We start from the raw sequence: 57671 nt of genomic DNA, 5'->3' as shown, positions 1-57671 counted from the left end.
CCCCGTTTTATTCAAAACTGCCTATACTAACCGGGTTACGGATAAAGCATAAAATACAAGAATTAATAACCCTCTCGGCAAGCAGCATGCAAAAAGCGCTTCTGATTTATAGCTTAGGCTTAATTGTACTTATGTTTTTGGGTAACTGGGGCTTAAGCCTTATTGGATCTAAAGCTTATTTGATAGATTACAAAATAATTATTGTTATAGGGCTGGTTTGGTTTTTAGAACGGCATCACGCCATGCACGCACAAATTGTTGTCACCACCAACAAAGTTCCTTTTTATAAGTCAGCCATTATATCGGGGTTAATAAATATCGGCCTCGTGATTTTACTTTTACCAAAAGTTGGTATTTGGGCATTCCCGATAGCACAGGGTGTATCAAACCTCGCCATCAATAATTGGTGGAACGTAAAGCTCTCATTAGATTCTCTAAAAACCGGATTTATGAGCTATTTCTTAAAAAGTGCCGCAATTCCTTTAGCGCTGCTGTTAACGGCGTCTTTTATTAAACTAATTTTACACTAACTAAAATGAAAAATATCTTAAAAAAAATTTTCTATCCTGTATTTTTTACTTTCGTTGATAAACACTCCTATTTTAGTTTTGACAAGAGCCCTAATCTTTTTAAATTATTTTTCTACTCTACCAGGTTTAGGTTAGCATCAAATGGTATTTATCTTACAAAAAACGAAAAATGGTTGGCCTCACTTAAAAATAAATATAAAGGCGAGCGGTGTTTTATAATAGGTAACGGGCCATCGTTAAATAAGATGGATTTGACAAAGCTCAAAAATGAATACACATTTGGGGTAAATGCAATTTATCTTAACTATGAGAAGATGCAGTTCCACCCAACCTTTTACGTAGTGGAAGATTACCTTGTAGCCGAAGATCGGGCATCTGAAATAAACAAATATAAAGGACCCAAACTAAAGTTTTTTGGCTCGTATTTGGATTATGTATTGACGAAAGATGAAAATACAATTACAACCAATGTGTTGCTTAATTACGATGAACCCTTCACTCCGTTTTTCACTACTAATTTAGTGCGTAGTTTAGGGGTTGGCGGTAGCGTAACTTTTATGTGCTTGCAATTAGCGTATTTCTTAGGATTCGAAAAAGTTTATATGATTGGTTTTGATCATAATTACGCCATCCCAAAAGAAGCGAACCTTGACACAAGTACAGTTATAATGTCCGAATCTGACGATGTAAACCACTTCTCAAAAGACTATTTCGGTAAGGGCTACCGTTGGCACGACCCAAAGGTTGACAGGATGGAAATGGGTTTTACAAAAGCCCGGGACGCATTTAAAAAAGATTCGCGCAATGTTTGGAACGCTACCGTAGGTGGACATTTAGATGTATTTGAAAGAGTTAATTACGACGACTTATTCAGTAAATAATTAACATTTATGAATGGAATTTCTGTTATAATTTGCTGTTACAATAGCACCAGTTTATTAGCGCCAACACTGGCGCATTTGGCAAAGCAAAAAACAGATGCCTCTTTAAATTGGGAGATAATTGTTGTTGATAATGCCTCCACTGATAATACATCGACCTTTGCTGCCGAAGAATGGCGCAAATATCAAAGCCCGGCAGATTTTAAAATCGTATTTGAAAGCTCTCCCGGCCTGATGAGTGCCAGGATAAAGGGCAAAAACGAATCGAAATACGATTATTTGATCTTTTGTGATGATGATAACTGGCTTTGTGAAGGCTATGTACAAAACGCTTTCAGGGTTATGGATCAAAATAAAAATATCGGTTTATGCGGCGGCGCCGGAAGCCCTGTGTATGAAATTGACAAACCGGAATGGTTATCAAACTTCATAGCCGAAACAGGCTATGCTATGGGGCCGCAAGGCAGTTCATCAGAAGGGCCGGTTGATAGCGACAGGCCGCTTATATATGGTGCAGGAACCGTGGCAAGAAAAAAACTGTTACAGGATATTTACGCCAACTTCAATCATTCTAACTTACTTTTGTCCGGCCGTAAAGGCACCGTATTGGCCGCAGGTGATGATGCCGCCATCAGTTTTTTTGCATTAATGAATAACCACCAGCTTTGGTACAGCTCGAAGTTACAGTTTAAACATTTCATACCTAAAAAAAGGCTAAATAAAGAATATGCACTAAGAATGTATGAAGGTTTTGGTGCTGCTTCTGCTCACATCAAACTATATCATTCATTTTTACCAGGCACGGGGCCTGTAAAAAAGCTATTTTACGCCCACTGGATAGGGCAATTAATTTTACAAACTATACTTGTGGTTAAAGATTACTTTCTTTTTAAGGAAAAAAGCGCGAAGCCTTTTATAATAAAAATGCAAACAGCTGCTTTAAAGGAGATTGTAAAAAATCACAAAGAATTAAATGATAAAAGAGCTTTTTTAAGCAAATATTACTTGTAATTATCCGGTTAATAAAAACGATCAAAAATGATTTTCAGAATTATTGGCTTTACGCTTATATACCTCCAAATTGAACGTGTTACTGATAATCAGGTTGTACGTTTTTTAACTATTGCCTTTATATTGGGCATTGCTGTGAACGACTACCGAAAAACAAAGCATTTATTTCCTTACAGTGCGGTAGATAAAACTTTAGTTGTTTTTGTTTTAATAACGGTAGTTTCACTTTTAAGAACGGCGTCACCTGTATCAACAACAATTAACGTTATTTACAGTGTAGCAGTTTACTTAACCTATTCGTTTTTCATATTAACAAGCTATGTTTATTTAGTATCCAGCAGGTCACTCGACTGGAAGAAGGTAGTTGCGTATACGATGTTTTACCCCCTGGCAATATTTGTATCATTAAACTTATTGCTTTGGAGCCTCGGAATCAAAATATCCTCATTTGTTGTTATAGAAAATACAACTGAAGCTGTAATGCTATCGAAATTCGGTATACATATACAACGGGTGATCTTCCCGTTATCGGGCGGTGGGTTAAATACCTATGGTGACATCGTTGGGGCTTTGTTATTAGTTGTATTGGTAATGACCATCCAAAAACTAAAATTAATAAACATTTTAGTTATTTTTATTGCGTTGGCATCTATCCTTTTAGTTGATGACAGATCCTTTTTATTCAATGCCATTGTAGGATCATTCATCATGTATTATATAAGCAAAACAAGGCTGTTCAAATACTCTAAAATTATGCCTGTTTATTTAATTGCTGCACCATTTCTCCTGTTATATTTGCTACCTATAATATATACTTCCGTATCATCGTCGTTGTTGCGTACCGATGAAAAAGAAAGCCTTGCAAGGGTACTGGTGTGGACTAAATCTACTGAAGTTCTCTCCGATTTCCGGTGGATGGATGTAATTGGATATGGCGAATATGGCCACTACAGCTCGGGAGCTTCTAAGTTGTGGGCTTATTTTTTCAAAGATTGGGCACGTCCAAATTATATAAGCCCACACAACACGTTTTTCTCTACCGTTTACGACATAGGTTATATTGGCGTCATTGTTACTTTTATGCTGATCAGAAAATCAATTATTTATGCAATAAGGCTGTGGAAGATGGGGGGAGAGATGTTTTTACCGCTGCTTATTGTTGGCTTTTGGTGTTACTATTTATTAAGCAGCGCTACCGAAACCTTAAACGGCTTCTATTCGCCCGGTATGATCTATTTATTTCAAAGCGTGCTCATTATTTCTGGGTTTAGTAAATATGAACGGACATTTACAATTCAAACCGAAACAGTTTACCAATAATTTATTACTGTTATGAATTCAAATCCATTAGTATCTATAATAACCATTGTATACAATGGCGAGCGTTTTTTAAACAAGTGCATTGATAGCATCAGGGATCAGTCCTATAAAAACATAGAGTATATTGTAATTGATGGAGGTTCCAAAGACGGCACCCTTGATATCGTGAAAACCTACTGCAACCTTGTGAAGGTGCTGGTTTCTGAAAAGGATGAAGGCATCAGTGACGCTTTCAATAAAGGTATAGCCAAAGCCACAGGTGAAATTATAGGGATATTAAATTCCGACGACTTTTTTTACCCGGATACTATTGAAACAGTGGTAGATTTCTACAACAAGAATGAGCAAAAAAAAGGGATCTATTTCGGCGATATCAGGTACTTTGATGACGACATGAGCTATATACGGATTTCCGACCTTTCCAAAATGTGGAAATATATGTCGCTTAATCATCCGTCGGTTTTTGTTACCGGCAACGTTTATAAAGAAATAGGCACATTTTCCAAGGAATATAAATACACCATGGATGTTGAGTTTTTACACCGGGCTTTAAGCAAACAAGTTCCGTTTTATTACATCAACAAAAGTCTGGCTAATTTTAGATTGGAAGGAACGAGTGATTTGCATTACAAGGACATGTACAAGGAGTTTTACAAATCAGTACAAACATATAACGACCAGGGCCTTAGTACCCGGTTTTGGTACCGATGGTCGGTATTTAAAAAAGACGTGTCACAAACCAGCATAGGCCAGTTCTTTTATAAAAGGAAACATCTGTTAGCTCCCCTATTGTCAGGAAAGATAGCAAAAGGATAAACTCAAGCTATGAAAAGAAATTTCAATATCTTTCAGGACTGGAGTACTAACAAAGGGTATTTTAAAGGTCAGCTGGTTCTGTTGCTATTTAGATCTGCAACTTTGGTAAAATCAAATATTATATTAACCGTCCTGTTTTGTTGGTATTTGTTATTCTACAGATTTTTTGTTGAGTGGGTTTTAGGCGTAGAACTTTCATGGAATTTAACCGCTGGGAAAGGATTGCAATTATTCCACGGCCAGGCATTAATAGTAAATGGTAATACTATAATAGGAGAAAATTGCATTTTAAGGCACTCTACAACAATAGGTAATAAGGGGGAAACAGAATTTAGCCGATTAGACAGCCCCATAATTGGAAACAACGTAAATATAGGTGCCAACGTGTGTATTCTTGGCCATATAACAATTGGTGATAATGTTAAAATAGGCGCCGGCTCAATAATAACAAAAGACATTCCCTCTAATTGTATCGTGGTTGGTAACCCGGCACGCATTATAAAGAATAACTAAATCTAAAATTCGCAATCCCATTTTATGCCTAAAAAGTTAAAAATCCTGGTGGTTGGCCAAACCCCTCCTCCATACGGCGGCCAGGCAATAATGATTGATCACATCGTTAGAGGCGAATATGAAAAAATAGAAATCTTTCACGTCAGGATGTGTTTTTCGAAAGAAATGAACGAAAAAGGATCGTTTAACTTTTACAAATTCACCCATCTGTTCGAAATAATTTTAAAAACCTGGTACCTAAAGTTTAAACACAACATAAAAGTATTGTACTATCCTCCAAGTAATGCACCTAAAACAAGTGTATACCGAGACATTATTATATTATTACCTACCAGGTTTTTATTCAAAAAAACAATATTCCACTTTCATGCTGCCGGCCTGTCAGAAGAGTATTTTTCATTTAACAAATGGGGCAAATACCTAATTAACTTGGTATATAACAAGCCGGAGCTTTCTGTAGCTAATTCGCGTTTCAATCCCGATGACGGGTTATTTTTTCAATCAAAAATAAATTCATTTTTGGCTTATGGCATTCCCAACACTTACCCTAAAGATACCAAAAAAGTATTTTTTGACGGAAACGGAGTTTTAAACATATTATTTGTTGGATTATTAAATTCAACAAAGGGCGAAGGATTTTTATTAGAGGCAGTTGGCTTATTGGTTAACAAAAACTATAAGATAAAACTTAGGATTGCCGGCGTGTTTGAAACTGACGATTACAAGGAAAAGTTCTTCGCACGGGTGCATGAACTTAAAATGGAAGATCATTTTGAGCATTTGGGGGTGATCACAGGCGACTCTAAAAATCAGGCGTTCTTAAAAGCCGACATTTTTTGCTTTCCCAGTTTCTTTGTATCAGAATCATTGGGAGTTGTGATACTGGAGGCTATGCAATATAAATTACCGGTGATAGCAACACGGTGGCGCGGTATACAATCCATCGTGGCCGACAACGAGTCTGGCTATCTGGTTGATATAAAAAACGAACATCAAATAGCTGACAAAATTGAATATTTAATTAATCATCCGGAGATAATTAAACAATTTGGAATAAGAGGTAATGATCTGTTTTATGAAAAATATTCTTTACCCGTTTATTTGAAGAGTATCGAACATGAATTTTATAAGCTAAATAGTTAACGACTTCCCCTCTTAATTGATATTAACCACACAAGCACCGCTTAAATAAACCTCCGGTACAGAAAAATTGATTTGCCCGTTGGTTATGATTGCTGTAGTTTGATAGGTAGCCTTCGGGGCGTCCATTACATCTTCCCCGGTATTGGGGATAGATAGCACAGAGATATTTACGCTGCTTTTCCCGGCAAACGAAGCCAGGGAGTTGATGCTGTTTAAGCTTAAATTAACATTTGTTACTGATACATTTTTCCTCTTATCACCATAATAGCCCAGTAAAACCTGGATCTTATCTGTTTGATAATTTGCAAAGCATACCACATGGCTGTTATTCGAGCGGTACTTCAACCGGTTAGTTAAACTTAAATTATAATATTTATACGCCCACCAGGCTGCCCGGGGCTGCATCGTTTCCGCATCTATAAGCCCATCTAACGAATTGTTAAAACAGTTGCTTTTGCCGTTAGATTCGGTCCAGCAGGCCTTACAGGCACCATCAGCACCACCTTTTTCTAAATAAACAAAGTATGCGAGTATGCTGCCGGGCGAAAACTGGTCGCTCTGCGGGATTATCTCATTTATCTGCACCGATTTAATATGCAGCGCCGCATACTTAGGGTTATTTACAAACATCGATTTTGCGAGCAAAATATCGTCTGCTACTTTTGGTATATCATCTTCGCTTTTAAATTCGTGCCAGCTAAGTACATCCAGCGTCATTTTATTTGCGAGGCAATAATCTAAAAACTTTCCTAAGAAGGCTACATCAAATTTAGAGATCGACGGGCCGGATACCATAGCCGTGCTACCACCGGCCATGCTCCTTATCTGGTCGTAACCATTTTTGTAAGTACTAAAAAACTCTTCGTCACTCCCGCTCCAAAATTGCTTGCCGTTGGGCTCGTTCCATATATCATATATCGGTTTAATCCTCTCTGCTTTATACTGAAACATAACACTGCGTACGGTATCTTTCCATTGGCGCATCAAAAGTACCGGCGTTTTCTTAAAATCATTATCGGGGCCTGCATACTTAAAAACATCGCTCACCAAAAAAATAGGCTTTGCACCAAAAGCTTTCATCCGCGCCATCATCTTTTTGTTTCTCGAACTTATCCTCCAGTATTTTGGCTGCAGCGGCTGTATAAGGTCTGATGTGGGTTTCTGCGCATTTACCGAAAGCAGGAAGCCAATCATCGATTTTTGGGGCGATATGCGTGGTTTACTACAGTCTACAGAAATTGTGATGTTTTGTGGCTGAGCCGCTTTGGGGTAAATACAATAAAACAGGTTGCTAAAAAGTATTAACGGTAAACCAAGGCTAATAATGACAAATCTCTTCCGCGCTTTCATACAATGCTTTGTTAGTACTTGGGCTTAAACGCCTTATAAACTATTTTCAGTATAAAATTGCTCTAATATTTTAATGTTGGTTTTAATATCAAATAAATCGCTAACTCTCTCTCTGCCCTTTTTTACCATATCTGCAGTTTTTACGCTGTCATCAATAACAGCTAATATCTTGTCGGCCATTGATTGGTCGTCGTCAACCTCAATCAGGTATCCGGTAACGCCATCCTGTATAATTTCATTTAGCCCGTCAACATTGGTGGCTACAACCGGCACCTGCAGCATTTGGGCTTCGGCTACAACATAGCCAAACGACTCGAACATAGATGTCATTACAAAAACATCCGTTTCGCGGATAGTTTGGAGCAATTCCTCCCGGGATTTCCATGATAATATGTTAATCTTCTCCTCAAGATGATTCTCTGCTATATACTGTTCAAGGGCATCTTTCCACTTATCATCAAACCCTGCCCCTACGATCTGAAAGCGGATATCGTTACGCAGATCGGTAACCAGTTTGCAAACACGCAGAAACATCATAGGATTCTTCTGGTCAACCAACCGCCCTACCATGGTTATCATTTTAAAGTTTTTAGGAGCAACTACAGGTTCGTCGCGCTGAGGCAGTATTTCAATACTGTTTGGGTATACTACAACTTTACGATCAGGAAACCCCACATCCACTTTAGACCTGCGCGCCTCCGATTGCGATGCGGCGAGCAAAAAATCGGTAAAAGGTATTGCTAATTTTTCTATCCATAATAACACTTTCCGTTTTAAACCTTTTTGCCCTAAGTATGCATAGGCATTTGGCGTATAAAAAACCTTTGGTTTAAAAAATATACTGGCCAGCCTGGTTGTCATACCTGCCTTAGAACTATGCGCATGTATAATATCAGGTTTAAGCCTGCGCACTAATTTTATCGTTTCAATAATACTTTTCAAATCGCTTAAAGGCGCAATTTCTATAGTTATCTCGAGGTTAATGTAGGGTACGTTGTACTTATTAACCATTTTAATTATCGATTCTCTTTGTGCCGGGCATGCAAGCATCACTTCAAAACGGTTCCGATCTATGTTAGTTATGATTTGTTCTATATAAGTTTCTATTCCTCCCTGTACCTGGGAAATGTGTAACACTTTAATTTTGTCCGGGTTCGTCATGCTGTAATAATCGTTTTACCCTGTAATTTTAAAAAAAATAATCAATATCATTCCTATTTTTGTTTAATTAGCAACGCGAAAACCACCTTATTATAAATTATTAAAAATGAACGCCAGTTTACTCTTAAATTTTAACGCCGTTTTAGGTGAGGGAGCCATCTGGGACTATGATAATCAAAAGCTTTATTGGGTAGATATTAAGGGTAGATTGTTTAACGTGTACGACCCGCTAACGCAAAAAAACTCGGTTTACAATGTCCATAAAAGAATTGGAACGGTAGTACCCTGTGCTAATAACAAAGTTTTGGTGGCATTGCAGGATGGGATAGCCACTCTTGATTTACTTACCGGCGAAATTGAGTATAAGTTAAAAACCCAGATCCACCAGGAACATAAACGATTTAACGATGGCAAGTGCGACCCGCAGGGAAGGTTTTGGGTAGGTACGTTAACAGTTGGAAATGCCACCAGTGATAACAAACTGTACAGCCTAACCAGCGATTTTACACTTGCTGAACACTTAGACGGCTTAACTATATCCAATGGGATGGCCTGGTCTGCCGATAGTAGTTTAATGTATCACATAGATACGCCAACCGGCGAGGTGTCACAGTACGATTTTGATAAGAACACCGGGAGTATTGCCAATAAGCGGGTCATCATTAAAATACCGTCAACCGAAGGGTATCCCGACGGAATGACGATTGATAGTGAAGGTATGCTTTGGATAGCCCTTTGGGATGGTTTTGGTGTGGGCAGGTACGATCCGCAAACTGGTAAGCAATTACAAAAGGTTAACGTACCGGCACCTAAGGTAACCTCTTGCGCATTTGGCGGTAAAAACCTAAATCAGCTTTATATTACTACCGCGAGTTGTGAAATGAGCGAAGATGAACTAAACGAGTATCCGTTGAGCGGATCGCTATTTGTTGCGGAAACCACAGTTGCTGGTTGCCGAAGCCACAGATTTAATTTTTAGCCCCCCAGCAAGAATTATAGATATAAATTTAAGCCAGCGGTAACGCGATAAATGGCCAATATTGAAGGTGAATTATTACATTCTTGTAATAAAGTGATGTTCTTTTTAACCTGTTAAATATTTATTATGTTAATATTTAATAATTAAAATTTCGAATTTCACTACCAACAGGCTTAAATTTTAGTATATTTGAATTATTTGATTAATTACACTACCAAAATTTATATGAATAAAAAAATTGCTTTAGTAACTGGTATCACTGGACAGGATGGAGCTTATTTAGCCGACTTGTTATTATCTAAAGGCTATGAAGTTCACGGCATAAAACGTCGTAGCTCACTATTTAATACCGATCGTATCGATCATATATACCATGATCCACATGATGAAGATCAACGCTTTGTACTTCACTACGGTGATTTGTCCGACTCAACCAACCTGATACGTATTATACAGCAGGTACAACCAGACGAAATTTATAATCTTGGGGCAATGTCTCACGTTAAGGTAAGTTTTGATACGCCAGAATATACTGCTAACGCAGATGGTATAGGTACACTCAGGATACTTGAGGCAGTTAGGTTACTAAATCTTACTAAAAAAACTAAAATATACCAGGCATCTACATCTGAATTATATGGTTTGGTGCAAGCCGTTCCACAATCAGAAACTACGCCGTTTTATCCACGGTCGCCGTATGCGGTGGCAAAGCTTTACGCTTATTGGATAACCGTAAATTACCGCGAGGCATACAATATGTTTGCCTGCAACGGAATATTATTTAACCACGAAAGCCCTTTAAGGGGCGAAACCTTTGTTACCCGTAAAATTACCAGGGCAGTAGCTAAAATTGCTATGAAATTGCAAGGGAAATTATTTTTAGGAAACTTAGATGCCCAACGCGATTGGGGCCACGCTAAGGACTATGTGGAAGCAATGTACCTTATTTTACAGCAGGAAGTTGCAGAAGACTTTGTTATAGCAACTGGTGTAACTACAACGGTACGCGAATTTGTTCGCCTGGCGTTTGCTGAAGTTGGCATCGAAGTTGAATTTAAGGGTACTGGCGAAAATGAAAAAGGATTTGTTGTGAAGTGCAACAACCCGGATTTCCAGTTAGAAGCCGGAACCGAAGTTGTATCTGTTGATTCTAAATACTTCAGGCCAACAGAAGTTGAATTACTAATTGGCGACCCTACCAAATCCAACGAAAAATTAGGCTGGAAACCAAAATATGATCTACAAGCTTTGGTTAAGGAAATGGTTGCTGCTGATCTTGAATTATTCCAGCGTGAGAAATTACTGAAAGACTCTGGCTACAAGATCAAAAATCAATTCGAATAATAGCACGAATGGAAAAAACCGATAAAGTTTATGTTGCCGGCCATCGTGGCATGGTTGGATCTGCAATTGTAGCCTTTCTTAAAAAACAAGGATTTAATAATATTGTAACGCGCGTTTCGACAGATCTGGATCTACGTAACCAACAACAAGTATCCGGTTTTTTTGAATTAGAAAAACCCGACTATGTGTTTTTGGCAGCGGCCAAGGTGGGTGGCATCATGGCAAATAACATTTATCGCGCCGATTTTTTGTATGATAATTTACAAATACAAAATAATGTTATTCATTCGTCTTTTGTAAATAAGGTTAAAAAGTTGATGTTTTTGGGGTCGAGTTGTATTTATCCCAAACTTGCACCGCAGCCATTAAAAGAAGAATATTTGTTAACCGGCCTGCTGGAACCAACAAACGAACCTTACGCCATCGCCAAGATAGCAGGCATAAAAATGTGTGACGCTTACGTTGCGCAGTACGGATGCAATTTTGTATCTGTTATGCCTACTAACTTATATGGATATAACGATAATTATCATCCGGAAAACTCTCATGTACTGCCGGCCTTAATAAGGCGGTTTCACGAAGCCAAGCAACAACAGGCGGGTTCTGTAACCATCTGGGGTACGGGCACACCAAAGCGCGAGTTTTTGTTTGCCGAAGATTTGGCAGAGGCCTGTTTTTATTTAATGCAAACGCACAATCAAAACGGTTTAATTAACATTGGTACCGGCGAAGATATATCAATAAAAGATCTGGCGGTGCTCATTAAAAAAATTGTTGGTTACGAGGGCGAGATCTTATTTGATCATACTAAGCCAGATGGTACACCCCGAAAACTAATGGACGTAAGCAAGTTACGCGATCTGGGATGGCAATATAAAACAGATTTAGAAAAAGGTATAACTTTAGCTTATGCCGACTTTTTAAAAATTGCAGTTTAAACGCACACTATAGGTTACGCACATACAATATTGCTAACGGGTAATAATCAGATAACTATTTGATTATTATTCCTTATTATCAAAAATTAGCAAAAAGTATTCCTAATATGATTAACTTTAGTCTGCCCTATTAACATTAGTATAATTTATTTTCTTAACAATAGAATAGGCTATTTGCACGGTATATGGAATTAAGATATAAATATCGGTTCAATTTCTTTCGTTTTGTTAACGAGGTGCTGCTTCTAACCGTTTGCTTTATTCTGGCGTTTTATATCCTCACCAGGGTATATCACCGCAACTTTATCCTTCTTAACGTTTGGATGCTTCCTTTGCTTGTAATAGGATGGTATTTTTCTTCGCGCTCTACAAAAACGTCAGACGATCTTAACTCAAAATCGTTAACTGCCAACCTGTATAAAACCGCGAACAGCATCTTTATACAAGCTTGTTTGGTTATACTTTTCTTTTTCACCTCCCACCAAACCTATAACAGTAAGAGCTTTTTATTTTTTTACGTATTGTTCCTTAGCATACTCATCCCATTAGAAAAGCTTTTTTATAAGCGCCTGATGGTTTTCCTGCAAAAAAAGGGGATGAACAAAAAACGCATATTGGTTATAGGCGGCGGTAAAACAGGCATGGAGTTTTCTAACATCATTGATGGCAACATGCACCTGGGGTATGAAATTATTGGCTTTTTGGATGACGAGCAAAAGCCTTACCTTAATGGTAAGTACTTAGGCACCGTTGATAAAATTGACGAAATGATGGAAAGCCACTCGGTAGAATTTGACGAGGTGGTAGTAGCATTGCCCAACAGGGCTCACAATAAAATTAAGCATATTGCCAGCGTAGTTGGCCGCAACACGGTAAAGTTGCGTATTATACCGGCCTATCATGAACTGATAAACTCGCAGTACAACGTAAGCATCTTTAATGGCTTCCCGATGATAACCCTGAGGCACGAGCCCTTGGATGAGATCCACCTGCGGTCGATAAAGCGGGTTTTCGATATCGTGTTCAGCTCCCTTGTATTGGTTTTGGTATGTTCGTGGCTCTTCCCGCTTATCGCATTAGCTATTAAACTAAGTTCACCGGGCCCTGTATTCTTTATTCAGGAACGCTGGGGCAAAAAGAACGAAAAAATAAAATGCTTTAAATTCCGCTCGATGAAGATGATGTCTAAAGACGTTGACGAAAATAGCGGTAAATACCAGCAAGCGAAAAAGAACGACCCGAGGATAACCAGGGTTGGTGCTTTCTTAAGAAAATCAAATCTTGATGAGTTCCCCCAATTCGTCAACGTGCTGATAGGCAATATGTCGGTAGTGGGCCCCCGCCCTCACCCTACGCCGTTAAATCTCGAATCGAAAGAGGTTATAGATAATTACCTGGTAAGGCACCTGGTTAAACCGGGTATAACCGGCTGGGCACAGGTAAATGGTTTCAGAGGCGAAACCAGCGACCCGTCTCTGATGATGGCCCGTGTTAACTATGACATCTGGTATATCGAAAACTGGAGCCTGCTGCTCGACGTTAAGATCATTTTCCTTACTTTTTGGAAAACCCTGGTTGGCGATAAGCATGCTTTTTAAAAGCATGTTTAATGATGCCCGCAAATAATTACCTGCCACTCCCCCTGTATATAAAGGCGTTAAAGCGTAATAATTTGTATTAGCCTGTGCTTAAGCATCGGGCATTTTATAGTAATAATTAAGCTGCGTATAACATTAAAATTAACGCAGAACTTATAAAGTATAGTTTCTTAAAAATGTATAATTTAGGGCTCAAAATAATAAGCAAATGAGCAGCTGCTTATGCATAAGTTAAACTACAACGAGAACGAATAAAGTAATGAGGGCATTATACCTATTAAAATGGGATATTGCCGTCAAATTAAATTCCCTCTTGTATTAAACGCATACAAGCTTCAGCAAATTTGCTTGCCCATGCAGGGCATAAACGTTTGATGAAGGGTTGTTAATTTAAATTACCTGTTATCAGTTAAATATTGTAATAAATGGTTCATCGTTACGCTACATTCTTTAAAACTATCAATCTGGTTACCGATTACATAGTTTTAAACATGGGTATGGTGATAGCATATTATATTGTAGCCACCGAAAAAGATATCTTATGGCCGCCCAGCCAGCATTATCTTCCCATTGTATTGGTTTTTAACCTTACCTGGCTGTTATCGGCAAATTTAACACGCCTGTATGATGAGGTTTTAAATAAAGACTCGGTAAACACCTTCAGAAACGTTATAAAAACCTATCTTATTTTTGTAACCCTTATTGCTATCATAGTAGCTGTTGTAGGTATAAAAGCTTATTACATAACGCACACTTACCTCATTTACGCATCCGCGTTAATTGGCCTGTTATTATGGCTATGGAAGATCATATTTTTAGCTATCCGCAAAAGCGACAGGGCATCTTTGTTCGACTCGCGAAAGGTGATCATAGTTGGAAGCGGCCGCATCAGCAACGATTTGCAGCGTTTTTTTGCCGGAAACCCCGATAGGGGCTATAAGCTTATTGGCTTTTTTGATGATAACCCGGTACAAACCGGGCAAACAGGTAAGTACCTCGGCTCTACCGATGAATGCATTAGTTATGTGCTCAACAACAAGATAGATGAAATATTTTGTACCCTCCCGGTTGCAGAAACCCAAAAAATAGAAAAACTATTATCGGGCGCCGAAAAGAACCTGATCCGTTTTAAAATAATACCCGAATATTACGATTACGGTATTAAACCCGTTTTAATACAAAGTTTTGGGCATATCCCGGTAATATCGGTACGGGCAGAACCTTTAGAGAACATGCTGAACCGATCTTTAAAGCGCTTGTTCGATATCTGCTTTTCGTTGGTCGTTATCATCTTCTTCTTCAGCTGGCTGTTCCCCATACTGGCCATCTTGATAAAGTTAGAATCTAAAGGCCCTGTATTATTTAAGCAGCTGCGTTCTGGCCGCGATAATAACCCCTTTTGGTGTTATAAATTCAGGAGCATGCGCATCAATAATCATAGCGATAGCAAACAAGCGGTAAGGAACGATTCGCGCATAACCCGCTTGGGTGCTATTTTGCGCCGTACCAGTATAGACGAGTTACCGCAGTTTTTTAACGTATTGATAGGCAACATGTCTACCGTTGGCCCTCGCCCGCACATGCTGAGCCATACCATACAGTATTCGCAATTGATAGACAGGTTTATGGTTAGGCATTTCTTAAAGCCCGGCATCACAGGCTGGGCACAGGTAAAAGGCTTACGTGGCGAAACCGTAACTACCGAAGCGATGCTTAAAAGAGTTGAGGCTGATGTATGGTACCTGGAGAACTGGTCGTTCCTGTTTGATATGAAGATCATCTTCCTCACCGTCTGGAACAGCCTGAAAGGTGACGAGAACGCGTTTTAACTCCGTCCCCTCGTTTATAACTTATCCCAACCGGAGGTATTGTACCGGCCGTGCCATTTATTAATTATGGCGGCGGCAATCAGTCCCGGGCTTTTATAGGGCTTAGCACTGATAATAGCTAATGCCGCTGTTAACTGTTCCGCCATTTTACCGTAGCTCATACACTCTATAATAGCCAGCGAGCTTACGCTCATCCTCGTCTTGGCCCCATCATCTAATTGAATGTATTTTAATATGGCTTCTGCAATATTGCTGGTATCAAATGCATCAAAGCCAAAACCGTTTTCGCCATCCTTTAACAGGTCGGCAGCGGCATTTACAGTGCGGCTAAGCAACACGGGTAAACCAGCGGCCATCGCTTCGTTAACCACCAGCCCCCAGGTTTCAGAAAAACTGGGCAAAATAAAGGCCTCTGCCTGCGCAAAATACGCGGGCAGGCTATTATTATCCACCGCGTCTGCAAAGTCCACAGCGCCTAATTTAAGCGCCTCCTTTTGATGCTTTAGTTTTGCAACCTCGGGTCCGTCACCTACAATCAGCAGGCGGTAACCGGTATCCTGCCGTTCTACAATTTGCCAGGCGGCCAATAAGCCGTCAATATTTTTTATGGGGACCAGCCGGGCTACACAAATAATAGTTTTACCAGCCGGCGGCAGGCTTTGGCCACGCTTAAACAATTCGTTATTTATACACGCGAACCCGTAAAAATAATGGAGGCCCTGCCGTTTAAAATTAGCATAAGCGCTATCGTAACTTTTTGTAGGGAACCAAAAAGCATCGGCCTGGCTGGTGATGAGGTTTTTAACCCACTGCACTACAAAATTGCGTTTAACCTGCGCTGGGCGGGCATCATCAAACATTACAAATTTGCGCCCGTGCTTTTTTGCCCAGGCAATACCCAACGCCCCGGCGTAAAACACAATAGAAGGGCCTATAATAACATCAGCGTCTATTTTATCGAGCGCAAAAAAAATACTTTTTTTGATCTCTTCCTGAGGCAGTTCATCCGCGCTTTTATCGGGGAACAAACAGCTCCACCAATCGTTGCCGGCATTTACGGTATCAAATGTATATGGCGATCCTTTGCCAAACAGCTCCACCGCAAAAAGGCTCACACCCTGTGTTGCCATACTTGTATGTAGGTACAAAAGCCTGCCTTTCCAGTATGCCCTAAAGTCGTTATTTAATATTACTACTTTCAATCGGCTGTTTTTTTAAACTTATCCCAAATAATAGGGAACAGGGTTTTCATCCACAATTTAACAAAAGCGCCAAAATAATCGGCCGGGAAGTGTTTTTTAATATAAAACAGGTATTCTTTATAAGCCAACCCCTTTACGCTGTAGAGATAGTTTATACGTTTTTTAAGCGGTTGTTTGCCCGAGAGCCAGTTGTCGCCATGGTCGTGCTCGCAGTAGCCATAAAATCCCGGTGCAAGCAATACCTGCATGCCGGCCTTAAAGGCGGTTAGCGTGTAATCGTAATCGGCCAGGTAGTGGGTGTATGCATCACAAAATACCCCTATCTTATCTACAACCGCTGCATCAACCAAAAAAACATTGGCATTACCCAGGTGGCATGGAACAGGTGTTGCCTCTGGCGGATCGAGAGGGTAATAGGCGGCATGTTTTAAGTTATACAAGGCTCGCCCCCCGTAAGACATTTTATTGCTTAGCAGGCTCAAAGTGGAGCCTACCAGCACCACGCCACTCGCAGCTAATTGGGTATAAGTGCCAATAAATCGCTTAAGCGATCCATCCATCAATACCACGTCATCATTATAAAGCAAAAAAAAATTATAGTGCTTTTGTGCCATTGCGTAGTGCCAAACCGCACGCATACCGCCGGCCCAAAATAAGTTACCGCTTCCCTTAACAATCTTCACCGCCGGGAAAGCGGCCGCTACAGCTTCGGCAGTACCATCAGTAGAGCCATCGTCCAGCAGATATATATCCGGGTTAAGGCTTGCAAAACCATCCTGCCTGGATAAGCTATCCAGAAAGTTCACGGTTTTTTCCCTGCGGTTATAACAGGCAATAAGTACCGCGCAGTTGCCGTTGCTAAGCACTTTTTGCATACGCATGGGGGTCTTCTTCCTCCTCCTCGTCTTCTTCGTTGTTTTTATACCTGCTAAAGCCCTTCTGCTTAAACCTTATAAATAAAAACATCATAATGATAGGCAAAAACAATATAGGCTCGCCAAAGCTTAGCACCAGCAAAATAGCAACGCAATAAACTATGTTTTCCCAGTTGCGCAGGTATGGCTTGCAAAACCTGATGTATTTAAACAGCAGGTATACCAAACCAACCACGCCGAATTTTGCAATAAAATCAAACACGCCGTTAGATATATTCACCGTGTACGTTTTATTAAGCACCTCGTTGTACTTATTGCTAACGCCTAAAATAAGTTTATTGCCAAACGTATCAAGTATATGCCACATGCTGGAGAAACGGTTTAATGGAATCTCCATGCGGTTGTGATGATAATACTTCTCCAGCACCTTTAAATGCTTAAGATCGCGCATATCTTCCTGGTAGGTATCAACTATCTTGTCTGCCAAAAAGGGGATAAAAATGAACGCTAAAATAATTGATGGCACCAGTATCAATACGTATATATTGATTTTTGGCACCCTAAACCTGTACGATAAAAATATGAGTACCAATAAGCCCAGGTAGTTGGTTGTAGAAAATGTGGTGATATTGGCAATGATGAGTAATATGGTTATTTTATCGTATTTAAAGCTGTTTAAAAAGAAGTGGAACATTAACGTTAACACCAGGAAGCAGCCGAATGCACCGGGTTCCCACACAAAGCCCGAGTTACTAAAATCGTGAAAGCCTTGCGTATAGGTAAACACCAACGCGTTTGTATACCCCGGGATGGTATTGCCCGTTGGGAAGTTTAGGGTGGTGAAAAACTTAAACATGGTAGCCGGCGAAAGCAATTGCAGCGCAAAAAACACCAGCGATACAATGGTTAGGTGTACCATTACCTTTACAAAATAAGCCAACAGCTTATCGCGCAGTATGGTGCATACTATAAAGGTTAACAAGATATATTTAAACAGGAACATGTAATCGCTGTATAAATAATCCACCTCCAGATCGTTAACCAACAAGAAGCGTAAGCTTACAAACAGCAGGTATACGCCCGAAAATATGGCGATGATGTTTACATCCCTGCGGGTAATTAGCTTTTTGGTAATAGCGTACCCCAGCAATGATACGATAGCTGCACCCCAGGCCACCATGGTAGACGAAAGTATATTAGCGTTTGCCGATAACAGCAAAAACACCAGCATTATAATATAGTTTACATCTATTTTTCTTTTGCGCTTCATTCAGTTAAGGTATTTGTTGTTTGATATAAAAAGGCTTGCAGCAATTGGGGGAGGGACCTGTTGATCAGCCCTGCTGATCTGCCGATGCTATAAATTGAGTTATATTTTTAAAAAAGTGGCTGTTAGCCCTTATTTTTTCGGGGGTCCAGTCCCACCATTTAATGCGTAACAGCCCGGCAATTTCGTCGGTGCCGAACCTGTATCTTATAAATTTTGCCGGTATGCCGGCAACAATTGCGTAGGGTTGTACATCTTTGGTAACAATTGCGCCTGCGGCAACAATTGCGCCATCGCCAATTTTAATGCCATCCATAATAATAACGTTGTTACCTATCCACACATCGTTGCCTATAGTTACAATGCGTTTGTGTTCCTCATCAGCGTATAAAAATTCGTTAAATATAGTTTCGCTTACGTAGGTAAACCCGGCCTGCTCTTGTGTTGAAAAAAAAGCGGGATGCGTTGATACAAAATCTTTTGAAGGATGGCGGCCCAACCCGGTTTGTACATTACTGCCAATAGAGCAAAACCGGCCTATGCTGGTGTTTTTTATTACAGATGCGCTTGATATGTAAGTGCCATAGCCTATGTGTGTAGAGCCAATGATGGCATCGGACCCTACAACGTTATGCCCTTCAAAAAAATTGTGGATGTTAAATTCTACGCCGCCGCCAATTTTAACACTGTTGTTGTAGTTGATCAACCGGTAGTAATTACGCTTAAGCCACTTCCTCATTTTATAAGGGTAAACATAAATAAAAAAGATTTTGTCGCCAATAGTGGTGATAAATATAAATAACAAACACAAAATTTGTAACTTTTTTAATAATAGGCGACTTTCTTTATTGTTTTTAATGCATTTGTTTATTACACCGCTTCTTTTAAATACCGAGAAACAGTATTTTTAGGAAATTTTATAACTTACCCTTTCCGATGAAACCTTCGAAAAACAACAAAAGATTTACCCTTTTTGATAAGATTGTTTTAGGCCTGAATATTTTTGTAGTAGTAGCGCTTTTATTGTCCTATTTGTCACCGGTAACCGATCCACGCGATTACGATTTCATAGCACTATTAGGTTTTGGGTATTTATACTTAGCGTTTGGCAGCCTGCTATTTATATTTTATTGGGCTTTCAGAAAACCTATCTTCATTCTAATCTCCTTACTGTCATTTTTATTAGGGTATAGTAGCATGATGCATTATTTCGGCTTCCGCAGTAACACTGTACAGCCGCAGACTGCGGCACCAGGCACTTTAAGGGTGATGCAATATAATGTACACAAATTTGAAGGCTTAGAAAGATACCTGGACATGCCGATCCAGAATGAAGTTGGTGATATTATAACGAATCACGAACCGGACATTATAACCATGGTAGAATTCGCCAAAGTCCGCAAAAATACCGACACGCTTTTAACCCTTTTAAAAACCAAGTATAACATGAATTACTACTTTCATTCTTTTTTGGGAGGGAAGCTGGATTCGATGGGAAACGCCATTTTTTCTAAATATCCTATCGTAAAAAGCGGTGTGGTAGATACCACCGCATTCCAAAATACAAAAGTAATTTTTGCCGATGTGCTTTATAACAAAAAAACCATCAGAATATACAGCCTGCATTTGGCGGCTGTGACCATGAATGACAAACAAAAGAAAAGATTTCTAAAGGGGAGTTTAAGCTTCGAAAAACTGTTTTTTATAAAAGACAGGGTTTCTTCTGCAAACGTGTTCAGAAGCTTCCAGGTAGACAAGCTAAAGCGCCATATGCATGACTGCCCCTACCCGTATATCGTCACTGGCGATTTTAACGACACACCTAATTCATTTTCGGTAAATGAGCTGGGCGATGGACTAAAAAATGCCTTCTTAGAAAAAGCGAGCGGCTTTCAAACCACATATTACAGCCTCTTCCCGTTGCAAATTGACTATATAATGGTAAGCCCGCAATTCGATGTTCTTAATTACAAAACCATTGATAAAAAGATGTCGGATCATAAGCCTCTTATATGTGATCTAAAACTCAACTAACAAGAGAGAGATAACGATACGCTAAAGAAGTACCAGGGGGGAGATTGGATCAATCTAAGAAATCTTCTACAAACTTATTCATTACCTTATCTACATTGAGGTATTGTACCGCGTATTTGCGGGCATTGTCCCTTTTGTGTTTCAGTTCCTCGTCAAGTTTTATCTGTAGTATTTGGTTGGTCAGTAAGTCCTGGTTGTCTTTATCCTGCGGCTCTACAACATAACCAAAATCATAATCCTGCACCATATCGTGCAAAGATGTACCCTTTGATGCGGTGATAATACTGGCACCGCCTACGGCCAGTATAGTGGTAAGTTTCGATGGCATCACCAAGTCGCCGGCATCGGCTATCTGCAATACAAGGTGTATATCGGCCATGTTTAAAAACTCGTTAAACACTTCTTTTTCCTGCACCTGCAAAAACGAAATATTATTGAGGCCCTTGCGCTTGGCCTGCTCGTGCAGTTGATCTTTATAAGGGCCTGATGAGCAAATGATGAATTTGATATGCTGATGATTGAGCAGTTGTTCTGCCGTAACCAGTATCCGTTCTAAACGTTGCTTTACACCAACCGCGCCGGAGTATAGGTAAACAATATCATCGGGTTTGTAGCCCCATTTTGTTTTTAGCTTTTCGCGGTTAGGCAGCGGGAAGTAGTAATCGGTATCCACCCAGTTAGGGAAAAACGAGATCTCCCTATCAACCTTGGCCTTAATTTTTTTGATCATGCCGTTGGATATGCTGCTTACAAAGTCTGCGTCTTTTAGAATTTTATGTTCTACCTTAAACAGACCGGCTAATACTGTTTTCTTTGAGAAAAGTTTAAGGTCGCGAGCGGCCTCTATCTGCATATCCTGTATATGGTACAGCAACTTGCCCCCGTTAAATTTTTTCAGCATCAAGCCCAAATAGGCTAAATGGAATGGCGGTGCAATAGTTATAATAAGATCGAACTTCTGTTTAAAAAAGATGAGCTTAAAAACCATAAAGAACTTGGTAACCCAATACGAAAAATCCTGCAGGGCGCGCTGCTTGCCGGTAGGGTCGCTCGGGATGTAAGATGGGCAACGGTATATGGTTAAAGTAGCATCGCTTTTGGCGTTATAAACTACTTCCTTTTTATACCAGCGATTAGTGTAGGGCTCCTGCACTTTCCAAAACGGGTAATACGGAAACGTTGTAATTACGGTGCAATCGTACCCACGGTTAACCAGCCAGCCAAGCATTTCGCCGTTATATTTTCCAATACCAATTGGTTCAGGAGAGAAATTATGACTTATTAACAGTATTTTTTTCTTGTCCATTTATAAACTGAGCCTAAGGCCTGTAACACATTCTTTGGTAAAAAATCACCGAATAGATGCTTTAAAGATAAAAGAATTTATGAAGCAAAATTGTTAAACATTTATAAACGCCGGCACTTATTAAACACAAAAGTTTTAACACCTTATAATTACACACTTACGCCAACAGATTGGTATAAATATATTATTTTTTTGCCACCTGCATTTTAGGCAGTATCTCTTTTGTTTTAATCACTATAAAATATTCGTATATCGATTGCATTGTAGCATAAGTAATACCCGCCGAGCCATCTAAAAACGCCCGCCGCACAACTACCATATACAGCCATTTTATAAGTGGCCTGCCGGGCAATTTGTAAAAGAGCCCTTTTTGGTGGTATCTGCGCTGCGTAAAATCGGCGCTAAACAACGCCTTTTTTACGGAAAATTTTTCGCCCGCGTTCATTTGCTGCAGGCGCATTGCCGCTTCCATATCCGCGTAGCCTAAATGCCTGGCAAACCAAAACTTTATCCCCTTGCTAAAAGGGTAATGGTCCAGGTAGCCTTCCAGCCTTGCTACGGTACCATCAGGTATCGATAGCGGGTTAACCAACCGTTCGTACCGCATTTTTTCGGGCCGAAACAACCGCAGGTAAAACGGCGAAACCTGCGCGTGTTTTAACCAGGTCCCGTTCCAGGCAAAATCGCGTCTGCGTATCTCATAAGCTGCGTTTGCATTATTTACATCAAACAGTTGCAGGGATTGATGCAAGTTCTCTGATACGCGTTCATCTGCATCTATATACAATACCCAGGGGTATTTAAAAGCTATATTTTTAAGGCCCCAGTTCTGGTGGGAGGCCCAGTTATCAAACTTACGTTGCGTAATTGTGGCCCCGGCAACTTTAGCTATCTCAACCGTTCTATCATCACTATACGAATCGTAAACATGGATATCATCACACCAGGCTACCGATGCAAGGCAGGCGGGCAGGTCTTGTTCTTCGTTTTTAGTGAGTATTAGTACCGATACCATCAATTAAACCCCTATTTCTGCTAATCAACTATTACCCTTGCCTTAAGCGGCTTACAGGGATGCCCGGAACAAACCATCCACTCGGGCATATCATTTACAACTACCGCGCGGGCCCCAATTACACAGCCATCTGCAATGGTTACACCGGGGTGTACAAATGCTTCGGCTGCTATCCAAACGTTATCGCCCACGTAAATTGGGCGTGCCACTAATGGTGACCCGGCCCTGGTATAATCGTGCGTACCGGTACAAAGGTTTACTCCCTGCGAAATTACCGCTCTGCGGCCTATGGTAATTTTCGCCTGCGAGTACAAGGTGGCACCGCTGGCTATTCCACATTCATCGTGCAATTCCAAATTCCAGGGGGCCCATATCTTAACGCCCGGGTAAACATGCACACCGCGGCCTACTTTTGCCCCGAAACACCGTAACACAAAGGATCGCCACCCGTGTAAGGGCTTTGGTGAGAGCCTGAAGAATATAATGGCTACAAACTGCCATAACACCCTGGCCGCACGATTGGTAACAGAAAAAGATGGCCCTGTGTGTGTGTCCTGATTAACCATGTAACTAATAAGTAAAACAACGTAGCGTTAACCCATTTTTAAGCAGCACATCCGCGATGCCTACTTTTAAAAAAACTGCCATCTACTAAATTTTACAGATACCAATAATTGTTTTCACTCTTTATTAGTATTTTAAGCAATAATACTAAACTTATACAATTTTTAACAATATTATTTATTTATAGCAACGGAAAGCTTCAATTTTTAAATTTTTAACACCAGCTATGCATTTATATAAATATTTAACACCATCACGGCAACCTCTTATCCCTGGCCTTAAAAGCCAAAAAACGGTGATAACTTAAATTATTATGAAACCCGGGCAGCATGTAAACAGACCATAAAAATATGCCTTTTTTAATTAATAAGGGCCGGTTTTATAGGCATTAATCTTCTGTAAAAATGGCTTTTATAAAATGCTTGGCAACCAACTCTATATTAAAATGATCCTTAAAAACCTGCGCGGCATTTTTACCCATAGCTTGTTTTTCTGCCTTGGATAAATTAACCCAGGTATTTAAAAGCTCCTGCGTACCATCAATTGAATCTGAAGCGATGATACCCCCGCCGCCACTTTGGATCTCCTTCCAGATGTTTACCTGGTGCGATACCAGTACCGGTTTTCCGCAGGCCAGGGCCTCTACTACCGCTATACCAAAATTCTCCTGGTGGCTTGGCAATACAAATGCATCGCAATTATACAATGCCCCCCACTTTACATCGCCGGTTAGCATCCCTGTGAAAATTATATTGTTCTTCAGATCGGGATAATGTGCTATCAGCCGTTCCAGCATTTTGCCGTAAGAACTATCTAATCCAGGCCCGGCAACAACCAATTTATAATGTTCGCCAGTTTCGGGTATGTTTTTGTTTACAATCTCCGCGTATGCTTTTATGAGCAGATCAACCCCCTTTTTTTTATGGATCCGGCTAAAAAAAAGAAGGAAGGGTTTGCCTTTCATTTCGGGGCATTTTTTATAAAACGCCTCATCCATGGCAGTTGTATGCTGCGGCGGGGCAATTATGCCGTAGCCTACATTCACCTCTTTTTTGGGGTGATATGGCGAGAACGCTTGCCGGGCCAGCTCCAGTTCCAGTTCGCAGGTAAAAAACAGGCCGTCGGCATCGTTAACCACCCGGCGTTCTACCAGTTTCCAGTAAAACCAATTGCGTATTGCCTTAAGCCGGCGGTCGCGCGCGCGTTGAAAATAAGGGTCGAGCATGCCGTGCGGCATTACGTACAGTTTAGGCACATTTGCCGGCACGTTCGTTTTTTTTGCATTGCGTTCCAATTCGCGCTTTACGCTCCAGCCCGCGTAGCTCGAGTACAGCCATAATCCATTTATCACAACAACATCAAACCGGCCCATATTGGCAAGCAGCCAGGGCCTCAGCTTATGCGAATATTGCCACTGCCCTTGCGCAGGCCCCAACGCGTGAATTGTAAAGTTATCCATACCCAAAAACGCACTGTTGGGGTCGTCGAGGCATACCACTTCCCTGCTGACGCCGTTGTGCATCAGTTCGGGGTTGGTGTTTCTAATGCCCTGGCAGGGCCCACCGCTGGCGGGGTCCATACTTGCAATAATGTGAAGCAGCTTCATTTATTGGATATTACTATTGTTTGATTTTACACGCCCCAGGATGTCCATAACCGCCGCGATAACTTCATCGGTAGTGACAGATAAGATGCATTTTTTTTGTTGAACCACACAAACATCGAGGCCGCAGCCTGCGCAATCTGTTTTGTGGTAAATTATTTTATTAAAGTTACCTCTTGGGTACCATTGCCTTGGGAAATGCCTTGCCGAAAAAATCGCCGCGCATGGTGTACCGACGGCAGCCGCCAGGTGCATTGGCCCGCTATCGTGGCCTATAAAAACTTTTGCAAGTTTTAAAACAATGCCCGATACCCGTGGAGACGTTTGTCCGCATAAATTTAGCCCTGCCCCGCCCCAGGCTTCCATACACTTTGTGCCCTCGTCAAACTCATCCGGGCCGCCTATCATTACCAGCTGCCAACCAGGCAATAACGGCGATAACTGCTTTAATAAATTCAGCCAGTTATGTTCTTCCCAATCATTCACATGGCTTTTGGTGCCGGTACTTGCAGCTATAAAAGGCAGGCCTGCAGCAAGCGGAGCAAGCTTTTCGCCGGCCGTTTTAATTTCTTCGCTACTGAACTTAAGATCCCAATAGGTATCATCATCGAGCGCTATATCGCCCAATACCCGTACACGGCGGGCAAGCCTTTTTGCCTCCCACTCCAGGTCGCCGGTGTGGTTATCTACCGATAGTTCAAAATCGGGCAGCACCGAAGGAAAGCCTATGGTGTTTTTCACACCGGCAGCCTTAAAAAACAACCAGTCCCTAAATACCGTTAGTTTTGTTTTAGCAAGCGTTTTTAATATCCGTACGCCCGCGAGGTATACAACGGTATCAATCTTTAATTCTCTTATTTGTTTTACCAGGCCAAGCAACACGGCCGGGCTCCGTGTACCAACGGGATAAGCAAGCACTCTATCGAAAAAGTACCCCTGCCCAAGTATACTTGCAAGCGGGGCGGCTTTATTTGCCACCGGGCTGTTGGTAAGCAGCGTAATATCTGCATCGGGGTAAGCCTGCCGTATTTTATGGAACGCCGGCAATGCCATAACCGTGTCTCCGAGGCTCCCGAGCCGGTATATCAATATTCTTTTAGGGGATACGGCCATGCGTAATAATTAAACCCCTGCCGTGGGTGAGGCCTGTTGTTGCTGTTCCTTCTGTTCTTGATATTGCTGTTCCTGATATTGCTGATATTGTCGTTCCTGCCCGGGCAACCTCATGGCAGCGATAGTTAAACCGCCCATAATTATCCCGAAACCTAAGGCTGTAGGCTGTGCCCATTGACCCTGTGCAACCGCCTGGAAGCTAACACTCACCATTAACCAGGGTAACATATTGTTTATTTTTAGGCGTTTATAGGACTGGACCAGCATTTTTAAACTTAGATGCACCCTTATCAAAATTGCACCGATGCCAAAAATAGCGCCCATCTCTCCAATCAATCTCCCCCACTCCCCTTCCGCTATCAAAAACACATCAGAGCGGCCAATAAGCAGCCTTGCACCTGCGTTGGTGCCCATACCAATTCCAAAGCCAAAAAAAGGCAGCTCCGAGTTTACAAAAGGCTCCAATATACTTGCGCCAATACGGTTTAAGATGGTGTCATTAATACTACCCTCGCTTTCGCTTGCCGTATCAAAACGGGAGGTAAGTACCTCAATAGCGTTCTTAAAAAACGGTAAATTACTTAGCAAGGAAACTATTATAACCAACCCTATAACTGCTCCCAGCATCCTGCCCAACAGCTTTGGCGTGCGGGAAATTGATGCAAGCGCAAAAACTCCGGTTAACACCGTCTGGATGAGCAAACCACGGCTGATGGAAATTGGGATAGCGGCAATGAGTGCGATGGTAGCGCCTATCAATAAGATGCGGTTCACCTGCTCTATATTGAGCCAAAAGTAAACTACAAACACACCTACCAGCGAAAAAAACTGGGTATTACCTGTTGTAAACGAGAAAGTACCGGGCGGCCTGAAATAGCCTAAGGCACCGCTAAATCCCCCACCCAGCGAATCGGCACCTATCCCTTTATTTACAAACGCCGATTGCGGGCTGTAAAATTGCAAGGCTATAAGCAAAAACATGGGTATGGCCATCCAAAGCACTATTATGCCGAGCCGTACAACATCATCCTTATCAAATACCTTACCTATTAAAAATATGAGCGGAAAGTGAAAAAGCAGGATCCGCGCACCATAAGCGGCCACGGGCAAACTGTGATGGCCCACCAATATAGCCGTAAACAACGCGCAACTGCCGATGAATACCATGGCAAAAAAGTGGTTATTGGAAGGCAGGTAGCCATTACGCCAAGCGGTTATCAGTAACCATATAGCTACCGGGTCGCGTACGATCAATAAGGGCGTTGCAAGCGAAGGGAAAACCCATTTACGTAGCCCACCTTCTATAATAAGTAGTATGAAGTACACCCAAATACCCTTTTTTAGCGAAGCCACCACACTCGCGTGGTTTATACGGCTTTGAACATTTAGCGCGGTATTTCTTGCTACTACAGCAGCATTCCTATCCAGAGTTGTACTCATTAATGCAGATGATAATAAACTTTAAACATAATTAATTATTATGAATTATAGCGTTCACTAATTCGCGCCCATAAACTTCCCAGGGCCGTTTTTGGGCGGTTGCCATTGCAGCACGCCCGGCAGTTTCAACCATCGCCGGCTTTACCAATATTTTTTCTATAGCCTCCTGCAACTTTTCGGTGGAGCCTGCCTGTATCAGCCAGCCATCCGCGCCATTGGTAATAATATCGGGGCCGGCGGTTCTGTCTGTAGTGATCACCGGTGTCCCCTGCGCCATAGCTTCGGTTATCACCAATCCAAACCCTTCAAACAACGAGGGGAACAGCAATACATCGTGCTGATGCATTAGTTTTAAAACCCCTTCGTGTGGCAGGCTGGGAATCCAACGATGCTTTGTTAACGCTTCGTTCAGCACCGCGCAGTTATCAACCAGTTTACTACCAACAACGGTAAGCTCTACTTTGTTCCCGAATGTTTTTACAGCTGCAAACATATCTGCAATACCTTTACGTTGCGATAAACCGCCCACAAAAAGCAATTTTAAGGGTCGTGCGCCAGTTATCTTTTCGTAATGCCTTTCCGTAACTACCGGAGGGAAAGCGTAAGGGACCACACTTACGGGCGGTAACTCCCCTTCGAAATATTGCAGCGTTTTGGCAGTAAAGCTACTCGCTACAAAAATGCTATCGGCCAGTCGTATTTCCTCGTCCTTACGGGCCAGCTTAGCTTCCGAATCGCGCAGGCCGGTTAAGGTAGGCGCCCAATCGGGCCAGCGTTCGCGCTCTGCACCAAGCATTACCCTGGCGGCCCTCCAATAGCCTATCGGCAGATCGTATATGCACTTTATCCCCTGTTGTTTTGCCTCCCTGAACGATTGCAGCGCGCCATCTTCATAAGCGTATACAGCAGCGGGTTTATTTTCTTTTGCCAGCTTTAAAATACGCTTAGCCACTTCACTATCCAAACCGCGGTATACAGCATCTACGCTGGCCCAGCCGGTTTCGTGTTTTACGGCACTTTTAAATCCCACCCGTGGCAGTATCATCCGCCCCAACTCTCTCAAAGGAAATGAATTGATCTCCTCTTGCGGAATAGGGTAGGTACGCCTTAACCACTCCTGCTTTAAACTGCCCGGTAGTAACGTTAGCCATGCCGAAGCCGGGTCTGCCGCCACCGTAGTATCAAACTCCGCCAACATGCCTTGCTTTGATAGCGCCTTAATAAGCGCCCTTACAAATTCATTCCCCGTTGGGTGCGACAGAACTATCTTCATAAATATCTAAACCAAGCGGGATAAAATTTCTTTACAAACAATCATACAAATTAACATAATTGTAAGAATATACAATTATAATCATTGAAATTGTAATTATCAGCCAAAACAAAGCTTATTATTTGTTTAACCTTACGATGCAGATACTTTAAATGTTCTCTGTGCGTTTGGAGGCCCCAAGCGCTCGTTTAAAAAACCGGGTCCACACCGGGCGCTGCATTTCCAGCAACACACCCAGTAACGATGCCACAATTAGTACTGAGATAAGCGCCTGCCACAGTTGCACCATATCATACGCTTTATAGCCAAACAAAGCACGCCATAAAACCAACAACGGAAAATGAAGCACATACAGCGGGAAGGTGAGGTCTGCCGCTTTGCGGAACACATTTGCAAATTTATGCTCGGTACTCAGGTGATCGCCGGTTGGCACTATCCACAAGGCAGCCGCAACAAACAGGCCCACTACCCAGTCGGTAACAAACTGGTTGGCATAATACAGCGGCTTGTAGCCTATACGATATGGAATGAACGGGATATAAGTTACCGCGAGCCAGGCTGCAAAAAGCCCCAGCAGCACAAATAACCAGGCTGCAGCCGCTTTTACTGTTGGCCTTGGGAGGATATAGGCCAAGTAACCTGCCAGCCAAACCGGCATCATTACCACAATTTTGGGACCCGCTATAAGCACGGCGGCAATGGGCAATAAGAACGATATCCAGCCACCCTTCCGGAAAAACCAAAGGCCAAATATGGCGTAGTACCAAAATTCAAAACTAAGCGACCACAACGAGCCATTCAAAGGCGGCGCAGCCGAAAAAAGCCAAAGCTCATTCACAAACAAGCCGGATGCGATGTAACGTACCCAATCGTGCCCCCTGGAGTGGGCTGCAAGCAGTTGCGGATCCACCTGTTTAACCACCAAGGCGATGAGAGCAGTGATGGCAAGCGCCGGTATAACAATAGAACACAGCCTGCTTAAACGTGCCTGGGCGTACAAAACAGCCCCACGGTTGCGGCTGATGGTGGTATGCGCTATTACATAACCCGATAGCACGAAGAAGATAATTACGGCCGCGTGAGATGGTTCGCCGGGCTCGTACTGCGGGTGGGCAAGCGTAGGGAACCAGCGATCGAAAGCGTGTATGTATAAAACCGTTAAGGCAGCGCCTATACGCAGGGCGTCCAAAAAAATACTCGAATTACCAATTATAACGCGTGGTTTTATATTCAACATAGTATATTGCCCGAAAGATATTAAATATGCCCGGAATAACGATGTGGCAAACTAAGCCTTGCCGCTAATTTATTTTGTGTTTAACGCCTTGTTCATCACCTGTAGGTTTTTTTCACCGAAGTAAAGCCTGCGCGCATCCTGCCATTGCTGGTGATCGGGGTTTAGCGCGCTGATCATTTCCAGCGCTTTAAAACCTTGCTGTTTATCGCGCACACTCCACATACCGCCTAATTTTGTGGTATCTAAAAATTCTGCCAGCGTGCTATCTGCCGGCCCATGCCCAAAAATGGGGCGTGCAGCCTGCAGGTAACTGCTTAGCTTGGTTGGCAGGCTGGTTTTAGAAAAGGTATGCAAAGCCTTGCCGAGCGGATACATACAATAAACAAAATCGCACTTCGCCAGTTCGGGCACTACCTTATCTTCTGACAGGGTATCGTAAAACTTTATATTATGCCGCAGTGGCTGCGGCACATCGCTCAGCTTTAAATGGCAGCCCCACATTTGCAGGGTTACTTTTTTATTTTCCTGCTGATAAAATTCCTTTAGCAGACTGATAAAATTGAACAGATCCTTTTTATCGTAAATGGAGCCAATATGGCCTACCAGCACCTCGTTTTTATTATCCGGTTTATCGCCCGATAGTATGGCGCTCTCCGGTAAATAGCGGTGGCATACCTCGCCCCGGCGGGCGCTCAGCTTGCGGTAATGATCGCGCATCCCGGCACTGATGAGATCAAACGATGGAATGGTTTTTAGCGCCGTAACCGTTAATTTTTGCGCCGCCCCTGCCATAAACCTGTACCGAACAGATCGCGCGCAGAGTGCGCCGGCCCAATCGTCATGCACGGTCATGTGTACAGGGCGTTCGGTTTGGTGGGTTGATAGCTCGACAGCTATGCGCAACCCCTCGTTGTGCGATACGATCCAGTACCCATCGCAATCTATAGCCAAAAGCTTTTTGATGATGTTATCGATAAACGCGATTTTGCCGCCGTTCAACATCTGCCGGGTCTGCAAGAGATCTTTTAACATTGGCCCGCCCATAAGCGCCTGGCCCAGGTAGCCTTCTTCGTAACCTTCAACGGGGCCGTTTCCAATATAGGTCCATAGGATGTCTATATCGGGCAGGTTGGCTACCAGGCTCCTCAATATTGCGCCGCCGCCGCCCACTTTTGGCGAGTGCGCAGTAAAAAGGCATATTTTTCTTTTTATCATCCAGTTTCTATTCCGCTTTTAAATTAGTAAGGGCCTGCGCAAATTCAACAGAAACCTCGTCAACGCTGTTGCCGTAGGGAATAAATTTGCTGTTGGCGATGCATTGTTCCAGGTTGCCGATGGTGTATTCGGTAACGCCTTCGGGTACTGCCGGTTTGGCTACGCCGGTGGGTGTCCATGCTTTAGACACCGATATTACGGGCAAGCCGTGCTCGCGCATGGCAGCATAAGAACCGCTTTTTTCTATCACGGCCAGTGCCGTTGCCGAGAGCCCGATCGTTGCGCTTGATAGTACTTCAGAAATTCGCTGCGCCGATAATTCGCCCAAACGTTCCACCGTTAATCCTGCGGCGGCCCATGCATCGGCCCATCGTTGTTGCTCGGTATTGCCCCTGCCTATGATAATTAAACTTACAGGCCGCTTAAATTTTTCGGCATATTGGCCGGCCTCTCTGGCAAACTCATTTATCGGTGCTTTATCGTGTATCGCTCCAAAAACCACAAAGGATATTTCTGCCGCCTGGCGTTTACGATTTGTGCTGCCAAGTACCGGAATGTTGCCATATAAAGGCAGATACCCCGCTTTAAAACTCATTTTTGCTAAAAGGGTTTGGTACAAACGCGTTTGTGTATGAATAATAGCCGGTTTCAAATTTTTAATGAGCGATTTGATAAGGATGCGTTGGGCGTTTCCCCACAAATGCAGTTTTTTTGATTCCTCGTTGGCCATGCCCACCCAAAGCTCGTGAAACATAATATGCCAGTTACGGCCTTTGCTAAGGGTAAGCAGCAGGTTGCTTAAACCCAGTTTTAAACCCTTGGGATGGTAGCCAAAAGGCACAAACTGCAGGCTAAGCCATTGCGGATCAATCTTATCCACCCATTCTTTTGCTATTGCGACGCGTTGTTTGAGTTCGATACCAGCCGACAGGCGAAGCACCGGTACATCCACGCCATCTGCTTGCTGGATGCTCTCAAGCGTATTTTCCGCGTACCGGTCATTTAGTGATAATATTGCGCAGCTATGCCCGGCCCTTATTAAAGTGGCACTTAAGCGGCGTGTATAATCGCCCACACCATCGTGCCCCGGCTCTAACGAACTGCATATAAAAACGATATTTATATTATCGGGCATGTCTCTTTTAAAATATATTAATTTTGAGGTGGTTAAATAACATTTCTTAACAAAACCAAAAACAATCTGTAATTTTAACTGTTTGTTATTTTGTAATACAATTATTACTTATTCGTTAATAAAAATATCGAGTTTGTAAATATATTTGTACCAATTAAGCCCCTCTTAATTTTTGCTGTTGTTTAAGTTCTTAACCGATGCTTTAACATACCAATTGTACTGTATAGTATTTATATCATGCAAAAACCTTTTTTATACTGCGACTGCTGCAACCAACCTTTTCATTACAAAAAACCACTGCCTCTGTTATTGAAGCCCTTGTCGCTGTTTATCCCGCTGCAACGTTTTTTTTGTGCCAAATGCCTAACGTCACGTTACAAGATCATCAGCAGTGAAGAAGTTAGCAAATACCAGGTATAGCTATTGTTCTGCTTGTTGCCAAAACAGCTGTTGGATCTGCTCCAATCCAAACTGCTTTTTTGCCAACGCTTTAGCATTGGCCGAAATGTTGTGCATATCTGCCAGCAAATTAAGAATTTCTGCTGAAAGCTTTTCGGCACCTAAATTACCGCAGCAAACAGCCGCCTTTGTTTTCTCAAGCAGGTGGCAAGCCGCGCTGTCCTGAGGGCCATGATATAGTATTGCCCCCGCCCCGCCGAGATATCCAACCATTTTTGTAGAAAGGCTGTAGAGGTAAAAATCGGGCCGGGTAAACTTTATAGGAAGATAAAGGATGGCACTGCTATCCAGTTCCCTTTTTAGTTCGGCATCGTCGAGCGTCATGGGGCGATAATCGGTGTCAAAGGCCCTGTTCTCTAAAAAGGGCATGTATTGCGTGGCTCTTAGTATCAGTTTAAACTGATGGCCCTGCTTGTTCAACAAGTCCAGCGCATCGGCCAGTACTTTAAATAAGGGGATATACTCCAGGTGTAAAAGCCCGGCAAAATATACAGCCACCGGCTCACCTGGTGTAAGTAACGGCTCGCTTACTTCCGCGGCGGTTACACCATCGGTTATTAGCTCATAGGCGGCTTTCCCAAACAGCCTGCCGTATTCGTTCCCCAATTCTTCGGAGATCACCAGCCTGCGGTTGGCGCGTTTCCATAAAGCGGCGCTATTTTCGTGCAGCCCGTATGTGGTAGAAAAATGATCGTGGAAGGATACCCAAAGCGGCTTCTCCCGGCAAAATTCATCCGTACATAAAGCTGCTGAAAAAGGGCCGTGATCTATCACATGCAGTACATCGTAATCAATTTTACGTGCTGCTACCTGTACTTTTTTTATGGTTGATGGCTTATATAGCCCGTGCCTTAGCCAGGTACGAAAGTTGCGGAGTTTCCAGCGCGCCCATTTGCGCACAATTGGTGCCGCGTACACAATGGTTTCGGCAATGGTGCCTTGCCTTGGATGCAGCGGGTTTTCTTCTACCACCAGGGATATTACATCCGCCTCCCGGCCTTTAAACAAACGGCGGAGGATGCGGTTACCTCCCCCGTTTGAGTACAATGAAAATGGCTGATAGGTTAAAAGCTTCAAAGAGTTTTTAGTTATGTGTGCCTTGCGCCGCTACAATTTGCCCGATGGTTTCTTCCAATGATATGGTGATATCCCAGTTTGGATAGTGCGCACGCATTTTATCGAGGTTGGAGATGTAGCACATGTGATCGCCAATGCGGTTCTCATCTACGTAGGTATAAACCTGTTTTTTACCTGTGAACGTCTCGGCAATTCTAAATGCTTCCCAAATAGAACAGGAGTTTGCACGACCGCCACCGATGTTATAAACCTCGGCAATGCGCGGCGCGCTGATGAAGGCATCAATAAAGCTTGCTACATCATACGAGTGGATATTATCTCTCACCTGTTTGCCTTTGTAGCCAAATACTTTGTATTCGCGGCCTTCTACGTTACATTTAACCAGGTAGCTTAAAAAGCCATGCAGCTCAACACCAGAGTGATTTGGCCCCGTTAAGCAGCCCCCACGCAGGCAGCAGGTTGGGATGCCAAAATAACGGCCATACTCCTGTACCATAATATCTGCCGCTACTTTTGAGGCGCCAAACAGCGAGTGCTTGCTTTGGTCGATAGAAAATTCCTCGGTAATGCCATCGGTATAAAACGGATCGGCGTAATCCCAGCGGGTTTCTTTTTCTACCAGGTCGATAGTGTTTGGCCTATCGCCATACACTTTGTTGGTGCTCATGTGCGCAAACGGCGATTCGGGGCATACCTGCCTAACGGCTTCCAACAGGTTAAGGGTACCTACGGCGTTGGTATCAAAATCATCAAATGGGATGGCTGCTGCGCGATCGTGCGATGGCTGCGCGGCGGTATGCACAATGGCATCGGGCTTAATTTCTTTCAGGAGGTTAAGCACGCCGGCGCGGTCGCGGATATCCACTTCGTGGTGGATGAATTTTGCGCCCAGGTCCGTTTGGATGCGGTTTTGGTTCCAGCGGGTATCGCCTTGGGCGCCAAAAAAAATAGCACGCTGATTGTTATCTACGCCGTGTATTTCCCAGCCTAAACCGGCAAAATGGTAGCAAACTTCTGACCCTATTAAGCCGGATGACCCGGTTACCAATAATTTTTTAGCTGAACTTGCCATAATACGTTAAGCAAAGGTTATGTATGTTGTAATTAATCTGTTTGTCGCGTAAGCATTAGCCGTTTACCACGGCCTGCCACACCCTGCGCATTGGCCCGGCACCAACCTCATCTGTTACTAATTTTTGTGCATTTTTTAACAGCCGGGCAACATGCTGCGTATCACGCAGCCGTTTAAAGCCTTCCCTGATATCGTTTTCGTTATCTGATGCTACCGTGATAGCGGCTTTATGTTCATTAAGATAATGGATCATTGCCGAGTATGGGGGGCCTACTGCCAACACCGGTACACCAGATGTTAAATATTCGCTCATTTTAGTGGCGATATTAAACTGCGACATATTACGAATCTCTTGCTGAAAACTAATGGGTAACAGCACCGCATCGTAATTTTGCATCTCCGCAAGCACATTTTGGGGCGCTACGCTACCTTTAAAATGCACGCCATCCAAATGTATATCATCAGGCAACTGCCCCACGCCCGAATATATATATACTTGTGTATCGGTACCATTAAGGGCTATAGCCACAGCTTTTAAGGCATCCCGCTGCCAGGCAGCTACGGCACCAAAGTACCCTATTTTTAAGGGGCCGCTGATTTTTTTTGATAAGGCACCCTGCTCAATTGTTCCAGAGGAACCAAATAACACCGTAGATGCTATACCGAAACGTTCTTTATAGAAAGCCTGCATGGCCGGGCTTATCACAAAAACATGTTCGGCTTCGCGCAAGTGTTTTCCAAAAACGGCTTCTGTACCGGCTGGGTAGTGCCAGGCATCATTTTCATAACTTACGAGGTGATCATCCATCACCCAGGTAATGTACTTTACCGGTTTTATCTTTTTAAGCGCCTCCAGTGTAAAAATGGCATTGGCTCCCTGTGGGCATACCAGCCCTGTAAGTTCTTGCTTATCTTTAAATATGGCAGCCATTTTTTTGGCGGCACTTTTAGCATGCAGTTTGATCATCCCGAGCCTTCTGCTCATTCCCGATGCCCGCGAACGACCGATGATCTTACGCATCCAATCGCTTTCCCATATCGACAGCAGATCGTGACTGCGCCCGGAAAGGCCGTCTTTTACATGAAGATCCATCGCGAAACGATTTACATGTACAAAATGATCGATGTTGTTTAAATCGGCACCTAAGATGCGCTGCAGGGTTAAGCCACCACCGTGCTTATCAGATACCGACATCTCAGAAAGGTAAAAATCAAACTTCATTGGTTCGCCCTTTCTTTGTAATGCTTGTTGTATCGATGTATTTACTCCAAAAGCCCAAATGCTTGGCCCAGGCGTGGCAGCCCAGCGGCAACCGGCCTTCGGTAAGCCTTAACGAGTCTTCTAAATTATATTCAAAACTAAAACGCAACGCGTTCAGCGGATCGGCGATGGTAAATGACGGCACCAGTTGCGGAATCACTTCAGACCATATCACATCTTCATTTAAATGAAAATCGGCAAAAGCGAAAGCGAAACGGCCCGTTATAAAAACTTCGTACTTATCGTTCGTCCATTTATTCAGCTTGTTTCTTACCCTGGAGGAGTAGGAAAGCAACGCCTTATAAAGCACCCAATGCGGGCGGTATTTTTTTAATGAAGCCAGGGCCTTTATACACGATTGAATATTGCGAACAGAAAACCCGGAATTACCGCCCTGCATAAACGCGGCACCGGGCGCGGCTGCCCAATAGCCCTCAAAAAAAGGCGCGCCAATATAATCGAACGCAAATGCGCCGGCCTTATCAAAATTATTATGGAAAATATAAGCGTCGAGCTCATAGGTAAGCATGTATTCATACTTAGCAAACAGCTGATAGAAGCTTATACTTACCTTCATTTTATTATATTTTTCTATAGACGAAAGCCAGTCCCGATCAACCGGATGCATCAACAAACCCGCATGTGCCGTGGTATATGCGCTTGTATCCATCCCTTCGGGGTAAATTAAAAGACAATCGTACTCGCTTAAATGTGTTTTACAGGCCAGCAAAGATATCGCCTCATCTGCCGAAATCACCGGTTGATGCACCGGTATAATTACACACATTTTTGTTGAGGCCATTTGTTTAACTGCTAAAATATAGCTCCACCATTTTGGAGAGCCTGTTGCGTATTTTTTCTTTAAGCGGCCTTGCAGCCAGCATCTTTATTTGATATACATTGTGTTGTTGCTGATAATAAGCCGGGCTTTTCCTCACCGCGTCTGCGCCGGCCGCTTTCAGGTCGGCGTAATATTCGTCAACAACCCCTGCAATATCGGGGCGGCTAAACCTGTTATACCGCGTATTATAATTGCAAAGCACCAATGGTGCGGTATACCTGTAACTGCTAAAATGGAAAAAAGTAAGCGGGTATTTATCATTCACCATCCACCCGTCGCCGTTTTTGGTTAATGTGCGTTCGTGCCAGTTCCAGTTGGCAACATTGTACCCGTAGTGCTTTAATATGAGGTAATTATTAAACATCACCGGGATATAGTTTGCCCATATCTGGTCGTAAAACATACCCTTATCCCAATTGGTGTACCCGTATGCCAGCAGCCGTTCGCCCCACCAGTTTAAAAACTTCTCCAATTCTTCACCCCTGGCTAATCCTAAAAAACCGAGGTTAAATATACCCGTACGCAGCGTGTAAAAATCGCTTGGTATTTTGCCATCATCAACCGGGTTCATCAGGTGCGGGGTGAGTACAAAGGTGTACTTTTCCAGGGCTTCCCAACAATCGGAAAAAGGGGCATATACTTTTATATCCGGATCGATGTAAACAACCTTGTCGTACTTAGTAAAAAAGTATTTAAACACAAATGGTTTAACGGTTGTACAAAGTTCGGCAATGCTAAATTTATGGCTTAGCGCTTCAATATCCAGGTCAACAATCTCGTCAATAAAAAGAATGCTGTCGTTGTAAAAATCGTTGTAATTTATTGCCGGGTCCTTTTTATCTACCAAAACAATAAACAAGGGTATCTCCGGGTGATGCTTTGTAAAACTCTCCTTCAACACCTTTGCCGAAGCGAGGTAATTATTAGCACAAATGGTATACGCTACCTTCATTTACAAACAGGTTCTTTTAAATTTCACGCTTCTACTTTCTTAATTACCTTAGCCGGCGCACCTGCTACTACGGCATTTGCAGGTACATCTTTTGTAACCACGGCGTTGGCCCCTACTACGGCATTTTTCCCGATACGCACGTTTGGCATAATACACGCCCCTTCGCCTATCCAAACGTTATCCTCTATTACGATGGGCCCTTTTGAAACCAACGGCCGTTTTATAGGCGGCAAAGCAAAGGATGCCGCGCTGATATCACCATGCGCGTGGTCGCTTATATAAATGCGGCTGCCCATTAATACATGGTCGCCAATGGTTATTTTGTTGATGCAACCTATATGCACATCGGTACCCATGCTTACCCATTCGCCAATGGTAAGTTCGGGCGTAAAGGTTTGCTCTCCGTATTTATCCCATGCCTCGAGGCGTAAATTATACAGCGCCGAGAATTTTTTTCCGATGGAAATATACTGCGGGTTTTTGATGATAGCCTGCTTTGGTACCGTACATTCCTCGCCGCGGAATTTAAGCTTTCCGTACAGCGCTGCCTCTTTGGCATCGGCTGCACGGCCCATGTACGAGCCCGACTGCAATACTTTGTAAAATATTTTACCGATAAAGTTATTGAGCGCTGACATGCTTTAAATATTGATTTTTAAACAACGCCGGGAATATTTTAAGCCAAAACGATCTGTAGTTCCAAAAAACCGGCACCATTATTTTAAACGGGTTCTCTTTCTCGAAATTTGCCCTGGGGTTATTAATAAACATGGGGAAGAAAGTGCTTAAAAGATGATGGTTCATTATCCTTTTCACACGCTTATCAATAACCCCTTTTGTTATGAGGCGGTCCATCACATCGTTAAAGTTGGCACCAAATACCTTAAGCAATTTATATCCGCCGGTATTATCGGCCCGGCAAGCCAGTATCCTATCATTAATTATCCCGTTTTGCAGGCCTTTGAATGCGGCGGGCAGCGTCCAGCTGAGCTGTACCAGGTTGCTTTCGAAAAACTCCGGTATGTAAGCGGTATCGGTAAAAAGCGATTTATTGATAATGTTGCCGGTGATAAAGGTTGTCCAGTAGCTTACGCGCTCTATGTACTTCAGCGGATCGGTAAAGCGGTCTAAACTAATTGCAGTGGGCGGGCTGTTTACGGCTTTGTATTCGCCGCTATACCACTGCGTGTTCATGTAAAGGCTGCCCCAGTCCTCTTTATCAAGCAGATTGATGATAAACTTAAGGTAACCTGGCAGCAGGAAATCGTCATCAGAAAAAACCCATACGTACTTGCCGGATGCTTTGGTAAAACAGGCCGCGATATTACCATCTGCCCCAATGTTCTCTGCGTTTTTGAAATAGGCTATCTTGTGCCCCCCTGCAATGTATTTTTCAACTACAGCAGTGGTGTTATCCGCCGAGCAGTTATCATAAACTATAAACTCTATACGTGGTGCAATTTCATCACTCAGTTGCGCTAACAAGGCATCAAGGCACTGGCCTAAAAGCTGTGCCCTGTTATAGGTAGGTATCGCAATTGTAAGTAATGGTTTTACCATAGTAAGCTCGTTTGCGTGTTATTAAATTAAGCAACAAAACAGGTGCAATTACAACTTAATCGCCTCGGTATTCCATGCTAATTTGGGGCGTACCACCCCCCACCAGTCGCCGGTGTATTCTTTGCGCATGTCGCCCGTTTCTATCACCGTAAACGCTAATACGCTTTCGGCAAAGGCCATGTTGGCCATATCCTCGGGCACCAAAAAGGCATTGATCTTGTAATTCTTATCGTTTAAGTAATTCCCCGGAATTACACAGGTAGATTTGTACCTACCCTTTTGTAACGGCTTTTTATAAAAAGGATCGACAGTAGAAGAGGCCGACGGCGCACTGAACGTAGCAAAAATACAGGTATCTAAGTTATCAAGCAAGTGAATACTTGGCTGTATGGTGGTACCATCTTCGTACACATCGTATTCTATTTCAACAATAATATCTTCGTTTATGGCAAAGTCTGCCGTAATACCTTTAGCCCGCGATAACAACCTTAGCGCGTAAAAGCCGGCTTTGGTTGATTTTTGCTTGATGATAAGATCTTCGAAGTTTACCTGCCCATCGTTATTTTCGCCGGTGCGGATGTACTTATCAATTACGGTGTGCGTGTAATCCATCGTTTGCAGCTGCCCGTGTTTCAGCAATATCGATTTTGAACACAGGTTGCTGATGGCCGCCATGTTATGGCTCACAAACAGTACCGTACGCCCCTCGCCCTTACTTACCTCGCCCATTTTACCAAGGCATTTCTTTTGAAACTCGGCGTCGCCAACGGCAAGTACCTCATCTACAATCAGTATCTCGCTCTCGAGGTGAGCCGCTACCGCGAAGGCAAGCCTTACATACATACCGCTGCTGTAGCGTTTCACCGGTGTATCAATATATCGTTCTACCCCTGCAAAATCTACAATGGCATCAAAGTGCTTTTTTATTTCGTGCTTGCGCATGCCCAGGATGGCACCGTTTAAAAATATATTCTCGCGCCCGGTAAGCTCGGGGTGAAAGCCTGTGCCTACTTCCAGCAAACTGGCCACCCGGCCCATAATTTTTACAGATCCGGCTGTTGGTACCGTTACACGGCTGAGTACTTTAAGCAGCGTACTTTTACCGGCACCGTTACGGCCGATAACGCCTACGGCATCGCCTTTATTTATTTCGAAGTTGATATCTTTCAGGCTCCACACGATATCGCTGGTGCCTGCTGTAGATCTGTCGTTTACTTCGCCTACTTTTAAAAAGGGATCTTCTTTACCCCTGAGCAGCGCCCATTTGCGCTCGATATCGCGGCTGAGGGTGCCGGTGCCAAAATCGCCCAGCTGATACGCTTTAGATAAATTCTCTACTTTTATAGCAATATCACCCATAGCCTAAATTAAACTGTATCAACAAAATCCTTTTCAACCTTATTAAATATGATCAGCCCGATCATGAACAGCACCAGGCTGGCCACAACGCTGTAAACGAACGAATCCATGTAAAACTTACCACCGCCCGTAAAACCATACCTAAAAGTTTCTATGAGTCCGGTCATGGGGTTTGCCTTAATAATGAAGCGGTATTTTTCCGAAGCCTCCGATAACGGGTAGATAACTGGTGTCGCATACATTAATAATTGCATCCCAAAAGTTACAACGAACGCCAAATCGCGGTATTTGGTTGTAAGGGCGGTAATAATTAATCCCAGGCCCAAGCCCAATATGGCCATTAAGATCATCAATATTGGGAATAGTAACACCAATAAATTGGGTTCCACTTTATCACCGGGCTTTAAACTTTCCGGGAAATAATGGTACTGAATAAGGTAATAAATAAAAACGATCAAAAATAGCCCAAACTGCACGCCAAACTTAACCAGATTAGAGAATACGATACTCAGCGGCATAATTAACCTGGGGAAGTAAACCTTGCCAAATATGTTGGCGTTATCTTTAAATACCGTGGATGTTTTGGTAAGGCAATCTGCAAAATAGTTCCAGGCAATGGTGCCTGCCATATAAAACAGTGGCTGCGGCACATGGCTTGTGCCTATTTTGGCAAGCCCGCCAAATACAAAGGTAAAAACAATGGTGGTGAATATAGGCTGGATAAAAAACCACAGCGGGCCCAAAACGGTTTGCTTGTAAAAAGATACAAAATCGCGCCGTACAAGTAACCAAAGCAAATCGCGATAGTTCCAAACATCTTTTAAGTGAAGATTAAAAACGGAATCGTGAGGCTTAATTTCTAAATCCCATTCCTCGTGTGGCGTATTCAACTCCATTATAATTTGTTATTATTTTCTCCCGTAATCATTTAGCCCTACAGCAACGCGGTTTAGTGTTGGGATTTTTTGCTCTTACGTTTTGCCGGCTTTTTAAAGATGGTGTTAAACAAGCCCATTAGGCCTTTTTTATTTTTATCTTCTTCCTGGGTGTAACCATAGCCGTAACCGTAGCCGTAGCCATAACCGTAGCCATAACCGTAACCGTAACCCGCGCCGTAACCTTGGCCGTAGCGGCCCAGTATACCACGTAGTTTTAAACCATTAAAAATGATGTTTACGTTACTTAACTCGTTATTAACATAAATATGATCTATCAGATTTAAGTAGTACTTAGGTGTGTATTTATGCCTTACCATGTACAAACAGGCATCAACGTACTTATTCAATATCTTGGCATCGGTAACCAAACCAATTGGCGGCGAATCTATAAGGATATAATCAAACTCCTCTTTAAGTCTCGCCATCAGCACATCAAGCCTGCCGTTCAGCATTAGCTCGGTAGGGTTTGGAGGAATAGTACCGGCAGGTAAGATCACCAGCCCGGGAATGTCGCGGTCGGCCATTGACAGACTTATCTCCTCGTAAGTAGCAAGGCCTGCCATGTAGTTACTTATACCAGGCTCCTGGCTAATTTCCATCATCTTGCTGATCTTCGGTTTACGAAGATCGAACTCGAGGATGGCCACCTTTTTGCCTGTTAGGGCCAAACTTACCGCGAGGTTAATAGCCGTAAAACTCTTACCCTCACCAGAGATGGATGATGTTACCAGGATAGTTTTTTTATCGCCCTGGATGCCAATAAAGTTTAGCGATGTACGCAGCGCCCTGAATTGCTCTGCAATTACCGTTCGGCTGCCGTCTTTAATAACCAGGGTCTCGCCGCTATCATCATGTAATATTTCGGCCAGTACGGTTGCATCGGTCTTCCTCTCAATTTCCGTACGGAAAAGCACTTCCTGGTTGTATTGCTCTCTTACTAAAACAAATACAATACCTATAATAACACCAACAGATAAACCTACCAGGTAAATATTAAGCGGTATTGGCTTTACAGGGGTACCCTTGGCTTCGGCGTAATTAACAATACGGCTATCGGCAACGGCTGCCGCGCGCGATAGCGCAACTTCCTCACGCTTGGTAAGCAGTAAGGTGTAAATATTGTTTTTAATGGCCTGCTGGCGACTTATTTCTAAAAACTTACGCTCCTTTTGCGGCACTCCCCTTAACTGGGATGAGTTGATACCACCCTCGGCCTTTAACCGGTTTTGTGTGGTAACCAAGTTTTGCCGCAGGGCGTTTAAATTTTCTAATAAACCTGGTTTTATTTGGTTTATACGCTCTTGTACTGCGGCTACTGGCGGCGAGTTCTCACCGGCGGTTTGTCTTAAGTTTGATAACTCAAGCTCGGCAGAATACAGTTTATCAAGCAACTGAAGCAAAATAGGATCAGAGATACCCATGGTGGAAGGTACCGTACCAGAGTTACTGCCTTTACGCACGATGTATTTCTCTATCTGGCTAAGTACATCCAACTGAATTTGGATCTGCGCCAGTTGGGTAACATTCTGGCGGGCGTTGTCTATAAAGTTTCTTCCTTCGGTAGAGAGGTCTACAATGCCCTGGCTAGTACGGTAATCCTGCATCTCGGTCTCCACGCCCGAGAGCTCTTTGGTTACCAACACCAACCTATCGTTGATAAAGTTGAGGGTATTTAATGCGGTTTGCGTTTTTTCTGTAACGCCGGCGTCGTTGTAAACTTTAACCAGTTGATTCAAAATATCCTCGGCCCGTACCGGCACCTGGTCTACCAGTTTAAGAGCAATTAATGACGACTGCCTTGCAGCCGATGCAACAGTAAGCGCGCTTTGTGTAAACTTAGCGGCAGTTGAGATAGTACGTATTTGTAAATAATATTCGCCTTTAAAACTTTGGTTGGATACTGCTGTACCTGTTTTTACAGGGTTAATTATAAAATCTCCGTATGGCGTATGCAAGGGAGCCCCCAACGCATATTTTTTGCCCGATATAGTGATGTAGTTATGAGTTGGCACATACTCGAAAGAGATAGGCAAATTGGGAGAATTTTTAAGGTCTTCGGGGTTGAGCACTATAAATTTAACGGGGTTTGGATAGATGAGGATATCCCTTAAGGTGCCCTTGTTATAAACCTGCGCGTATAAGCCCAGGTCTTTAACAACCTGCTCCATCAAAACGCGGGATTTTAAAACCTCTATCTCGTTCTCTACCGTTTTAGAACCATTAGTAAGACCCAGCGCTTCCAATACATTGGCACCATCGGCCCCTCTCGAATCTTTCAGCAATATAGTGGAGCCTGCTTCGTAAATGGGGGTTTGGTAATGGATATAGAAATAACTTACCGACAGCGACATTACAATTGTAAATACAAATATGGGCCAGAAAGGCAAATACCTGAATGCAATTGCACTTACTGCGTTTTTTGAGGTAGTACCCTCAAATGGATTGGTAACATTGGTAGACTGAGCAGTATTTTTCATTAACAGGAAGAAATGTTAGTTTTTAATAAACTGTAAGTATATCACTATCAAAAGCGACGCAGCACTAAAGAAATATGGGATCAGTTGGGTAGTACGGTCGGCAGAGGCAGCTTTCGCGCTGTTTGGCTCCACGTAAACTATGTCCTGATTTTGAAGGTTGTAAATATCTTTATCAAACAACTGGCTTTGGTTAAGGCTAAAGCGTTTGGTAATGCGCTTGCCATCAACCTCCCTTATCAGCAGCACGTTGTCGCGCTTTCCGTAGGCCGTAAGATCGCCGGCAGAAGCCAGTGCTTCGGGTAAGGTAATACGTTCGTTTGGTACCGGTATAACGCCCGGTCTGGACACCTCGCCTAATATGGTTACCTTAAAGTTCACTATACGCACGTTAACTATAGGCACTTTTGCAAGTTGCTTGCTCAGCAATGTTTCGGTAATAGAGCTTGCCAGCTGAATTTTTGTTAAGCCTTCTGCTTTTACCGAACCAATTAGCGGCAGTTTTATAGAGCCTGTCTCATCAACCAGGTAACCGCTCACACCACCCTGGCCAGTATTAATGGCCGTGGATGAATTTAATATGGCGGTGGTGATAGCATCGGGCGTAGAAATATTGATCTGCAGGATATCACTTACGTTTATTTTGGTTTGCAGCCTTTGCTCGTCTATAGTGGCGGTGCTGTCTTTTTGCAGGTTAGTAAAGTAAGCAAGCTTCTTGGCATTCACGCATGAATTTAAAGAAGATATTGCCAAAAAGGTCAGCAAAATGGCAAGAAAGGTGGAGTAGTTTTTTTTCATAAATATCACAGCAGCGGAGCTATTATATCAGGTAAAATAATTGCAACCTTTGCAAACTTAAAAATTATTGTGCAATATTATTTTACTTTTTTAATATAATCGACTCATTTTCTAAAAATAATAAAAAAAAAATTAAATATATCCTAAAAACTATTAAATCAACAAATTACTCATCGGCCACCAAAACAGGTGTCTTTTTGTTGCTAATTTACTTTATTTTTTAATTAATTTTCTCACCCGGTCCCTAACTTTATTCTTATACAATTTTGCCCGGCGAACCAGGTTATGAGATTTTGCAGACAGGTAATAAGACAGCCCTTCCGCGGCGCTTTGCGCGCTGGTGTGCAGCGGTATAAGCGTTTTGGTTAAATACCCCTGGAAGTGCAGCGTGTAAAACTTTGAATAAATCGGCGCGCCCTGTACCCCCGCAACTTTGCCGTAAAGGCCGTCTTTCCGCTTTGTCATCTTTTTTATCCGGGTATCGGGAGTACATTCAAAATAATAGGTGCAGCCATTGAAAGGCACGTTGGCATTAAAATCAAAACTGATACCCTCCGTCTCCAACGAAAGCAGGTTTAGCGTATTGGGTTTTATCTCGGTACGGAAAACATCCAGTAGGATCATGTCTGATACGTTTTTGTTATCGAGGAATTTGCCAGCAAGCGTGTCTTTCAGCATTTTGTCAAAAGCCGGCCTGTTGGCGTACTTTGCCAATACAAATTCGCAAAAATCATTAATAAGTTTAGCGCTCCAAAACGAGGTATGGCCCGATGTTACGCTGTTTTCGCCCAGCTCAAAAAACATCATGGTACCATCGTACTTCCCCTTTATAAATTTTTGGAAAACGGGGATAAGGTTCTGCAATATCAGCACATCGCAATCGGCATGTACAAAATAACTGATACCCAGCTCTTTTACAATATCGTTAATGATGAACCACCTGTCGAAACAGGCCTTTTCAAAAAAATAGGGGTTAATAGAATGATGCTGGTAAACCTTATCAAATTCTTTTACGCCATTGATATACCCCGAAACATCGATACAATTGTATTTGCTGTAGTCGTCAAAATTGGTATCGGTAAGCACATACACATTGTTGAGCCCATGAGAAAGCGCAGCCTGTTTAAGTACATGCCCAAAAAACAAACTGGTATTTGCGCCCAATTGCAAAAAGAAAACGGGTAGTTCCGACTGCGTTAAATGAGTAGCGTACCCCGTATCTTTTTTTTCCATTCGGTATAGATTGTGAAACAAAAATAATATTTTGAGGCATTAAAGCAATAGCCCTTTAATGTTACCGGGCGGCAAAAACAATTTAGTAACATAAATTAAAGGCGCGGTTATCGCAAACAACACAAAGAATTTTTAGGTTTGAAAGCACTATGGTTATTGCTGTTATGCTATACCCTATTAATAAACAACACGGATGTATTGGTATGAAGATGAGGTAAAACGCCTTGAAAAAGACAGCATACAACTGGCGCAAAGCGCCGAAACCATCTTCTATGGTAGTTCGTCAATACGCTTATGGACAACACTTTACAATGACCTTAAAGACCTAAAACCCGTTAACCTGGGGTTCGGAGGGTCTACCCTGGCGGCCTGCGTATGGTTTTTTGATAGGGTGATGGTAAATTACAAGCCAAAAAGGCTGGTGGTTTATGCCGGCGATAACGACCTGGGCGATGGCAGGCACCCGGAGGAAGTATTTATTTTTTTTCAGCAGCTGGTTACAAAAGCAAGCCAGCGCTTTGGAGATATCCCCTGTTATTTCATTTCGCTTAAGCCGAGCGTCGCCCGCTGGGGCATGGCCGAACAGTTTAAATACACCAATAATCTCATCGAAAATCAAATTATTAAAGATGGCGATAACTGGCAGTTTATAGATGTTTTTAAGAAAATGCTGGATGCTGGGGGCTACCCCCAAAAAGTATTTTTCACTGGTGATGCCCTGCATTTGAGCGAAGCCGGTTACCAACTTTGGAGCGAAGTGGTGAAGAACAAAATTATTATTAACACTTAACCGCGTGTTTATTTTAAAGTAACATCCGTTTAAGATATTTCGGCCCGCAATACATGGTGGAATGAACAGGGAATATCATAAATGGCACAGCCCCAGGTTGCAGCGCGACATGGAGCTTCTAATTTTCGGGTATGGCGGTCGCGCGGTGCTGTTTTTCCCCACCCGGATGGCCCGCTTTTACGATTACGAGAATTGGGGTATTGTAGAGGCCCTGCGGCACAAAATAAACAACGGTGAGCTACAGCTTTTTTGCGTAGACAGCGTAGATGCGGAAAGCTTTTACAATAACTGGGCGCACCCCGCGGTACGTATTGCACGGCATTTGCAGTACGAGGAATACATTCTGAACGAGGTAGTGCCCTTAATGAGGCAAAAAAACAACGCAGGCTATTTTGAAGTTGCCGGCTGTAGCATGGGTGCCTACCATGCGTTGAACCTTGCCTTAAAACATTCGAATATTTTTAAAAAGGTAGTAAGCATGAGCGGCAGGTACGACCTCACCCAGCAAATTGACAATTTTAACGACCTCTTCGACGGTTACCATAACGATGATGTATACTTTAACATGCCGCGGCAATACATAGCCAACATAAACGAATACAGCAGTTTAGATGAGATGCGCAAGCTGAACATTATTTTGGTCGTAGGCCAAACCGACCCATTTCTGCATAACAACCAGGAAGTTAGCCGCCTGCTGTGGGACAAGGGCGTAAACAACGAATTTTACATTTGGGATAACTATGCCCATCGCCCGCGATATTGGCGGCAGATGGTGCAATTGTACCTTTAGGATTTTAAATATCGAATGCGCAATGTCGAATAATGAAGTGTAATTCGGAATTATCAACTATTGTGCTATCTGGCCTTTCACTGCATAATTACCTTCTTAAAATACCATCCCTTCGGATCCACCACCGGCTGGGTTTTGCTTACAATTTTAAAAGGCGTGCTTTTATTGGCAGATATAATGGTATGGATGATTCCCTGATCGGTTAAAATATCCAGTGGCAAATCCATGGGGCTATTTTTTATGCTAAGAATGTAGATCTCGGGCCGGGTTCGTTTGAGTTCAAAATCCATGGTGTTGGTAGTGCGTAAATAGAAATTAAACAGTGGGCTCAGGTCGCAGCCACTTTCTTTGTTAAAGAAGTCCTGCACATCCTGCGTCACAAAAAACTGATTATACGGATATTTCACATCGGTAACAAATTTTTTCAGCGCGGGGAAAAACACACTGTCGCCCAGTACATGCCGTAGGGTATGCATAAAAAAAGACCCCTTGTTGTAAATATCGCCGTTGTAAACTTCGGCCATACCCATCTCCTCGGCTTTTACAACCGGCTGCTGGTTGCGGATGCCCGCGCGCTGGGAAATGATCACCGAATCGTAAGCAGCTTCGCCCAACGTCTCTTTAAAGAACAAGGCCTCGGCATAGGTATTGATGCCCTCCTGGATCCACATGTGCGCCCAATCTTTATTGGTAACCTTATTGGCCCACCATTCGTGCCCAAACTCGTGGAACAGGTTGGCCGAGTAATCCAGCCCACCCGGGTATTTATCATACCTAAATTTATCGCCATAGGTTACCATGGTTTGGTGTTCCATACCGGGGTTTGGTACCTCGGCAATACCAATCTTTTCTTTAAACCAGGCGTACTCGCCAAAATATTTTTCCAGTATGCGGGTATCGCGTGCGCGGATATCAAGTACATGTTCCGCGTGCGCGGTATCCTCTTCTAAAACATAAAACTGGATAGGCACAGTATGTCCTCCTACGGTGGTATAAGGGCGGCTGTACACTTTGTATTTGGCAATATTAAAAACCACGCAATAGTTGCTAATGGTGTAGTTGGTTTTCCAGTGCCAGGTTGCGCGGTTGTTGGCGCCGTTTTCAACGCCCTGCAACAGGCCCGGACCTGCTACCGAAAGCCCCTTGGGGATGGTGACGAAAAGGTCTACGCCTTCGTTTGGCTCGTCGCTGGGATGGTCTTTACACGGGAAGTACACCTTTGCACCTTCCAACTGGCAATTGATCACCACCCAGGGGTTACCGGCTTTATCTGTTGTCCAGGTGAAACCACCCTTCCATGGTGGCCTTACGGCAACAGGCGGTTCGCCACCATAATTAATGCGGATAGTGTGCTTCCCTTCCTTGTAACCTTTATTGCTGATTATAAAAATAGAATCGCCTTTTTGTTGAAAACCGGCGTCTTTTTTATCAACCATTATTTTGCTTACTCGAAGAAGATGCACGAGGTCGAACAGTAAGGTATCGGTGGTTTTGCTAAGCAGCAGGTTTATCTCGGCATAGCCGTCGATACTTTTTTTGGGGATATCCACATTCAGCGCCAAGGTGTAATGGCGGATATCCATGATGGCCTGCAGTGGTCGCAATTTACCGCCGGCGCTCATGTAACTAATGTCGCGGTTTTGGGCAAAAGTGCCAGTTGATACTAATAACACAAACAATAACAAAAATGGCCGGCTGGTTTTCATATACATTTACCTTAAGCCAACAAAATAGGCATTTATGGCGGGATTATAAATCAGAAAAAACAGGCAAGCTTTTCGCGTTTTCTTTATACATTGATGAAAATTCAATTCTATTATGGCCAATAGTTCACGCCGCTCGTTCATCAAACAAACTACGCTCATGGGGGCCGCCGCTACCGTTATTCCGGGGATGCTTAAAGCTGATGCCCTTACCGCCGAAAAGATAGGAACAGACGCGGTGATCCTGTTCCAGGGCGATTCCATCACCGATGGCAATCGCACCCGCGATAACGACTGGAACCACGTAATGGGCCATGGCTACGCCTGCCTGCTGGCCAGCAGGCTATGGTACGATCACCCTGAAAAGAAATTCCATTTTTACAACCGTGGCATCAGCGGCAACAAAGTAACCGACCTTGCCGCCCGCTGGCAAACCGATACGCTGGCGCTTAAGCCCAATGTGCTCAGCATCTTAATTGGCGTGAACGATGTGCTGGCCTTTATAAATGGTGATAAAAACTACAGCGCCGAAAACTACGAAACCGGGTATCGCGCCCTGTTGAAGCAAACCAAAGATGCCCTGCCCAATATCAAGCTCATCATTTGCGAACCTTTTATGTTACCTGGTGCCCGCGTGAATGCCAATTTTTCTCAATGGACCGAAGAAGTTGCCAAAAGGCAGACCATCGCCAAAAAATTGGCTCGGGAATTCGACGCCGTTTTTGTGCCCCTGCAGCAGCCCTTTAACGATGCGTTGGCCGAAGCGCCCGTAGAATACTGGATCTGGGATGGTATCCACCCCATGCCCGCCGGGCACGAACTGATGGCCCGGCAATGGTTGAAGGTGGTGAATAAGAAGATAGGGTTGACGTAGAGAATCAAGAGTAAAAGGCAGGAATCAGGAAAAAGAGAGCAAATTGGTGGTGACACAATATTGACACCACACCGCAATTTTCAAACACCTGATTATGAGTTTTTTATAAATGTTCACGGTGTTCACCTGTGCGCGCGTGAACACTTTTTGTTGTTTTTTGGTGATATTCAGGCAGCCAAAAAACAACAAAGGGACCGTATCAAAATTAAGATCATACAGCCCCTCTCGATTTAAAATATCTATGAGTACTTACAAACTTCTCACCCAAATATTGCGGTAGCTGATCGGTTTGCTCGGGTCGCCGTGCGATTGGAGTTTAATAGGCGCGGCACCGTGCTTGCGGTACTTTGGCGCGCCGATGTAAGGGGTATCACCTTTCAGTTCGTAATTATTTTGCACCAATACGCCGTTATGGATGGCTGTTACACGGGCAGGCGTTTTCACGGTGCCATCCTCGTTAAAGCGGGGGGCCGCCCATACCACATCATAGGTGTTCCATTCCCCGGGTTTGCGGCAGGCGTTCATCAATGGTGGCGATTGTTTATACATACTACCCGCCTGGCCATTGGTGTAAGTTTTGTTGTTGTAATTATCCAATACCTGCAGTTCGTAACCGCCGGCACCCCAAGGCAGGGCGGCTAAAAAGATACCGCTGTTACCGCGTGCCTGTCCGCTGCCCTCAATATCGGCAGGGATACGATACTCAATATGCAGCTGAAAATCGGTGAACTTCCGCTTGGTTTGAATATCGCCCGCTTTTTTATCTACGGTGATAGCGCCCCCGCTGACCAGCCACTTTTTGGTAGCGGTAGAATCGTTTACCAATACCCATTCGTCCAGGTTTTTACCGCCGAACAAAACGATGGCATCCGAAGGTGCATCACTTGAAGATTTGCCAGGACTAACCACCGCCGGTACGGGGGTATAAAACTCAGTATCCTCGGGCTTGGCGGTTTGGGCGGTAGCCCTTAAGGTTGCGCTCACAAGCAATGTTGTTGCTATAAAAAAGTATTTCATGTTCAATGTTGTTAGTATCTTTTCTCGTTTTGCTTATTTCAACGTCCTTATCCAGGTTGCAATTTTACGGGCATCCTGCTCGGCAACCTGCGGCATCGGCGGCATTGGCGTAGAATAATCCGGCCAATGCTCGGGCTTAGGATTTTTGATGAGTGCCATAATTTGCGCTACGCTATAGTTACGTTTGGCCACATCCTTAAAAGCCGGCCCTACCTGCTTGGTGTTAGGGTTATGGCAAGCCGAACAGGTGTTTTTAGCCAATAAAGGTTTTACATCCTCATAGGTCAGCGCTTTTGCAGGGGCAACCGCAGTGGTTTTAGCCGCCCCTTTTACCGCAACAGGTTTAACAGCTACAGCCGCTTTAACCGAATTTTTGGTGCTTACTTCGGTCATGCTTAGCTTCTTCCCTTCGGGGATATTGTTGAGGGTGTAGTAGGCGGTTGGGTGAACCAGGTTAAAATAGTTCTCCTTATCGCGCATGCCATCAAGCGTAATGGTATGGATGTAATACCGGCGCAGGTTACTTACCACAATACGAGCCTTTAGCCCGTCTTCAGATACTTTAACACCAGTGATGGGGCATTTCGCCGTGTTCACCGGCGGGCTACCGTAAACGCCATGGTATTTGTAAATGTAGCTTTCTACCGAGTACGAGGCGATATCCTCTGCTACTTTCCTATCAACAGGCTTTGTAAACTCAATCTCGAAACCATCCGGCTGGGCACGTATGGCACGCATTTCAAACGGGATATGATTGTTCCAGATCAAACGCTGCAAGCCCATAGTGGCCTCCCCTGCCGAACCCCAGCCACGGTTAGTTTCACCCGCTGCCAGTGAGCCATCTGGCAACCAGGCCAAACGCACAATGCCCGATTGAAAACCACTGCGGAACGCCCATGCGGCACCCTGATATTCTCCGTTTATTTTCTCCAGGAAAACACGGTCTACCATGCTCTGTCCCTGGTCGCACACCAGCAACTGCCCCGAGAACGGACCAAATGCACCTTCGGGTATTTTTACAATTTCGGAATTGGAAATACCCAGGATGCCATGCGGCAGCCATACAGCGGGTAGCTGTAACTCGGGAATTTCTTTCTTAGCTTCAAACTCGGTTTTAAATTTCTCGTTAACGATGTTTTGAGGTTTAAACGGCTGGCCGTATTTGTCAAATTCTATCCGCGGATTATTGGTAGCAAAGAATTTTTCTTGCGTAAGCGTTAATGGAGAGTTTGGCAGACCTGTCCATACCAAGCTGGCCGGGTGCCCCATAAAGCCACCTTTTTTTACCGGCATAATACTGCCCGATCCAACCCAGTCGCCCTGGTTGTCGCTATACCAAAGTTCACCATCAATCATACTGATACCGCATGGCGAACGGAAACCCGCTGCCCATGGCGTAACGGTGCCATCTTCTTTAATATTTAAAGCCCAGCCGCGGTAAGGCACAAAGCTTTTAGGATGCCACCAATCCGGCGGGAAACCGAGGTTTAGGGTTACAAAGAAAGAACCGTCCGGCGCAATCTTTGGCCCAAAGCTGTATTCGTGGTAGTTGCCCGATAATGGCCAGGCGTAAATGGTTTCAAATACATCGGCCTTACCATCCATGTTGGTATCCACCAGTTTGGTTAGCTCGCCGCGTTGTACTACGTACAAGGCACCGTCTTTATAAGCCGCCCCCAAAACCTCATGTAATCCCGATGCAAACTTGCGGAAGAAGGGATGCTGACTGGTTGGATTCTCTACAATAAAAATATCGCCGCGGCGGGTGGTTACCGCAAGGCTGCCATTTGGCAGGGTGCATAAACCGCCAACCTCCAGTATGGTACCCTCGGGTGCAGGCACTTTCATGATCTTAAAAAAGTCGTCCTCTTTTGGCGATTCGGCCTGTGCTAATGCACGCTGAGTCGTCGCCATTATGGCAGTAATTACACTTACAAAAAGTATTAACCTGCTTATCGTTTGCTTTACTAAATTCTTCATGTCCTGTTCTTAAAAAATGATAGAATAGGTTAATTTTTGTTTGACGGGGATGATAAGTTCCTGCATCCCGCCCGAAGTGCGTACAATTGGTTTCCCCTCGCCGCCTCCATCTAAACGGATATAGTACTGATCGTCGATAGTATAGAACCCGTTTTTAAGCAGTTCTATTTTTGCACCCTGTGCCAGGCGCATGGTTAACCCGGCTACCGGGGTGGCAATGGTTACCACGCGATGAAGCCCCTCGCCGCCTGCTATTACAGTACTTACATCGCTAACGGCAGCACCGTAAAGCATATATTTAAATGTTGGGCGGCCATCGGCATCCAGTGTGTAGCCTTTGGGTTTGTAAGCTGTACCGTTGGTGTCTGCCGGCCAGGCTGCTTCGGCAGTGGCTAATTTAGCTATGCCGGGTGCTGGTTTGCCAAAATATTGGACAGAACCGGCAGGTTTAGATGAACCGTCGCCGCGCTCGTGCCACATAGGGGTAGCATCCAGGAAACCACCGCGCCAGATCTGCACGATCATGCCTTTATCGGCATCATAAGTGTAGTGTAGTTGTTCGGTACTGCCTACGTCTATCCCGTGTGTTACACGGATGCCTCCCGGCAGATCGCTAAAACTGCGGAGGATGGCGTTTTCCGTAGCGTTGATCAGAATAGGGTCCACCGCATCGTTAGAGCTTACATTCGCATCGCTCAACAAGTATTCCCTTACACCCGGACCAGATACCGTTAGCCCTAAAGCCGCTTTCGCCCAGTCTACATTCTTAATGTAGGACATTTCGAAAGGAAGATCGCCTGCGGGTAATTGTACTGTACCTGTGCCTCTGAAGCCGCCTGCTGTAACCGCGGGTGCGCCGTTAATACGAAGGGCACCTTTACCACCGGGTACGCTTAACTTAAAGGCATACTCGCCTGCTTCGGTAATATGAATAGTGCCGGTGTATTTCAGCAAAAACTCGTTGGCCAGCTTTACCTCGTTGGAGGTTAGCATAGGCGTTGCGCCCTGAGCCTCTGGTTTTAAGGTTTTATAATCGGGCTCTTCGGCAAAGTTGCCTTTGTAAACCGTGTATTTAAGATCGGATACCGTTGGATGGGGTTTGTTAAAGTTGGTGTAGCTGATGTTTTTAAACGCTACCGCGCCGTGGTCGCCCTGTAAGCGGAGCGGACCGAGCGCGCTTTCTTTGGTATCGTAAGCACCACGGGTTGGGCCGGATAATTCTACATTTTCCTGGATCAGCACGCCGTTAAGCCAAATATAAAGCACTTTGGCATTTGCTATTTTCACACCCTTGTCATCAAACTTTGGTGCCTGGAACGAAATGCGTATATGCTGCCATAAACCCGGCGCCCGGCTGGCGTTCTGCCTTGGCGAATGGCCCTCATAGCCTTTCATGCCATCGGGTTTGCTCTCGTCCCAGCGTTCGTAAATGCCGCCGTTATCGCTCGATTTGGGATTTACCGTACCCCAGCTATCCAGCAGTTGAATTTCGTACCGGCCCTGCAGGTAGATACCCGAATTTGCTCCCTTGGCCATGGTGTAATCCATCTCCAGGTCTATATCGCCGTGCTGCAGGTTGAAGTAAAGATCGTGTCCCGGGTTTTTCTCGTCCACGGTGTTTACCAATATGCCGGTTCCATTGGTTAAGGCAAATGTGTTGGGCTTTTCTAAATCGGCATGCAAACTGCCATCTATTTCCCAATTTTTTGGCGGAGCAGCAAATACCGACAGATCGGTTAGTGCTACTTGGCTGTTGAGCGCCTGCGCATTGGCAAGCCGCGCATCAAATGACGAGGCGAGCAGCAACACCATGCCAACGGCGGTGTGAATTTTCTTATCCATTTTAGTTAGTTAAGCAATACCCGTTAATGAGGGCTGCTGTAGTTTTGATTTTGGTTTGTACAAATATAATAACAATCGATTGCCCTGCTTAATTCACAGTACTTTTATGCCCCATATTATCATAAATAATTACACTTTGCATGTTTGGGCTTCGGGTGAGAAACCTTGCCGATTGCGAAAGAAAGGACGAACCGTAGTAAAACTCTTGTTTTTCGGTCTTCCCGTTTTTATAAGTGATGATTGCATAAGCATCATTGGATGCTACGGGGACGTTGCGTGTGCTACTTTTCAATTTAAAAAGCTTCAAATAATCCTTGTTCTGGCTCGCGGCGAGCAGTAGCTGCCCCTTGTTATCGCGCAGTTTCACCAGTGCCTTACCGTTACCAGGGATGTAAATGCCGCTCTGCAAAATGCTTTGCGCTTTAAACCCTCCCTTGCCATCGCCTTTCAGCATCAGGCCGTTTAAAGCGTCGTAACGGCCAATGGCCGCTTCCGAGCCATAATCGTTACCGTTCATCACTACATCCAGGTTACCGTCGCCATCAAAATCGCCGGTTTCCATACCGTTTATAACTGATACCTGTGCTTCAACAGGCATTGGTATCATGGTAAATTTGCCATTGCCATCGTTGCGCAAGTAACTCGTTTTAAACATATTGGCCTTTAAGCGTAAAGCCCCTTTCCGCTGTTCGGGCGTAAACAGCTCGTCCATAGTAGCAGCCGCGTACGATTTGTAATTGGTATATTTTTTCTTCATGCTGATCATTTGCTTCAGCATGTCATCGCGGCCCTCTACCGGAAATTCCTTTTTAACGCCATCCTTATCCTTAAAAAATATTGATGGAACGGCACTGTAAATTTTGCTGTTATCAAAATCGTTTGCGGTGATATAGATCGGGTATTGGTTGGTTGGCTGCATCAGGCTGTTTTGGCCAACGTTACCCACAATATAATCGGTACGCCCGGTGTGCCTGAAATCACCCGCCGCGATGGAATTCCACCAGCCTAACTTATCGGCAATGCCGGTGTTAGCGGTTATGTTTTCAAACTTACCGTGATTGTTCTTGAGGAATGTGACTGGCATCCACTCGCCGGCCACCATCAGATCGGGCCAGCCGTCGTTATCAAAATCGGTAAAGGTGGCATCGCAAACCAAACCTATATCCTTTAGGGCCGGGGCAACCTCCGTGGTTACATCCGTAAACTTGGCCTTGCCGTTTTGGCTATCGTTCCGCAAAATAATACTTGATACCGGCTTGGGGTATTCCCATGGTTTTACCCTGCCCGATACGAACAGATCCAGTTTACCATCTTTATTATAATCAAAGCCACGTACGCATAACTTACTTGTAAAGTTTGAAGGGATAGCATCCGCTGCTAAGGTAAAATTGCCTTTGCCATCGTTAAGGTACAGCCTGTCCTGGTATTTTGGGTCGTTCGGGGCAATTTCGTAACCGCCGCTGGCCATATAAAGATCAAGTTTACCATCGCCATTGGCATCAAAAAGTAACAGGCCCGTATCTTTAAAAAGTATAGGTGTAAAAGTTTTTACGGGCAGCAAATCGCGCCGGCTGAATTTACCGTTAGCTTGTTGCATAAAAACCTGCGCCTGGTTGTAAGAGTCGCCCCCGATAACCATATCGTCCAGGCCATCGTTATTAATATCGCCAACTGCTAAAGCCGGGCCATATTCTGAGAGCTTATGCGGCAATAGTTTTTGAATATTAAAGTCGATGAAGTTAGCATCGCTGTGTAAAAAGTGAACGCCTACCGAATCTGTAATTTCCTTGAATAAGGCATTTACGGCAAGCAATGGCTGTACCGCCGGTTTGGCTTCTACAGCGCTGGCAATGCTTACTTGTAAATTTTGGTCAGCTTTTACGTTAAGTAGTTTTTGCTTTTTGCCATTTGGCCAGGTTATGATCACCGAATCCACCTTATCCACTTTTCCCAATCCAA

48 protein-coding genes and 1 pseudogene (2 of these 49 only partly in view) are annotated in these 57671 nt (G+C 43.6%); 16 read left to right on the top strand and 33 right to left on the bottom strand.

The features are described from left to right. The 7 genes in view from EPL05_RS21265 to EPL05_RS21235 are tightly spaced (at most 27 nt apart) and all read left to right on the top strand, a layout consistent with a single transcriptional unit that may run on beyond the window. Window positions 1-530, top strand: the end of a protein-coding gene (locus EPL05_RS21265) for an MATE family efflux transporter (protein WP_128536005.1). Its footprint begins 901 nt before the window's first position; the window shows 530 of its 1431 coding nt (coding positions 902-1431); the start codon falls outside the window, past its left edge; the stop codon is at window positions 528-530. A 5-nt stretch (window positions 531-535) separates the two neighbouring features. After that, window positions 536-1411, top strand: coding sequence for a 6-hydroxymethylpterin diphosphokinase MptE-like protein (locus EPL05_RS21260; RefSeq protein WP_128536004.1), 876 nt, complete (start codon window positions 536-538; stop codon window positions 1409-1411). A gap of 9 nt (window positions 1412-1420) precedes the next feature. Then, the gene (locus tag EPL05_RS21255) at window positions 1421-2422 is read left to right on the top strand and encodes a glycosyltransferase (RefSeq protein ID WP_128536003.1); all 1002 of its coding nucleotides are present in this window, start codon (window positions 1421-1423) and stop codon (window positions 2420-2422) included. A gap of 27 nt (window positions 2423-2449) precedes the next feature. Then, a complete protein-coding gene (locus EPL05_RS21250; RefSeq protein ID WP_128536002.1) occupies window positions 2450-3742 on the top strand; it encodes an O-antigen ligase family protein in 1293 nt (430 codons plus the stop codon). Between the two features lie 12 nt (window positions 3743-3754). Beyond that, complete coding sequence (locus EPL05_RS21245; protein WP_128536001.1) at window positions 3755-4558, top strand: glycosyltransferase family 2 protein; 804 nt, start codon at window positions 3755-3757, stop codon at window positions 4556-4558. A 9-nt stretch (window positions 4559-4567) separates the two neighbouring features. After that, entirely contained in the window at window positions 4568-5071 is a 504-nt protein-coding gene (locus EPL05_RS21240; RefSeq protein ID WP_128536000.1) for a serine acetyltransferase, read from the top strand. Window positions 5072-5095: 24 nt separating this feature from the next. Then, the gene (locus tag EPL05_RS21235) at window positions 5096-6214 is read left to right on the top strand and encodes a glycosyltransferase family 4 protein (RefSeq protein ID WP_128535999.1); all 1119 of its coding nucleotides are present in this window, start codon (window positions 5096-5098) and stop codon (window positions 6212-6214) included. 12 nt (window positions 6215-6226) lie between these two features. Here EPL05_RS21235 and EPL05_RS21230 read toward each other — a convergent pair whose 3' ends face one another. Together EPL05_RS21230 and EPL05_RS21225 are read right to left on the bottom strand one after the other, a co-directional pair. Further along, entirely contained in the window at window positions 6227-7408 is a 1182-nt protein-coding gene (locus EPL05_RS21230; protein ID WP_166727774.1) for a GH39 family glycosyl hydrolase, read from the bottom strand. A 189-nt stretch (window positions 7409-7597) separates the two neighbouring features. After that, window positions 7598-8725 (bottom strand): glycosyltransferase, encoded by a 1128-nt coding sequence (locus EPL05_RS21225; RefSeq protein ID WP_128535997.1) that lies wholly within the window; start codon window positions 8723-8725, stop codon window positions 7598-7600. A gap of 106 nt (window positions 8726-8831) precedes the next feature. On the opposite strand from EPL05_RS21225, the gene EPL05_RS21220 reads away from it, so the two are divergent. The 5 genes from EPL05_RS21220 (at window position 8832) to EPL05_RS21200 (ending at window position 15413) form a co-directional block, all read left to right on the top strand. Further along, entirely contained in the window at window positions 8832-9704 is an 873-nt protein-coding gene (locus EPL05_RS21220; RefSeq protein ID WP_128535996.1) for an SMP-30/gluconolactonase/LRE family protein, read from the top strand. A gap of 225 nt (window positions 9705-9929) precedes the next feature. Further along, on the top strand, window positions 9930-11048 hold the full coding sequence (gmd, locus tag EPL05_RS21215) for a GDP-mannose 4,6-dehydratase (RefSeq protein WP_128535995.1): 1119 nt from the start codon (window positions 9930-9932) through the stop codon (window positions 11046-11048). Between the two features lie 8 nt (window positions 11049-11056). Next, window positions 11057-11986 (top strand): GDP-L-fucose synthase family protein, encoded by a 930-nt coding sequence (locus tag EPL05_RS21210; RefSeq protein ID WP_128535994.1) that lies wholly within the window; start codon window positions 11057-11059, stop codon window positions 11984-11986. A 185-nt stretch (window positions 11987-12171) separates the two neighbouring features. Beyond that, window positions 12172-13584, top strand: coding sequence for an undecaprenyl-phosphate glucose phosphotransferase (locus EPL05_RS21205; RefSeq protein WP_128535993.1), 1413 nt, complete (start codon window positions 12172-12174; stop codon window positions 13582-13584). A gap of 425 nt (window positions 13585-14009) precedes the next feature. Continuing rightward, window positions 14010-15413 (top strand): undecaprenyl-phosphate glucose phosphotransferase, encoded by a 1404-nt coding sequence (locus EPL05_RS21200; protein ID WP_128535992.1) that lies wholly within the window; start codon window positions 14010-14012, stop codon window positions 15411-15413. A 14-nt stretch (window positions 15414-15427) separates the two neighbouring features. Here EPL05_RS21200 and EPL05_RS21195 read toward each other — a convergent pair whose 3' ends face one another. From EPL05_RS21195 to EPL05_RS24695, 4 genes and pseudogenes are all read right to left on the bottom strand, one after another. Further along, complete coding sequence (locus EPL05_RS21195) at window positions 15428-16615, bottom strand: glycosyltransferase family 4 protein (RefSeq protein ID WP_128535991.1); 1188 nt, start codon at window positions 16613-16615, stop codon at window positions 15428-15430. Further along, the gene (locus EPL05_RS21190) at window positions 16612-17490 is read right to left on the bottom strand and encodes a glycosyltransferase family 2 protein (protein WP_208394805.1); all 879 of its coding nucleotides are present in this window, start codon (window positions 17488-17490) and stop codon (window positions 16612-16614) included. The genes EPL05_RS21195 and EPL05_RS21190 overlap by 4 nt, the downstream gene beginning before the upstream one ends. Next, window positions 17474-18760: an O-antigen ligase family protein gene (locus tag EPL05_RS21185; protein ID WP_128535989.1), complete on the bottom strand. Its 1287-nt coding sequence runs from the start codon at window positions 18758-18760 to the stop codon at window positions 17474-17476. Before EPL05_RS21185 ends, EPL05_RS21190 begins: the two co-directional genes overlap by 17 nt. Before the next feature lie 192 nt (window positions 18761-18952). Continuing rightward, a pseudogene (locus EPL05_RS24695) lies at window positions 18953-19118 on the bottom strand (DapH/DapD/GlmU-related protein); the annotation flags it as partial. 575 nt (window positions 19119-19693) lie between these two features. Between EPL05_RS24695 and EPL05_RS21175 the strand changes: the two are divergent. Beyond that, on the top strand, window positions 19694-20791 hold the full coding sequence (locus tag EPL05_RS21175; protein ID WP_128535987.1) for an endonuclease/exonuclease/phosphatase family protein: 1098 nt from the start codon (window positions 19694-19696) through the stop codon (window positions 20789-20791). A gap of 49 nt (window positions 20792-20840) precedes the next feature. On the opposite strand, the gene EPL05_RS21170 is transcribed toward EPL05_RS21175, so the two are convergent. The 22 genes from EPL05_RS21170 to EPL05_RS21065 all read right to left on the bottom strand — a co-directional run bounded on the left by EPL05_RS21170 (window position 20841) and on the right by EPL05_RS21065 (window position 46716). Next, window positions 20841-22097, bottom strand: coding sequence for a WcaI family glycosyltransferase (locus tag EPL05_RS21170; protein WP_128535986.1), 1257 nt, complete (start codon window positions 22095-22097; stop codon window positions 20841-20843). Between the two features lie 184 nt (window positions 22098-22281). Further along, window positions 22282-23112: a glycosyltransferase family 2 protein gene (locus EPL05_RS21165; protein ID WP_128535985.1), complete on the bottom strand. Its 831-nt coding sequence runs from the start codon at window positions 23110-23112 to the stop codon at window positions 22282-22284. 20 nt (window positions 23113-23132) lie between these two features. Further along, on the bottom strand, window positions 23133-23678 hold the full coding sequence (locus EPL05_RS24560; RefSeq protein ID WP_128535984.1) for an LbetaH domain-containing protein: 546 nt from the start codon (window positions 23676-23678) through the stop codon (window positions 23133-23135). Window positions 23679-24064: 386 nt separating this feature from the next. Then, window positions 24065-25282 carry a glycosyltransferase gene (locus EPL05_RS21155; RefSeq protein ID WP_128535983.1) on the bottom strand — a complete coding sequence of 406 codons (1218 nt, stop codon included), beginning with the start codon at window positions 25280-25282 and terminating at the stop codon, window positions 24065-24067. Beyond that, on the bottom strand, window positions 25283-26392 hold the full coding sequence (locus EPL05_RS21150) for a glycosyltransferase family 9 protein (RefSeq protein WP_128535982.1): 1110 nt from the start codon (window positions 26390-26392) through the stop codon (window positions 25283-25285). 9 nt (window positions 26393-26401) lie between these two features. After that, window positions 26402-27832 carry a hypothetical protein gene (locus EPL05_RS21145; RefSeq protein WP_208394804.1) on the bottom strand — a complete coding sequence of 477 codons (1431 nt, stop codon included), beginning with the start codon at window positions 27830-27832 and terminating at the stop codon, window positions 26402-26404. A 31-nt stretch (window positions 27833-27863) separates the two neighbouring features. Further along, window positions 27864-29105 carry a glycosyltransferase family 4 protein gene (locus tag EPL05_RS21140; protein ID WP_128535981.1) on the bottom strand — a complete coding sequence of 414 codons (1242 nt, stop codon included), beginning with the start codon at window positions 29103-29105 and terminating at the stop codon, window positions 27864-27866. Between the two features lie 148 nt (window positions 29106-29253). Beyond that, window positions 29254-30342 carry an acyltransferase family protein gene (locus EPL05_RS21135; RefSeq protein ID WP_128535980.1) on the bottom strand — a complete coding sequence of 363 codons (1089 nt, stop codon included), beginning with the start codon at window positions 30340-30342 and terminating at the stop codon, window positions 29254-29256. Between the two features lie 69 nt (window positions 30343-30411). Beyond that, complete coding sequence (locus EPL05_RS21130; protein WP_128535979.1) at window positions 30412-31557, bottom strand: glycosyltransferase family protein; 1146 nt, start codon at window positions 31555-31557, stop codon at window positions 30412-30414. Between the two features lie 7 nt (window positions 31558-31564). Beyond that, the gene (locus EPL05_RS21125; RefSeq protein ID WP_128535978.1) at window positions 31565-32692 is read right to left on the bottom strand and encodes a glycosyltransferase family protein; all 1128 of its coding nucleotides are present in this window, start codon (window positions 32690-32692) and stop codon (window positions 31565-31567) included. Window positions 32693-33112: 420 nt separating this feature from the next. Continuing rightward, entirely contained in the window at window positions 33113-34228 is a 1116-nt protein-coding gene (locus EPL05_RS21120; protein WP_128535977.1) for a glycosyltransferase family protein, read from the bottom strand. Window positions 34229-34235: 7 nt separating this feature from the next. Continuing rightward, on the bottom strand, window positions 34236-35300 hold the full coding sequence (locus tag EPL05_RS21115; RefSeq protein ID WP_128535976.1) for an NAD-dependent epimerase/dehydratase family protein: 1065 nt from the start codon (window positions 35298-35300) through the stop codon (window positions 34236-34238). A gap of 55 nt (window positions 35301-35355) precedes the next feature. Continuing rightward, window positions 35356-36522, bottom strand: coding sequence for a glycosyltransferase family protein (locus tag EPL05_RS21110; RefSeq protein WP_128535975.1), 1167 nt, complete (start codon window positions 36520-36522; stop codon window positions 35356-35358). Then, the gene (locus EPL05_RS21105; protein ID WP_128535974.1) at window positions 36512-37363 is read right to left on the bottom strand and encodes a DUF5672 family protein; all 852 of its coding nucleotides are present in this window, start codon (window positions 37361-37363) and stop codon (window positions 36512-36514) included. The genes EPL05_RS21110 and EPL05_RS21105 overlap by 11 nt, the downstream gene beginning before the upstream one ends. A gap of 4 nt (window positions 37364-37367) precedes the next feature. After that, entirely contained in the window at window positions 37368-38354 is a 987-nt protein-coding gene (locus EPL05_RS21100) for a glycosyltransferase family protein (protein WP_128535973.1), read from the bottom strand. A gap of 23 nt (window positions 38355-38377) precedes the next feature. Continuing rightward, window positions 38378-38992: an acyltransferase gene (locus EPL05_RS21095; RefSeq protein ID WP_208394803.1), complete on the bottom strand. Its 615-nt coding sequence runs from the start codon at window positions 38990-38992 to the stop codon at window positions 38378-38380. Further along, window positions 38976-39914: a glycosyltransferase family 2 protein gene (locus EPL05_RS21090; protein WP_128535972.1), complete on the bottom strand. Its 939-nt coding sequence runs from the start codon at window positions 39912-39914 to the stop codon at window positions 38976-38978. The genes EPL05_RS21095 and EPL05_RS21090 overlap by 17 nt, the downstream gene beginning before the upstream one ends. Before the next feature lie 48 nt (window positions 39915-39962). Then, entirely contained in the window at window positions 39963-41273 is a 1311-nt protein-coding gene (locus EPL05_RS21085) for an ABC transporter ATP-binding protein (protein WP_128535971.1), read from the bottom strand. An 8-nt stretch (window positions 41274-41281) separates the two neighbouring features. Next, complete coding sequence (locus EPL05_RS21080; RefSeq protein WP_128535970.1) at window positions 41282-42169, bottom strand: ABC transporter permease; 888 nt, start codon at window positions 42167-42169, stop codon at window positions 41282-41284. Between the two features lie 53 nt (window positions 42170-42222). Next, window positions 42223-44688, bottom strand: coding sequence for a GumC family protein (locus EPL05_RS21075; RefSeq protein WP_128535969.1), 2466 nt, complete (start codon window positions 44686-44688; stop codon window positions 42223-42225). 15 nt (window positions 44689-44703) lie between these two features. Beyond that, window positions 44704-45483, bottom strand: a complete 780-nt coding sequence (locus tag EPL05_RS21070) for a polysaccharide biosynthesis/export family protein (RefSeq protein WP_128535968.1) — start codon at window positions 45481-45483, stop codon at window positions 44704-44706. A gap of 213 nt (window positions 45484-45696) precedes the next feature. Next, on the bottom strand, window positions 45697-46716 hold the full coding sequence (locus EPL05_RS21065) for a hypothetical protein (protein ID WP_128535967.1): 1020 nt from the start codon (window positions 46714-46716) through the stop codon (window positions 45697-45699). 193 nt (window positions 46717-46909) lie between these two features. On the opposite strand from EPL05_RS21065, the gene EPL05_RS21060 reads away from it, so the two are divergent. Further along, window positions 46910-47506: a GDSL-type esterase/lipase family protein gene (locus EPL05_RS21060; protein ID WP_128535966.1), complete on the top strand. Its 597-nt coding sequence runs from the start codon at window positions 46910-46912 to the stop codon at window positions 47504-47506. Window positions 47507-47615: 109 nt separating this feature from the next. Next, complete coding sequence (locus EPL05_RS21055; protein WP_128536089.1) at window positions 47616-48296, top strand: esterase family protein; 681 nt, start codon at window positions 47616-47618, stop codon at window positions 48294-48296. Window positions 48297-48373: 77 nt separating this feature from the next. Here EPL05_RS21055 and EPL05_RS21050 read toward each other — a convergent pair whose 3' ends face one another. Continuing rightward, window positions 48374-50002, bottom strand: coding sequence for a M1 family metallopeptidase (locus EPL05_RS21050; protein ID WP_166727772.1), 1629 nt, complete (start codon window positions 50000-50002; stop codon window positions 48374-48376). Window positions 50003-50114: 112 nt separating this feature from the next. Here EPL05_RS21050 and EPL05_RS21045 point away from each other — a divergent pair, with 112 nt between their 5' ends. Beyond that, a complete protein-coding gene (locus EPL05_RS21045) occupies window positions 50115-50873 on the top strand; it encodes an SGNH/GDSL hydrolase family protein (RefSeq protein ID WP_128535964.1) in 759 nt (252 codons plus the stop codon). Window positions 50874-51122: 249 nt separating this feature from the next. On the opposite strand, the gene EPL05_RS21040 is transcribed toward EPL05_RS21045, so the two are convergent. The 4 genes from EPL05_RS21040 to EPL05_RS21025 form a co-directional block, all read right to left on the bottom strand. Next, window positions 51123-51890, bottom strand: coding sequence for a 3-keto-disaccharide hydrolase (locus EPL05_RS21040; RefSeq protein WP_128535963.1), 768 nt, complete (start codon window positions 51888-51890; stop codon window positions 51123-51125). 33 nt (window positions 51891-51923) lie between these two features. After that, on the bottom strand, window positions 51924-53870 hold the full coding sequence (locus EPL05_RS21035; protein ID WP_128535962.1) for a c-type cytochrome: 1947 nt from the start codon (window positions 53868-53870) through the stop codon (window positions 51924-51926). Window positions 53871-53879: 9 nt separating this feature from the next. Then, window positions 53880-55712, bottom strand: coding sequence for a 3-keto-disaccharide hydrolase (locus tag EPL05_RS21030; protein ID WP_128535961.1), 1833 nt, complete (start codon window positions 55710-55712; stop codon window positions 53880-53882). Between the two features lie 88 nt (window positions 55713-55800). Further along, a protein-coding gene (locus EPL05_RS21025) for a VCBS repeat-containing protein (protein WP_128535960.1) crosses the window boundary here: on the bottom strand, window positions 55801-57671 show its 3' portion. The gene runs 1705 nt beyond the window's last position; 1871 of the gene's 3576 nt are visible here — the last part of the coding sequence; its start codon lies off the right edge, out of view; it ends in the stop codon at window positions 55801-55803.

This window comes from Mucilaginibacter gilvus (assembly GCF_004054195.1).
GTDB classification, from domain to species: Bacteria; Bacteroidota; Bacteroidia; order Sphingobacteriales; family Sphingobacteriaceae; genus Mucilaginibacter; species Mucilaginibacter gilvus.
This window is presented reverse-complemented; position numbering and strand designations above follow the sequence as displayed.

What these genes read in the sequence shown, in the direction of transcription:
- EPL05_RS21250 (WP_128536002.1), top strand. Translation starts at nt 2,450, where the DNA reads ATGATTTTCAGAATTATTGGCTTTACGCTTATATACCTCCAAATTGAA.
- EPL05_RS21260 (WP_128536004.1), top strand. Translation starts at nt 536, where the DNA reads ATGAAAAATATCTTAAAAAAAATTTTCTATCCTGTATTTTTTACTTTC.
- EPL05_RS21065 (WP_128535967.1), bottom strand. Translation starts at nt 46,716, where the DNA reads ATGGAAAAAAAAGATACGGGGTACGCTACTCATTTAACGCAGTCGGAA.
- EPL05_RS21170 (WP_128535986.1), bottom strand. Translation starts at nt 22,097, where the DNA reads ATGGACAAGAAAAAAATACTGTTAATAAGTCATAATTTCTCTCCTGAA.
- EPL05_RS21225 (WP_128535997.1), bottom strand. Translation starts at nt 8,725, where the DNA reads ATGACGAACCCGGACAAAATTAAAGTGTTACACATTTCCCAGGTACAG.
- EPL05_RS21135 (WP_128535980.1), bottom strand. Translation starts at nt 30,342, where the DNA reads ATGTTGAATATAAAACCACGCGTTATAATTGGTAATTCGAGTATTTTT.
- EPL05_RS21165 (WP_128535985.1), bottom strand. Translation starts at nt 23,112, where the DNA reads ATGGTATCGGTACTAATACTCACTAAAAACGAAGAACAAGACCTGCCC.
- EPL05_RS21060 (WP_128535966.1), top strand. Translation starts at nt 46,910, where the DNA reads ATGTATTGGTATGAAGATGAGGTAAAACGCCTTGAAAAAGACAGCATA.
- EPL05_RS21050 (WP_166727772.1), bottom strand. Translation starts at nt 50,002, where the DNA reads ATGAAAACCAGCCGGCCATTTTTGTTATTGTTTGTGTTATTAGTATCA.
- EPL05_RS21045 (WP_128535964.1), top strand. Translation starts at nt 50,115, where the DNA reads ATGGCCAATAGTTCACGCCGCTCGTTCATCAAACAAACTACGCTCATG.
- EPL05_RS21030 (WP_128535961.1), bottom strand. Translation starts at nt 55,712, where the DNA reads ATGGATAAGAAAATTCACACCGCCGTTGGCATGGTGTTGCTGCTCGCC.
- EPL05_RS21245 (WP_128536001.1), top strand. Translation starts at nt 3,755, where the DNA reads ATGAATTCAAATCCATTAGTATCTATAATAACCATTGTATACAATGGC.
- EPL05_RS21125 (WP_128535978.1), bottom strand. Translation starts at nt 32,692, where the DNA reads ATGCCCGATAATATAAATATCGTTTTTATATGCAGTTCGTTAGAGCCG.
- EPL05_RS21100 (WP_128535973.1), bottom strand. Translation starts at nt 38,354, where the DNA reads ATGAAGGTAGCGTATACCATTTGTGCTAATAATTACCTCGCTTCGGCA.
- EPL05_RS21105 (WP_128535974.1), bottom strand. Translation starts at nt 37,363, where the DNA reads ATGGCCTCAACAAAAATGTGTGTAATTATACCGGTGCATCAACCGGTG.
- gmd (WP_128535995.1), top strand. Translation starts at nt 9,930, where the DNA reads ATGAATAAAAAAATTGCTTTAGTAACTGGTATCACTGGACAGGATGGA.
- EPL05_RS21080 (WP_128535970.1), bottom strand. Translation starts at nt 42,169, where the DNA reads ATGGAGTTGAATACGCCACACGAGGAATGGGATTTAGAAATTAAGCCT.
- EPL05_RS21230 (WP_166727774.1), bottom strand. Translation starts at nt 7,408, where the DNA reads ATGATTGGCTTCCTGCTTTCGGTAAATGCGCAGAAACCCACATCAGAC.
- EPL05_RS21130 (WP_128535979.1), bottom strand. Translation starts at nt 31,557, where the DNA reads ATGATAAAAAGAAAAATATGCCTTTTTACTGCGCACTCGCCAAAAGTG.
- EPL05_RS21090 (WP_128535972.1), bottom strand. Translation starts at nt 39,914, where the DNA reads ATGGTAAAACCATTACTTACAATTGCGATACCTACCTATAACAGGGCA.
- EPL05_RS21085 (WP_128535971.1), bottom strand. Translation starts at nt 41,273, where the DNA reads ATGGGTGATATTGCTATAAAAGTAGAGAATTTATCTAAAGCGTATCAG.
- EPL05_RS21155 (WP_128535983.1), bottom strand. Translation starts at nt 25,282, where the DNA reads ATGAAGCTGCTTCACATTATTGCAAGTATGGACCCCGCCAGCGGTGGG.
- EPL05_RS21140 (WP_128535981.1), bottom strand. Translation starts at nt 29,105, where the DNA reads ATGAAGATAGTTCTGTCGCACCCAACGGGGAATGAATTTGTAAGGGCG.
- EPL05_RS21035 (WP_128535962.1), bottom strand. Translation starts at nt 53,870, where the DNA reads ATGAAGAATTTAGTAAAGCAAACGATAAGCAGGTTAATACTTTTTGTA.
- EPL05_RS21055 (WP_128536089.1), top strand. Translation starts at nt 47,616, where the DNA reads ATGGAGCTTCTAATTTTCGGGTATGGCGGTCGCGCGGTGCTGTTTTTC.
- EPL05_RS21095 (WP_208394803.1), bottom strand. Translation starts at nt 38,992, where the DNA reads ATGTCAGCGCTCAATAACTTTATCGGTAAAATATTTTACAAAGTATTG.
- EPL05_RS21110 (WP_128535975.1), bottom strand. Translation starts at nt 36,522, where the DNA reads ATGAAGTTTGATTTTTACCTTTCTGAGATGTCGGTATCTGATAAGCAC.
- EPL05_RS21240 (WP_128536000.1), top strand. Translation starts at nt 4,568, where the DNA reads ATGAAAAGAAATTTCAATATCTTTCAGGACTGGAGTACTAACAAAGGG.
- EPL05_RS21115 (WP_128535976.1), bottom strand. Translation starts at nt 35,300, where the DNA reads ATGGCAAGTTCAGCTAAAAAATTATTGGTAACCGGGTCATCCGGCTTA.
- EPL05_RS21150 (WP_128535982.1), bottom strand. Translation starts at nt 26,392, where the DNA reads ATGGCCGTATCCCCTAAAAGAATATTGATATACCGGCTCGGGAGCCTC.
- EPL05_RS24560 (WP_128535984.1), bottom strand. Translation starts at nt 23,678, where the DNA reads ATGGTTAATCAGGACACACACACAGGGCCATCTTTTTCTGTTACCAAT.
- EPL05_RS21255 (WP_128536003.1), top strand. Translation starts at nt 1,421, where the DNA reads ATGAATGGAATTTCTGTTATAATTTGCTGTTACAATAGCACCAGTTTA.
- EPL05_RS21070 (WP_128535968.1), bottom strand. Translation starts at nt 45,483, where the DNA reads ATGAAAAAAAACTACTCCACCTTTCTTGCCATTTTGCTGACCTTTTTG.
- EPL05_RS21220 (WP_128535996.1), top strand. Translation starts at nt 8,832, where the DNA reads ATGAACGCCAGTTTACTCTTAAATTTTAACGCCGTTTTAGGTGAGGGA.
- EPL05_RS21185 (WP_128535989.1), bottom strand. Translation starts at nt 18,760, where the DNA reads ATGAAGCGCAAAAGAAAAATAGATGTAAACTATATTATAATGCTGGTG.
- EPL05_RS21190 (WP_208394805.1), bottom strand. Translation starts at nt 17,490, where the DNA reads ATGCAAAAAGTGCTTAGCAACGGCAACTGCGCGGTACTTATTGCCTGT.
- EPL05_RS21200 (WP_128535992.1), top strand. Translation starts at nt 14,010, where the DNA reads ATGGTTCATCGTTACGCTACATTCTTTAAAACTATCAATCTGGTTACC.
- EPL05_RS21210 (WP_128535994.1), top strand. Translation starts at nt 11,057, where the DNA reads ATGGAAAAAACCGATAAAGTTTATGTTGCCGGCCATCGTGGCATGGTT.
- EPL05_RS21040 (WP_128535963.1), bottom strand. Translation starts at nt 51,890, where the DNA reads ATGAAATACTTTTTTATAGCAACAACATTGCTTGTGAGCGCAACCTTA.
- EPL05_RS21205 (WP_128535993.1), top strand. Translation starts at nt 12,172, where the DNA reads ATGGAATTAAGATATAAATATCGGTTCAATTTCTTTCGTTTTGTTAAC.
- EPL05_RS21235 (WP_128535999.1), top strand. Translation starts at nt 5,096, where the DNA reads ATGCCTAAAAAGTTAAAAATCCTGGTGGTTGGCCAAACCCCTCCTCCA.
- EPL05_RS21075 (WP_128535969.1), bottom strand. Translation starts at nt 44,688, where the DNA reads ATGAAAAATACTGCTCAGTCTACCAATGTTACCAATCCATTTGAGGGT.
- EPL05_RS21145 (WP_208394804.1), bottom strand. Translation starts at nt 27,832, where the DNA reads ATGAGTACAACTCTGGATAGGAATGCTGCTGTAGTAGCAAGAAATACC.
- EPL05_RS21175 (WP_128535987.1), top strand. Translation starts at nt 19,694, where the DNA reads ATGAAACCTTCGAAAAACAACAAAAGATTTACCCTTTTTGATAAGATT.